The 57425-nt window shown below is 72.2% G+C and carries 50 protein-coding genes, 1 tRNA gene and 2 pseudogenes (2 of these 53 cut by a window edge); 20 read left to right on the top strand and 33 right to left on the bottom strand.

From position 1 onward, the window contains the following. On the bottom strand, positions 1 to 142 hold the start of the coding sequence (locus FHX78_RS15360) for an NADH-quinone oxidoreductase subunit D (RefSeq protein WP_145868031.1). 1010 nt of this gene lie to the left of the window's left edge; 142 of the gene's 1152 nt are visible here — the first part of the coding sequence; its start codon is at positions 140 to 142; its stop codon lies off the left edge, out of view. A 31-nt stretch (positions 143 to 173) separates the two neighbouring features. On the opposite strand from FHX78_RS15360, the gene FHX78_RS15365 reads away from it, so the two are divergent. Both FHX78_RS15365 and FHX78_RS15370 read left to right on the top strand, forming a co-directional pair. Then, positions 174 to 719: a PH domain-containing protein gene (locus FHX78_RS15365; RefSeq protein WP_229923900.1), complete on the top strand. Its 546-nt coding sequence runs from the start codon at positions 174 to 176 to the stop codon at positions 717 to 719. Next, positions 716 to 2086 (top strand): PH domain-containing protein, encoded by a 1371-nt coding sequence (locus tag FHX78_RS15370; RefSeq protein WP_145868032.1) that lies wholly within the window; start codon positions 716 to 718, stop codon positions 2084 to 2086. Before FHX78_RS15365 ends, FHX78_RS15370 begins: the two co-directional genes overlap by 4 nt. Before the next feature lie 87 nt (positions 2087 to 2173). On the opposite strand, the gene FHX78_RS15375 is transcribed toward FHX78_RS15370, so the two are convergent. Further along, positions 2174 to 3604, bottom strand: a complete 1431-nt coding sequence (locus FHX78_RS15375; RefSeq protein ID WP_167531766.1) for a hypothetical protein — start codon at positions 3602 to 3604, stop codon at positions 2174 to 2176. Between the two features lie 423 nt (positions 3605 to 4027). On the opposite strand from FHX78_RS15375, the pseudogene FHX78_RS15380 reads away from it, so the two are divergent. From FHX78_RS15380 to FHX78_RS15405, 6 genes and pseudogenes are all read left to right on the top strand, one after another. After that, positions 4028 to 5041 (top strand): annotated as a pseudogene (locus tag FHX78_RS15380) (phosphatidylglycerol lysyltransferase domain-containing protein); the annotation flags it as partial. 445 nt (positions 5042 to 5486) lie between these two features. Next, positions 5487 to 6401 carry a dihydropteroate synthase gene (gene folP, locus FHX78_RS15385; RefSeq protein WP_145868034.1) on the top strand — a complete coding sequence of 305 codons (915 nt, stop codon included), beginning with the start codon at positions 5487 to 5489 and terminating at the stop codon, positions 6399 to 6401. Then, on the top strand, positions 6398 to 6907 hold the full coding sequence (locus FHX78_RS15390) for a nuclear transport factor 2 family protein (protein ID WP_145868035.1): 510 nt from the start codon (positions 6398 to 6400) through the stop codon (positions 6905 to 6907). Before folP ends, FHX78_RS15390 begins: the two co-directional genes overlap by 4 nt. 246 nt (positions 6908 to 7153) lie before the next feature. Further along, the gene (gene folB, locus FHX78_RS15395) at positions 7154 to 7513 is read left to right on the top strand and encodes a dihydroneopterin aldolase (protein WP_145868036.1); all 360 of its coding nucleotides are present in this window, start codon (positions 7154 to 7156) and stop codon (positions 7511 to 7513) included. Next, positions 7510 to 8121: a 2-amino-4-hydroxy-6-hydroxymethyldihydropteridine diphosphokinase gene (folK, locus tag FHX78_RS15400; protein ID WP_145868037.1), complete on the top strand. Its 612-nt coding sequence runs from the start codon at positions 7510 to 7512 to the stop codon at positions 8119 to 8121. The genes folB and folK overlap by 4 nt, the downstream gene beginning before the upstream one ends. 61 nt (positions 8122 to 8182) lie before the next feature. Next, positions 8183 to 8674 carry a DUF3180 domain-containing protein gene (locus FHX78_RS15405; RefSeq protein ID WP_145868038.1) on the top strand — a complete coding sequence of 164 codons (492 nt, stop codon included), beginning with the start codon at positions 8183 to 8185 and terminating at the stop codon, positions 8672 to 8674. A gap of 59 nt (positions 8675 to 8733) precedes the next feature. On the opposite strand, the gene folE is transcribed toward FHX78_RS15405, so the two are convergent. From folE to dacB, 6 genes are all read right to left on the bottom strand, one after another. Continuing rightward, positions 8734 to 9339, bottom strand: a complete 606-nt coding sequence (folE, locus tag FHX78_RS15410) for a GTP cyclohydrolase I FolE (RefSeq protein WP_145868039.1) — start codon at positions 9337 to 9339, stop codon at positions 8734 to 8736. A gap of 139 nt (positions 9340 to 9478) precedes the next feature. Beyond that, complete coding sequence (gene ftsH, locus FHX78_RS15415) at positions 9479 to 11518, bottom strand: ATP-dependent zinc metalloprotease FtsH (protein WP_145868040.1); 2040 nt, start codon at positions 11516 to 11518, stop codon at positions 9479 to 9481. Between the two features lie 186 nt (positions 11519 to 11704). After that, positions 11705 to 12265, bottom strand: coding sequence for a hypoxanthine phosphoribosyltransferase (gene hpt, locus FHX78_RS15420; protein WP_145871989.1), 561 nt, complete (start codon positions 12263 to 12265; stop codon positions 11705 to 11707). Between the two features lie 68 nt (positions 12266 to 12333). Continuing rightward, on the bottom strand, positions 12334 to 13359 hold the full coding sequence (gene tilS / locus FHX78_RS15425; protein ID WP_145868041.1) for a tRNA lysidine(34) synthetase TilS: 1026 nt from the start codon (positions 13357 to 13359) through the stop codon (positions 12334 to 12336). Between the two features lie 191 nt (positions 13360 to 13550). Further along, positions 13551 to 14684 carry a zinc-dependent metalloprotease gene (locus FHX78_RS15430; protein WP_145868042.1) on the bottom strand — a complete coding sequence of 378 codons (1134 nt, stop codon included), beginning with the start codon at positions 14682 to 14684 and terminating at the stop codon, positions 13551 to 13553. A 276-nt stretch (positions 14685 to 14960) separates the two neighbouring features. Continuing rightward, entirely contained in the window at positions 14961 to 16589 is a 1629-nt protein-coding gene (gene dacB, locus FHX78_RS15435) for a D-alanyl-D-alanine carboxypeptidase/D-alanyl-D-alanine endopeptidase (protein WP_145868043.1), read from the bottom strand. 79 nt (positions 16590 to 16668) lie between these two features. Between dacB and FHX78_RS15440 the strand changes: the two genes are divergently transcribed. Further along, positions 16669 to 17160 (top strand): inorganic diphosphatase, encoded by a 492-nt coding sequence (locus tag FHX78_RS15440; protein WP_145871991.1) that lies wholly within the window; start codon positions 16669 to 16671, stop codon positions 17158 to 17160. Positions 17161 to 17286: 126 nt separating this feature from the next. Further along, complete coding sequence (locus FHX78_RS15445; RefSeq protein WP_145868044.1) at positions 17287 to 18987, top strand: threonine/serine exporter family protein; 1701 nt, start codon at positions 17287 to 17289, stop codon at positions 18985 to 18987. Positions 18988 to 19014: 27 nt separating this feature from the next. On the opposite strand, the gene FHX78_RS15450 is transcribed toward FHX78_RS15445, so the two are convergent. The 4 genes from FHX78_RS15450 to FHX78_RS15465 form a co-directional block, all read right to left on the bottom strand. Next, entirely contained in the window at positions 19015 to 19938 is a 924-nt protein-coding gene (locus FHX78_RS15450; protein WP_145868045.1) for a DedA family protein, read from the bottom strand. 195 nt (positions 19939 to 20133) lie between these two features. After that, complete coding sequence (locus FHX78_RS15455) at positions 20134 to 20895, bottom strand: MerR family transcriptional regulator (RefSeq protein ID WP_145868046.1); 762 nt, start codon at positions 20893 to 20895, stop codon at positions 20134 to 20136. Between the two features lie 101 nt (positions 20896 to 20996). Next, entirely contained in the window at positions 20997 to 21218 is a 222-nt protein-coding gene (locus tag FHX78_RS15460) for a DUF397 domain-containing protein (protein WP_145871993.1), read from the bottom strand. Further along, positions 21211 to 22005 (bottom strand): helix-turn-helix domain-containing protein, encoded by a 795-nt coding sequence (locus FHX78_RS15465; protein WP_145868047.1) that lies wholly within the window; start codon positions 22003 to 22005, stop codon positions 21211 to 21213. The genes FHX78_RS15460 and FHX78_RS15465 overlap by 8 nt, the downstream gene beginning before the upstream one ends. Before the next feature lie 121 nt (positions 22006 to 22126). On the opposite strand from FHX78_RS15465, the gene FHX78_RS15470 reads away from it, so the two are divergent. Both FHX78_RS15470 and FHX78_RS15475 read left to right on the top strand, forming a co-directional pair. Then, positions 22127 to 22432 (top strand): hypothetical protein, encoded by a 306-nt coding sequence (locus FHX78_RS15470; RefSeq protein WP_145868048.1) that lies wholly within the window; start codon positions 22127 to 22129, stop codon positions 22430 to 22432. Continuing rightward, entirely contained in the window at positions 22429 to 22755 is a 327-nt protein-coding gene (locus FHX78_RS15475) for a hypothetical protein (RefSeq protein ID WP_145868049.1), read from the top strand. The genes FHX78_RS15470 and FHX78_RS15475 overlap by 4 nt, the downstream gene beginning before the upstream one ends. 7 nt (positions 22756 to 22762) lie before the next feature. On the opposite strand, the gene FHX78_RS15480 is transcribed toward FHX78_RS15475, so the two are convergent. From FHX78_RS15480 to FHX78_RS15500, 5 genes are all read right to left on the bottom strand, one after another. Further along, positions 22763 to 23530 (bottom strand): ABC transporter permease, encoded by a 768-nt coding sequence (locus FHX78_RS15480; RefSeq protein ID WP_145868050.1) that lies wholly within the window; start codon positions 23528 to 23530, stop codon positions 22763 to 22765. Beyond that, complete coding sequence (locus FHX78_RS15485; protein ID WP_167531767.1) at positions 23527 to 24501, bottom strand: ATP-binding cassette domain-containing protein; 975 nt, start codon at positions 24499 to 24501, stop codon at positions 23527 to 23529. The genes FHX78_RS15480 and FHX78_RS15485 overlap by 4 nt, the downstream gene beginning before the upstream one ends. A 73-nt stretch (positions 24502 to 24574) precedes the next feature. Then, positions 24575 to 25216 carry a PadR family transcriptional regulator gene (locus FHX78_RS15490; RefSeq protein WP_145868052.1) on the bottom strand — a complete coding sequence of 214 codons (642 nt, stop codon included), beginning with the start codon at positions 25214 to 25216 and terminating at the stop codon, positions 24575 to 24577. Between the two features lie 59 nt (positions 25217 to 25275). After that, entirely contained in the window at positions 25276 to 26736 is a 1461-nt protein-coding gene (locus FHX78_RS15495) for an aldehyde dehydrogenase family protein (RefSeq protein WP_145868053.1), read from the bottom strand. Positions 26737 to 26843: 107 nt separating this feature from the next. Next, complete coding sequence (locus FHX78_RS15500; RefSeq protein WP_145871995.1) at positions 26844 to 27668, bottom strand: helix-turn-helix domain-containing protein; 825 nt, start codon at positions 27666 to 27668, stop codon at positions 26844 to 26846. Positions 27669 to 28043: 375 nt separating this feature from the next. Between FHX78_RS15500 and FHX78_RS15505 the strand changes: the two genes are divergently transcribed. After that, entirely contained in the window at positions 28044 to 28544 is a 501-nt protein-coding gene (locus FHX78_RS15505; protein WP_145868054.1) for an ATP-binding protein, read from the top strand. 139 nt (positions 28545 to 28683) lie between these two features. Here FHX78_RS15505 and FHX78_RS15510 read toward each other — a convergent pair whose 3' ends face one another. From FHX78_RS15510 to rpmG, 5 genes are all read right to left on the bottom strand, one after another. Next, positions 28684 to 28974: a DUF397 domain-containing protein gene (locus tag FHX78_RS15510; protein ID WP_189908559.1), complete on the bottom strand. Its 291-nt coding sequence runs from the start codon at positions 28972 to 28974 to the stop codon at positions 28684 to 28686. Positions 28975 to 29263: 289 nt separating this feature from the next. Continuing rightward, positions 29264 to 29497, bottom strand: coding sequence for a 30S ribosomal protein S18 (gene rpsR, locus FHX78_RS15515; protein WP_145868055.1), 234 nt, complete (start codon positions 29495 to 29497; stop codon positions 29264 to 29266). Positions 29498 to 29502: 5 nt separating this feature from the next. Next, complete coding sequence (locus FHX78_RS15520) at positions 29503 to 30651, bottom strand: CobW family GTP-binding protein (RefSeq protein WP_145868056.1); 1149 nt, start codon at positions 30649 to 30651, stop codon at positions 29503 to 29505. Continuing rightward, positions 30648 to 30902, bottom strand: coding sequence for a type B 50S ribosomal protein L31 (locus FHX78_RS15525; RefSeq protein ID WP_145868057.1), 255 nt, complete (start codon positions 30900 to 30902; stop codon positions 30648 to 30650). The genes FHX78_RS15520 and FHX78_RS15525 overlap by 4 nt, the downstream gene beginning before the upstream one ends. Before the next feature lie 8 nt (positions 30903 to 30910). After that, positions 30911 to 31075: a 50S ribosomal protein L33 gene (gene rpmG / locus FHX78_RS15530; RefSeq protein WP_145868058.1), complete on the bottom strand. Its 165-nt coding sequence runs from the start codon at positions 31073 to 31075 to the stop codon at positions 30911 to 30913. A gap of 74 nt (positions 31076 to 31149) precedes the next feature. Here rpmG and rpmB point away from each other — a divergent pair, with 74 nt between their 5' ends. The 4 genes from rpmB (at position 31150) to FHX78_RS15550 (ending at position 33283) form a co-directional block, all read left to right on the top strand. Then, positions 31150 to 31386, top strand: coding sequence for a 50S ribosomal protein L28 (gene rpmB / locus FHX78_RS15535; RefSeq protein WP_145868059.1), 237 nt, complete (start codon positions 31150 to 31152; stop codon positions 31384 to 31386). Between the two features lie 66 nt (positions 31387 to 31452). After that, complete coding sequence (gene rpsN / locus FHX78_RS15540; protein WP_145868060.1) at positions 31453 to 31758, top strand: 30S ribosomal protein S14; 306 nt, start codon at positions 31453 to 31455, stop codon at positions 31756 to 31758. Between the two features lie 338 nt (positions 31759 to 32096). Continuing rightward, positions 32097 to 32663, top strand: coding sequence for a hypothetical protein (locus FHX78_RS15545; RefSeq protein ID WP_145868061.1), 567 nt, complete (start codon positions 32097 to 32099; stop codon positions 32661 to 32663). An 89-nt stretch (positions 32664 to 32752) separates the two neighbouring features. Then, positions 32753 to 33283 (top strand): DUF4232 domain-containing protein, encoded by a 531-nt coding sequence (locus tag FHX78_RS15550; protein WP_145868062.1) that lies wholly within the window; start codon positions 32753 to 32755, stop codon positions 33281 to 33283. A gap of 88 nt (positions 33284 to 33371) precedes the next feature. On the opposite strand, the gene FHX78_RS15555 is transcribed toward FHX78_RS15550, so the two are convergent. Next, complete coding sequence (locus FHX78_RS15555) at positions 33372 to 34487, bottom strand: DUF2786 domain-containing protein (protein WP_145868063.1); 1116 nt, start codon at positions 34485 to 34487, stop codon at positions 33372 to 33374. Between the two features lie 87 nt (positions 34488 to 34574). Here FHX78_RS15555 and FHX78_RS15560 point away from each other — a divergent pair, with 87 nt between their 5' ends. Continuing rightward, a complete protein-coding gene (locus tag FHX78_RS15560) occupies positions 34575 to 35336 on the top strand; it encodes a Clp protease N-terminal domain-containing protein (protein ID WP_145868064.1) in 762 nt (253 codons plus the stop codon). A gap of 51 nt (positions 35337 to 35387) precedes the next feature. Further along, a complete protein-coding gene (locus tag FHX78_RS15565; protein WP_145868065.1) occupies positions 35388 to 37067 on the top strand; it encodes a bifunctional 3'-5' exonuclease/DNA polymerase in 1680 nt (559 codons plus the stop codon). Here FHX78_RS15565 and FHX78_RS15570 read toward each other — a convergent pair. Both FHX78_RS15570 and FHX78_RS15575 read right to left on the bottom strand, forming a co-directional pair. Next, positions 37068 to 39095 (bottom strand): annotated as a pseudogene (locus FHX78_RS15570) (AfsR/SARP family transcriptional regulator). It lies immediately after the preceding gene. A gap of 436 nt (positions 39096 to 39531) precedes the next feature. Next, on the bottom strand, positions 39532 to 40425 hold the full coding sequence (locus FHX78_RS15575) for a glycosyltransferase family 2 protein (protein ID WP_145868067.1): 894 nt from the start codon (positions 40423 to 40425) through the stop codon (positions 39532 to 39534). A 346-nt stretch (positions 40426 to 40771) separates the two neighbouring features. On the opposite strand from FHX78_RS15575, the gene FHX78_RS15580 reads away from it, so the two are divergent. After that, positions 40772 to 43909 carry an eIF2A-related protein gene (locus tag FHX78_RS15580; RefSeq protein WP_167531768.1) on the top strand — a complete coding sequence of 1046 codons (3138 nt, stop codon included), beginning with the start codon at positions 40772 to 40774 and terminating at the stop codon, positions 43907 to 43909. Positions 43910 to 45627: 1718 nt separating this feature from the next. Here the strand turns inward: FHX78_RS15580 and FHX78_RS15595 are convergent. The 8 genes from FHX78_RS15595 to FHX78_RS15635 form a co-directional block, all read right to left on the bottom strand. Next, entirely contained in the window at positions 45628 to 46353 is a 726-nt protein-coding gene (locus tag FHX78_RS15595; RefSeq protein WP_145868068.1) for a DUF4839 domain-containing protein, read from the bottom strand. A 250-nt stretch (positions 46354 to 46603) separates the two neighbouring features. Then, positions 46604 to 46677 (bottom strand) — tRNA-Thr (locus FHX78_RS15600). Positions 46678 to 46795: 118 nt separating this feature from the next. Continuing rightward, complete coding sequence (locus tag FHX78_RS15605; protein ID WP_145868069.1) at positions 46796 to 48379, bottom strand: alpha/beta hydrolase; 1584 nt, start codon at positions 48377 to 48379, stop codon at positions 46796 to 46798. A gap of 173 nt (positions 48380 to 48552) precedes the next feature. Further along, entirely contained in the window at positions 48553 to 49758 is a 1206-nt protein-coding gene (locus tag FHX78_RS15615; protein WP_145868070.1) for a DNA polymerase III subunit delta', read from the bottom strand. A 243-nt stretch (positions 49759 to 50001) separates the two neighbouring features. Then, positions 50002 to 53241, bottom strand: coding sequence for a dTMP kinase (tmk, locus tag FHX78_RS15620; RefSeq protein WP_145868071.1), 3240 nt, complete (start codon positions 53239 to 53241; stop codon positions 50002 to 50004). A gap of 125 nt (positions 53242 to 53366) precedes the next feature. After that, positions 53367 to 56198 (bottom strand): type I DNA topoisomerase, encoded by a 2832-nt coding sequence (topA, locus tag FHX78_RS15625; protein WP_145868072.1) that lies wholly within the window; start codon positions 56196 to 56198, stop codon positions 53367 to 53369. A gap of 244 nt (positions 56199 to 56442) precedes the next feature. Then, a complete protein-coding gene (locus FHX78_RS15630; protein WP_145868073.1) occupies positions 56443 to 56640 on the bottom strand; it encodes a hypothetical protein in 198 nt (65 codons plus the stop codon). A 291-nt stretch (positions 56641 to 56931) separates the two neighbouring features. Then, on the bottom strand, positions 56932 to 57425 hold the end of the coding sequence (locus tag FHX78_RS15635) for a DUF7059 domain-containing protein (protein ID WP_189908560.1). It continues 1036 nt past the right edge of the window; the window shows 494 of its 1530 coding nt (coding positions 1037-1530); its start codon lies off the right edge, out of view; the stop codon is at positions 56932 to 56934.

Raw genomic sequence — 57425 nt, forward strand, 5'->3', positions numbered from 1 at the left:
GGGTGATGCGCTCGCCGTCCAGGACGAGCTTCAGCCGCAGCACGCCGTGCGTGGACGGGTGCTGGGGGCCGATGTTGAGCACCATGTCGGTGCTCTCCGCCGCGCCGCCGATACCGACCATGGTCTCCGTCGTAGGAGTCATGAACACAGTCTCTCCTACGTACGCTGGCCTCATGGAGACGGGGAGCCCGCACGACACGGGGACAGTGGGGACGACCGGGCCCGCGGACACCGCGCGGCCGGCGGCCGCGGGGGACGAGCCGGGGTGGATCGCGCTGCCGCCGGGGCTGCTGAAGGTGCGGCGGCTGATGCTGGTGGTGTGGCTGGGGCTGCTGACGCTGGCCGCCGGGCTGGTGCCGGGGTTGCTGGCGGGGCCCGTGTGGGCCGCCTTCGCGGCGCTGCCGCTGGCCCTGCTGGCCTGCGGCTGGGTGCTGCTGGAGCGCAACTGGCGGTCCTGGCGGTACGCGGAGCGCTCCGACGACCTGCTGATCAGCCGGGGTGTGCTGTGGCGCCAGGAGACGGTCGTGCCGTACGGGCGGATGCAGCTGGTCGAGGTCACCTCCGGGCCCGTGGAACGGCACTTCGGGCTGGCCAGCGTGCAGCTGCACACGGCGGCCGCCGCGACCGACGCCACCATCCCCGGTCTCGACCCGGCCGAGGCGGAACGGCTGCGCGACCGGCTCACCGAGCTCGGCGAGGCCCGATCGGCGGGGCTGTGACGTCCCCGGACGTCCACGAGGGCGTGCGCGAGCGGCCGCCCGTCACCGAGCGGCGGCTGCACCCCGTCACACCGCTCAGGCGGGCGTGGGCGCCCGTCGCGGTGCTGATCGGATGGGCGCTGCACGACCCCGACCAGGCGCAGCGCCAGCTCGCCCGGCTGACGACGACCACCCTGCTGCTCGCGCTCGCCGTGCTCATCCCGGCCGCCGCCCTGTACGGCTTCCTGACCTGGTGGTTCACCCATTTCGCGGTGACCGGGAGTGAGCTGCGCATCCGTACCGGACTGCTGTTCCGGCGCACCGCGCACATCCGGCTGGAGCGGATCCAGGCCATCGACGTCACCCAGCCGCTGCTCGCGCGGGTCGCGGGCGTGGCGAAACTCCGGCTCGACGTCATAGGGACCGACAAGAAGGACGAACTCGCCTTCCTGGGCGCCGCCGAGGCGCGCGCGCTGCGCGCGGAGCTCCTCGCGCGGGCGGCGGGTTTCGCCCCGGAGACCGCGCACGAGGTGGGCGAGGCGCCGTCCCGGGAGATGCTGCGGGTGCCGCCGGGCGTCCTCGCCGTCTCCCTGCTGCTCACCGGCGCGACCTGGGGCTGGCTGCTCGTCGCCGTCGTCGTGGTGCCGCTGCTGTGGATGGCCACCCACAGCCTGTGGACGGTGCTCGCCGCGGCCGTACCACTGCTCGGCGCGGCCGGCGCGAGCAGTGTGGGCCGGTTCGTCGCCGAGTACGACTGGACCCTCAGCGAGTCGCCGGACGGGCTGCGCATCGACCACGGGCTGCTGGACCGGGCGCACGAGACGGTGCCGCCGGGGCGCGTGCAGACGGTACGGCTCGTCGAGCCGCTGCTGTGGCGGCGATGGAGGTCCCCCCGCTCGAGCGGAGCCGGGAGCGGGGGAGGCTGGGTGCGCGTGGAACTCGACGTGGCGGGATCGTCCAACTCGATGCTGCTGCCGGTCGCTCCGCGCGAGATCGCCGAATCGGTCGTCGCGCGGGTGCTGCCCGGCGTGAGCGTGCCGCCGCGCGAGGCGCTCGTCCCTCCGCCGCGCCCCGCGCGGTGGTGCGTCCCGGTGTGGTGGCGCGGCTACGGACTGGCCGTCACGGACGCGGTGTTCGCCACCCGCCGCGGACTGCTGCGGCGCAGTCTGTCCCTGGTCCCGCACGCCAAGGTGCAGAGCGTACGGCTGGTCCAGGGGCCCTGGCAGCGGGCCCTGGGCGTCGCCGACGTGCATGTGGACACCGGCGCGAACAAATCGGTCACGGCCCGCCTCCGGTGCGCGGACGAGGCGGCGGACCTGCTGCGGGCCCAGGCGGAGCGGTCCCGCACCGGCCGCCGGGACGCCCGCCCGGACCGCTGGATGGCGTGACGGACGCCGACGGGGCCCCGCGCGGTGTGCGCGGGGCCCCGTGGGTGCGGCCGGTGCTCCGTGGGTGCGGCCGGTGCTCCGGGACGTTCAGGACACGGCGCTGCGCAGGCCCTGGACGTCGATGTGCTCCGTCTCGTCGTGTGCCGTCAGGTCGATGACCTGGCCGATGCCGCGCGCGTCCTCGTCGGCGGGCTTGAACCGCGCCTCGGCCTCGGCCTTGTGCAGCGCGAGCGCCTCCTGGCCGACGACGTCGGCGAGGTCCTCGTTCTGGACGGTGTCCAGCTCGGACCGCCCGGTGTCCTTCTTGGTCCCGAAGAAGTCGAACCCGCCCTCGGACACCTGCCGCCGCACGGGCGCGGTCGGCGGTACGACGGCCACCGCGGTGGGCACGGTGAAGTGGCCGGAGGGCTGCCGGGCGGGCTGGGCGGCGGGAGCGTCCGCCGCGGAGGAGGCGGCCGTGCGCTCGTGGTCGCCGGCCGCCCCGGACTGCCCCTCGGCGTCGCCCTCCTGTGCCGGCTCGGGCCTGGCCCTCTTCGTGGGCTCGGGCCCGTCGTCCTCGGGAGTGCCGTCGCCCTCGCGGGGGGTGTCGCCCTTCGGGAGACCGTCGCTCTTCGGGAGACCGTCCCGCGCGGGGGAGCCTTCGGCCGCCACGGGTGCGGCGGTGGCCGCCCGGCCGTCGGCGCCGGTCCGCGCGGCCGGGCCGGCAGCGGCCTTCTCCACAGGACCGTCGGCGTCCACGGCCTCCACGGCGTCCACGGCGTCCACGGCGTCCGGCGCGCTCCCGTCGGAGGCGTCCGCGGCGCTCTCGTCCGCGGTTGTCCCCGCACGCCCGGCGAGCCGCGCCAGTGCCGCGTCGGCCCGCGTGTAGAGCTCGGAGCCCTCCGGCGAGAAGACCCCGGGAGCCGTCGGCTCCGCCCCGCCGGCGGCCGCGTTCCCCTTCGCCTCCGCCGCGCCGGTCCGCTCCCGCGCCGTCTTCCGCTCCGCCGCGTCCCCGCGCACCGTCTGCGCGGGCACCGCCCCGGGTGCCGCCGACGTCCCGGCCGGCAGCGCGCGGGCCGGGACCGCGGCCTCGATCTCGAGCACCCGGCGTTCCTCCAGGGCGCTCGCCCGGTCGACCTCCGCCGCGGCGTACCGCCGCAGCAGCGCCGCGTGTTCGTTGCGCAGTCCGGCGAGTTCGGCGCGCTTGGCGCGCAGCCGCTGCTCCAGCTTCGTCCGCAGCTCGCGCGACTCGTCGAGGTCCGACTCGAGTTCGGCGACCCGCTCCTCGAAGCGCCACTCGTCGCTCGCACGCGCGCGCGTGAGGTCGGCGACGCGCTTGCCCGCCTGGGTGTCCCAGTGCCGCATGACGACGGCGCCGGCCACCGCCGTGGCCGCGGCGGCCGCGGCCAGGACGCGAAGCACCATCGGTTGCGTGAACACCCAGGGCCCCAGGGCGCAGACGAGGGAGACGCCTGCGATCGCCGACGGGGGCAGCATCCTGTGCAGGGGCGGGGAATGACGGTGACGTCCACGTGGCATGGCCAGAAACTTACCGCGCGTAGGCGAATGATGGTGCCCCACCCCGTAAAAACAAAGCCACTCCCAGGGTTTCACAGGGCATCAGGGAACGCGATCCCAGCGTGAATAGACACATTGCCCAATTTCATCAAGATCATTTAAGTCGCCAGGCGGTTCCGGTGGTGCCGCGAAGACGGTTCCGGTGACCGTTCGGGAGACCGTGAAGTCGTTTCCGCCGCATTCCGCTTCCGTATGTCCGCGGCGTTGGACCGCCCGTCCGGACAACCCCCCGCGCGGAGTGAACCTCCGCTCCGGGGACGCCGTCCTAGAGGGCGCAACGCGAAGTCTGTCAGGACGGATGAGGACATGTCGGGCGGATCACGGAAGCCCACGGACCGGTCGCGTGACACCGCGTCCGCACGCCACGTCCCGTCGTCACGCCGCCTGTTCCGCGCCCCGCGCCCCGAGGCGGCCCCCGTCCTCGCCGGCCGGGCGTGCGCCCTGGCGGGCCTGCTCGACCTCGCCGCGGGCGCCCTCCCCCACTCCCGGCACGGCCGTACGGGCGCCCTCGCCGAGGTGTTCCCCGGCACGCTCGGCCCCCTCGCGGCCGCCCTCGCGCTGAGCGCCGGGGTGCTGTTGCTGCTGCTCGCACACGGGGTCGAGCGGGGCAGGCACCGGTCCTGGCGGGCCGCCGTCGCCCTGCTGCCGGCCGGCGCGGTCGCCCAGTTCGCCTGCCGCGACTCCCTCCCGGGCACCCTGATCGCGCTCGCGCCGCTCGTCCCCCTCCTGCGCCACCGCGACCGGTTCACGGCGCGGCCCGGCCCGGGCAGCAGAGGGCGGGCGCCGGCCCACCTCGTGCTGATGGGCGCCGGTTCGCTGCTCCTCGGGCTGGTCGTGGTCAGCGCCCATCCCGGCCGGCTGGTCGGCGATCCGAGCCTGGCGGACCGTCTCACCCACGTGCTGTACGGCCTGTTCGGCGTCGAGGGCCCGGTCGGTTACCAGGGCGACACCGCCAGGACGGTCGCCCTCTCCCTCGGCGCACTCGGCCTGCTCACCGCCGTCACCACCCTCCGCCTGGCCCTCCGGCCCCGCCGCCCGGCCGCCTGCCTCACCGAGGACGAGGAGCGGCGGCTGCGTGCCCTGCTCGCCCGGCACGCGGACCGCGCACCCCTCGGCCGCTTCGAGCCGCGCCGCGGCCACGGCGTCGTCTTCTCCCCCAGCGGCAAGGCGGCGGTCACCTACCGCGTGGTCTCCGGCGTGATGCTCGCCCGTGGCGACCCCATCGGCGACATCGGGGCCTGGCCCGGCGCCATCGAACGCTTCATGGACGAGGCCGGCGCACACTCCTGGACCCCCGCCGTCACGGGCTGCTCGGAGACCGGCCGCGCGGTGTGGTCCCGGGAGACCGGGCTCGACGCCCTGCCACCGGGAGACAAGGCCACGGCACGCGCCGCGGATCGCCGCCCGCCGACCACCCGACGCCCCCCGGCCACCGGGCGGTGAAGCCCGCCGGGCTCACGACCACCCCCTTGGGGACTCGTACGCGGTCCCACCCGTGACGCGCCTACGGCGAGAAGCACCGCACCGGGCCGGCAACGGCCCCGGCGCGGAGCACCGGCCTTTCTTTTCCACAGGTTCCGGATCGAATCCCCGGGCGCGTTCGGCACCGAGTTTCCGACGCGTCGGGGAACCGCCTTTCGTGATCCCCACATCCGCGCCGACCTGCCGCGCACCGGCTCCGCAATGCGGGCGGAAGGTTTCCTCAATCCCGCCCGCTCCCCTTCCGCTTCCCGCACCGCCGCCCGCGCGGCCCGACGCGTCCGCGCGGGCACCCTCATCAGGCCACGTGCGCCCCGCCGGGCCGGGGCGCACCCCGGCCGCTCCCTGGGCCTACGCTGAACATATGAGCAACCACAGCGGACGCCGCCAGGTCGCGGGCCTTCCTCACTGGGACCGCTGCGCGGTCATGGGAGTCGTGAACGTCACCCCCGACTCCTTCTCCGACGGCGGCCGCTGGTTCGACACGACGACCGCCGTCAAGCACGGCCTCGACCTGGTCGCCCAGGGCGCGGACCTGATCGACGTCGGCGGCGAGTCCACCCGGCCGGGCGCCACCCGCGTCGACGAGTCCGAAGAGCTCAAGCGCGTCATCCCCGTGGTCCGCGGCCTCGCCGCCGAGGGCGTCACCGTCTCCGTCGACACCATGCGCGCGTCCGTCGCCGCACAGTCCCTCGCGGCCGGCGCCGCCCTCGTCAACGACGTCAGCGGCGGCCTCGCCGATCCCGCGATGATCCGTGTCGTCGCGGACGCCGGCGCCCCCTTCGTCGTCATGCACTGGCGCGGCTTCCTGGAGGGCGGCAACGTCCAGGGGGTGTACGCCGACGTGGTCACCGAGGTCGTCGACGAGTTGCACGCGCGCGTGCGGGCCGTCCTGGAGGGCGGCGTCGCCCCCGACCGGGTGATCGTCGACCCCGGCCTCGGCTTCTCCAAGGGCGCCGAACACGACCTGGCCCTGCTCGCCCGGCTCGACCGCCTGCTGGCCCTCGGCCACCCGCTGCTCGTCGCCGCCTCCCGCAAGCGCTTCCTCGGCCGCGTCCTGGCCGCCCCGGACGGCGCGCCCCCGCCCGCGCGGGAACGCGACGCGGCCACCGCCGCCGTCTCCGCCCTCGCCGCACAGGCCGGCGCGTGGGCGGTCCGCGTGCACGAGGTGCGCGCGACCGCGGACGCCGTACGGGTCACCCGCGCGATAGAACAGGCGCGCGCGGCCTCCACCACACCCCCCGCACCCGGCGCGCACGGCGCAGAAGGAGCCCGGTGAGCGCACCCCACACCGACGTCGAGCAGGTCGAGGCCGCCAACACCGCCTTCTACGAGGCACTCGAACGGGGCGACTTCGAAGAGGTCGCCTCGCTCTGGCTCACCCCGGCCGACCTCGGCGTCGACGAGACGTACCACGACCCGGCGGACTCCGGCGTGGTCTCCTGCGTGCACCCCGGCTGGCCGGCGCTCACCGGACGCGGCGAGGTCCTGCGGTCGTACGCCCTGATCATGGCGAACACCGACTACATCCAGTTCTTCCTCACCGACGTGCACGTCTCCGTCACCGGCGACACCGCCCTGGTGACCTGCACGGAGAACATCCTCAGCGGCGGCCCCGCCCCCGAGGCCGGCGAGGAGCTGGGCCCGCTGGTCGGACAGCTGGTGGTCGCCACCAACGTGTTCCGCCGCACCCCGGACGGCTGGAAGCTCTGGTCCCACCACGCCTCACCGGTCCTCGCCGAGACCGAGGACGAGGAGGAGGACGAGGAGGAAACCCCCGGATGAGCCGCGGCCCGGCCCTCGCCGGCCGGCGTGGCGGGAATCACGACGGTGTGGGCAGGAGTCGCCACCAACCGGTGAGCGCCCGGTCTCCCCGGGGCAAACGCTTGGTGAAACCTCCCGGTGCCGGCCCGCGCCCCCACCCCCGGCGGCCCGGCCCTGTCGGTGCCCGCGGGTAGATTCGACATCGGGCCGGTGTGCCCCCGCACAGGGCACCGACCGGCCGGACCGACGACTGCAGGAGTGATTCGCGTGGATCGTGTCGCGCTGCGCGGCCTGAAGGCCCGTGGGCACCACGGTGTGTTCCCCAAGGAGCGCGAGGAGGGCCAGACCTTCATCGTGGACCTCGTGCTCGGCCTGGACACCCGCCCGGCCGCCGCCGACGACGACCTGACGAGGACCGTGCACTACGGCATCGTGGCGGAGGAGGTGGTGGCGGTCGTCGAGGGCGAGCCCGTCAACCTCATCGAGACGCTCGCCGAGCACATCGCCCAGGTCTGCCTGAAGCACGACGTGGTGCGGGAGGTCGAGGTGTGCGTCCACAAGCCGGACGCGCCGATCACCGTGCCCTTCGACGACGTGACCGTCACCATCAACCGGAGCCGCGTATGACCAGGCCGTTCACCCAGGGCCACACCGACCCGACGGTGCAGCCCGTCCCCGCCTCCGTGGTCGAGCAGGTCGACGCCGCCGACACCACCCTGCACAACCCGAAGCGGGCCGTGGTCTCCCTCGGCGCCAACCTGGGCAACCGCCTGGAGACCCTCCAGGGCGCCGTCGACGCCCTGGAGGACACCCCGGGCATCCGCGTCAAGGCCGTCTCCCCGGTGTACGAGACGGAGCCGTGGGGCGTCGAGCCGGGCAGCCAGCCCTCGTACTTCAACGCGGTCGCGGTGCTGAAGACCACCCTGCCCCCGTCCTCCCTGCTGGAGCGGGCGCACGCGGTCGAGGAGGCCTTCCACCGGGTCCGGGACGAGCGCTGGGGTCCGCGCACCCTGGACGTGGACATCGTCTCCTACGCGGACCTCCACTCCGACGACCCGCAGCTCACGCTCCCGCACCCGCGCGCCCACGAACGCGCCTTCGTGCTCGCCCCGTGGCACGACGTCGACCCCGAGGCGGAGCTCCCGGGTCACGGACCGGTCGCCGACCTCCTCGCCGCCGTCACCCGCGAGGGCGTGACTCCCCGCGCCGACCTGGAACTCAGGCTGCCCGAGTAGCCGTTAAGGTCGACAGGACCACTTTCCGGGGCACCGGTCCGGGGGAACGCGAAGGGACACCGTGAGAGAGCTGCGCATCAGGGTGCTGGCCGGCGTCTTCGTCGTCGCCGGAGTCCTGTCCTGGGCCGGCGCCCGCCTGTGGAACTCGTTGGGGACCCTCCCGAGCGTGCCCGTGGCCGCGCCCATCGTGCTCGCCCTGATCGCGGTGGTCCTCGCGGCCACCGCGCTCTCCCTGCGCGCCCGCCTCAGGGCCCAGCGCGAACGGCAGCACGACGCCAAGGGCGTCGACCCGCTGATGGCGGCCCGCGCGGTCGTCTTCGGCCAGGCCAGCGCCCTGGTCGCGGCCCTCGTCGCCGGGATGTACGGCGGCGTGGGCGTGTTCCTGCTGGAGTCCTTGGACATCCCCGCCCGCCGTGACCAGGCCGTCTACGCCGGCTTCTCGGTCCTGGCGGGCGTCGGCGTCATAGCCGCGGCCATCTTCCTGGAGCGCGTCTGCAAGCTCCCGGAGGACGAGGACGACCACAACGGCCCGGGGACGGCACCGGCGGCCTAGGGTCTGATCCCCCGCGACGCCGGCGTGATCCCACGACGGGCCCTGAGCCGTCGGCGGCGTCAGCGGGCCATGATCAGGCTCATCGCCTCGTTGCGCGTCGCCGCGTCCCGCAGCTGACCGCGCACGGCCGACGTGAGCGTCTTCGCGCCGGGCTTGCGGATGCCGCGCATCGACATGCACATGTGCTCGGCCTCCACGACCACGATCACCCCGCGCGGCTCCAGTATCTCCATCAGGGAGTCCGCGATCTGCGTGGTGAGTCGTTCCTGCACCTGCGGGCGGCGGGCGTAGACGTCCACCAGCCGGGCCAGCTTCGACAGACCGGTGATCTTCCCGCTGGTGGCCGGGATGTACCCGACGTGCGCCACCCCGCGGAACGGCACCAGGTGGTGCTCGCAGGTCGAGTACACCTCGATGTCCTTGACCAGCACCATCTCGTCGTGACCGATGTCGAACGTGGTCGTCAGCACGTCCTCGGGCTTCTGCCACAGCCCCGCGAAGATCTCCCGGTACGCCCGCGCCACCCGCGCCGGGGTCTGCTGCAGACCCTCCCGGTCCGGGTCCTCGCCGACCGCGATCAGCAGTTCGCGTACGGCGTTCTCGGCCCGCTTCTCGTCGAACTCGCCGACGGGGGCCATGCCGTCCAGCGTCACGGGGTCGGTCATGAGGTGCCTCGTTCCTGTGCTTCACGCGTGAGGGCACGCGTCTCAACTGCGGATACACGAAATGCCGCGCCCCCCAGGCTAGAACCAGGGGGGCGCGGCATCCATTCCGGGCCCGGTGGGGCCACCGGGAGCCTCGGGATCAGCTCTCGGGACGGTCCTCCGCGGCCGGCTCGGGCGCCGGGGCGGGCTCCGCCGCGGTGCTCTTGGCGGTGGTGATGGCCGGCGTCGCGCCGTTCGACCCGTTCGTCAGGGCCAGCTCCTTGGGGGAGAGGACCGGCGGGCGGGTGGACGGCGTACGGCGCGAGGAGCCGGTCCAGGCGGGCCGGGGCGGGCGCTTGACGATCGGCGCGAAGACCTCGGCGATCTCCTCCTTGCCCAGCGTCTCCCGCTCCAGGAGGGCCAGGACCAGGTTGTCGAGGACGTCACGGTTCTCGACCAGGATCTCCCACGCCTCGTTGTGCGCGGTCTCGATGAGCTTCTTGACCTCTTCGTCGACCAGCGCGGCGACCTCTTCCGAGTAGTCCCGCTGGTGAGCCATCTCACGGCCGAGGAACGGCTCGGTGTTGTCACCGCCGAACTTGATCGCACCCAGCCGCTCGGTCATGCCGTACTGCGTGACCATCGCGCGGGCCAGTCCGGTGGCCTTCTCGATGTCGTTGGCGGCACCGGTGGTCGGGTCGTGGAAGACGAGCTCCTCGGCCGCGCGGCCGCCCAGCATGTAGGCCAGCTGGTCCAGCATCTCGTTGCGCGTGGTCGAGTACTTGTCCTCGTCCGGCAGGACCATGGTGTAGCCGAGGGCGCGGCCTCTCGACAGGATGGTGATCTTGTGGACCGGGTCGGAGTTCGGGGAGGCCGCCGCGACCAGGGCGTGTCCGCCCTCGTGGTACGCGGTGATCTTCTTCTCCTTGTCCGACATGATCCGGGTCCGCTTCTGCGGGCCCGCGACCACACGGTCGATCGCCTCGTCCAGCATCTTGTTGTCGATCAGCTTCTGATCGCTGCGCGCGGTCAGCAGCGCGGCCTCGTTCAGCACGTTGGCCAGGTCGGCACCGGTCATGCCGGGGGTGCGGCGGGCGACGGCCGACAGGTCGACGTCCGGGGCGACCGGCTTGCCCTTCTGGTGCACCTTGAGGATCTCCAGCCGGCCCTGCATGTCCGGGCGGTCGACCGCGATCTGGCGGTCGAAGCGGCCGGGCCGCAGAAGGGCCGGGTCGAGGATGTCGGGCCGGTTCGTCGCGGCGATGAGGATCACGCCGCCCTTGACGTCGAAGCCGTCCATCTCGACGAGGAGCTGGTTCAGGGTCTGCTCGCGCTCGTCGTGACCGCCGCCGAGGCCGGCGCCGCGGTGGCGGCCGACCGCGTCGATCTCGTCGACGAACACGATCGCGGGGGCGTTGGCCTTGGCCTGCTCGAACAGGTCACGGACCCGGGAGGCACCGACACCGACGAACATCTCGACGAAGTCGGAACCGGAGATCGAGTAGAACGGCACCCCGGCCTCGCCCGCGACAGCACGCGCCAGCAGGGTCTTGCCGGTGCCGGGCGGGCCGTACAGCAGCACGCCCTTGGGGATCTTCGCCCCGACGGCCTGGAACTTCGCCGGCTCCTGCAGGAACTCCTTGATCTCGTGGAGTTCCTCGACGGCCTCGTCCGAGCCCGCGACGTCGGCGAACGTCGTCTTCGGCGTGTCCTTGGTGATGAGCTTCGCCTTGGACTTGCCGAAGTTCATGACGCGGGAGCCGCCGCCCTGCATCTGGTTCATCAGGAACAGGAAGACGACCACGATGAGGACGAACGGCAGCAGCGACAGCAGAATGCTCACGAACGGGTTCTGCTTGGACGGCGAAACGGTGTAGCCGTCCGGGATCTGCTCGTTCTGGAATTTGTCCTGCAGCGTGTTGGCGATGGTGACGCCCTGGTCACCGATGTAACTCGCCTGGATCTTCGAGCTGTCCTCGACCTTTTCGCCGTCCTTGAGCGAGACCTTGATGATCTGCTCGTCACCGGTGGTCAGCTTGGCCGACTCGACCTTGTTCTCATTGATCGCCTGGACGACCTGGCCCGTGTCCACCGTCTTGTAGCCGCCGGACGAGCCGACGACCTGCATCAACACGACCACGGCAAGGACGGCCAGCACGATCCACATGACCGGCCCACGGAAGTATCGCTTCACGTCCATCCATACGGAGCGGTGCCGCCCCGTCCCTCCTGCCATAGTGAGTTTGATAAAGGCTGTTCTTCGGACGGTACCCCAGCATGGTCCCCCGAAGCTGCGGGGGACAGCCGGCATTCGCGTCCACGCATGCTCCAACGCCGCGGAGCCCGCCGGGGTTCCCGATCACCGTACGGCGGCCCCGCCCGGGGCTCAGCCGCCGTAGACGTGGGGCGCGAGCGTACCGACGAACGGGAGGTTGCGGTACTTCTCGGCGTAGTCGAGGCCGTAGCCGACGACGAACTCGTTGGGGATGTCGAAACCGACCCATTCCACGTCGATGGCGACCTTGGCGGCCTCGGGCTTGCGCAGCAGCGTGCACACCTTGAGGGAGGCGGGCTCGCGCGAGCCGAGGTTGGAGATCAGCCAGGACAGGGTCAGGCCGGAGTCGATGATGTCCTCGACGATCAGGACGTGCTTGCCCTTGATGTCGGTGTCGAGGTCCTTGAGGATCCGCACCACACCGGAGGACTGGGTGCCCGCCCCGTACGAGGACACGGCCATCCAGTCCATCGTGACGGGGGTGGACAGCGCCCGGGCGAGGTCGGCCATCACCATCACCGCGCCCTTGAGGACGCCGACGATCAGCAGGTCCTTGCCCGCGTACTCCGCGTCGATCTTCGCGGCCAGCTCCACCAGCTTGGCGTCGATCTCTTCCTTGGTGATGAGCACCTTCTCGAGGTCGGCACCCATGTCTTTCGCGTCCACCCGCATCACTTTCGGTCGTCCCACCGGCCGGTCCGGTCCGCCCCGCGACTCGTACGGGTCGGTGGGGTCCGGAATCAGCCCTGCCGAATCACCAGTCTGCCACCCTGCCGGCGGGCGACGACCCGGCCGGGGAGATTGATGGCCCCCTGACCGCGCCAACCGGTGATCAGCCGGTCGACTTCCTCGATGTGGCGGGCGAACAGCGAACCGGCCGGGGCACCGGCCTCGATGGCGGCCCGGCGCAGTACACGGCGGCGCACGGCGGGCGGCAGGGCGTACAGCCCGGCGCACTCCAGGCGGCCGTCGGCGTCCCGGACGCCGGCCTCGGCGCGGCCGGCCCAGGCGTCGAGGGCGTCGGCATCGTCCCGGGAGAGCTGGGCCGTACGGGCGAGGGCCTCGACGACGCCCTTGCCGAGGGCCTTCTCCAGGGCGGGCAGCCCCTCGTGGCGGAGCCGGGAGCGGGTGTAGGCGGGATCCGCGTTGTGCGGGTCGTCCCAGACGGGCAGGGACTGGACCATGCAGGCCTTGCGGGCGGTCTGCCGGTCGAGCTGGAGGAAGGGGCGGCGGTAACGGCCGCCGGCCCCCGAGACCGCGGCCATTCCGGACAGGGAGCGGATGCCGGAGCCGCGGGCGAGGCCGAGCAGGACGGTCTCGGCCTGGTCGTCGCGGGTGTGGCCGAGCAGGACGGCGGTGGCGCCGTGCCGTTCGGCGGCGGCGTCCAGCGCGGCGTAGCGGGCGTCGCGGGCGGCGGCCTCGGGGCCGCCGCCGCGTCCGACGGTGACGGCGACGGACTCGGCGGGGTCGAAGCCGAGTTCGCGCAGGCGCAGGACGACCTCGGCGGCGCGCAGGTCGGAGCCGGCCTGGAGGCCGTGGTCGACGGTGACGCCGCCGGCGCGGATGCCGAGCCGGGGGGCCTCGAAGGCGAGGGCGGAGGCGAGCGCCATGGAGTCGGCGCCGCCGGAGCAGGCCACGAGCACGAGCGGGGAGGGCGGCTGCTCGTGTGCGGGACGGCCGGGGGGCAGGCCGTGGTCGTCGAGGATGTCGGTCAGGACGCGGCGGACCGCCAGGCGTATCGCCGCGACCGCAGGATGGGGACCCATGTCCGGTTCCCTTCATGAAATTTTCGGGGGGTGAACCCGATGCCGGTCACTCAGAGTGTGTAGATGGTGACAGAACCGGGCCGTTCCCCGAGCATCGCACGCCTACCCAGGGCTCACGGTCCCTCGGACGGGTGATTGAAGGGGCGTCTGTCTGCCGTCGGCCGGACGCGTCGCATGACGGTGCGCGGGGGTCACGATTCCGTTTTGCGGTGCACCCGTGTGATCCAGTCCGCCGGTTTGGAGATCTCCGCCTTGGTGGGGAGCGTGTTGGGCGAGGTCCACACGCGGTTGAAGCCGTCCATCCCGACCTCCTCGACGACGGCGCGCACGAAGCGTTCGCCGTCGCGGTACTGGCGGAGTTTGGCGTCCAGGCCGAGCAGCTTGCGCAGGGCGAGGTCCAGGCGGGAGGCGCCCTTCGCGCGGCGCTGCTGGAACTTCTCGCGGATCTCGGCGACGCTCGGCACGACCTGGGGTCCGACGCCGTCCATCACGAAGTCGGCGTGGCCCTCCAGCAGGGACATCACCGCGGTGAGGCGGCCCAGGATCTCGCGCTGGGCGGGGGTCTGCACGATCTCGACGAGGGAGCGCCCCTCGTCGCCCTCCTCGCCCTCGGGCCGTCCGCCGGCGAGGGACTGGGCGGCCTCGCGGACGCGCTCCAGGACGGTCATGGGGTCGACGTCGGTCTCCCCCAGGAACGACTGGATCTCGCCCTCCAGGTGGTCGCGCAGCCAGGGCACGGCGGTGAACTGGGTGCGGTGGGTCTCCTCGTGGAGGGTGACCCACAGCCGGAAGTCGTGCGGCTCGACGTCGAGTTCGCGTTCGACGTGGACGATGTTGGGGGCGACGAGCAGCAGCCGGCCGCCGCCGTTCGCACCGGACGGCAGGTCGCGGGTGGCGGGGGCGAAGGTCTCGTACTGGCCGAGGACGCGGGAGGCCAGGAAGGACAACAGCATGCCCAGTTCGACGCCGGTGACCTTGCCGCCGACGGCGCCGAGGACCGCGTTGCCCGGGCTGGTGCCGCGCCGTTCCTGCATCTTGTCGAGGAGCGGTTTGAGGAGTTCGCGGAAGCCCGCGACGTTGGCCCGGACCCAGCCGGGGCGGTCGACCACGAGGAGGGGGGTGTCGTGGGTCTCCTCGGTGCCCAGACGAGTGAAGCCCCGGACGTGTTCCTCCGAGGCCTTCGCGTGCCGGCGCAGTTCCGCGACAACGGCCCTGGCCTCGTCGCGGCTCACGTCGGGGCCCGGCCGCATGAGCCGGGTCGCGGTCGCGACCGCGAGATTCCAGTCGACCATCCCGGAAGAGGCAGCACCACCGATGCTCGTCATGCGTCAACGGTACGTGAGGGCGCCGGTTGGGGGCAGGGCGGCGAGGTGACGGGGGCGGGACGCGGGGCCGCACGGCGGCGGGGGTGTGGTCGTCGGCGTCCCGGTGCTCCGGCGGCAGGCGGCGGGGTCTGCGGGCTCGTGCCTGAGGGTTCTCGCCCCCGCCGCCCCTTCCCGTCCCGTCCCTGGGGGCTGCGCCCCCGGACCCCCTTCGCGCAGTTCCCCGCGCCCCCTAGTGCGCAGTTCCCCGCGCCCCTGGGTGCGCGGTTCGCCGCGCCCCTATGGGCGGCAGCCGCACGCTGACAGGGCTGTGGCCGCCTTGTCCAGGGCGGACTGGGCCGCTGCCGGGGCGCCGGTGCCGTTGGCCAGGAAGGCGAAGGCCAGCAGGCGGCCGTCCTTGTCGACCACGGTGCCCGCCAGGGTGTTCACGCCGGTCAGCGTCCCCGTCTTGGCCCGTACGACACCGGCCGCCCCGTCGGCGTAGCGGCCGGACAGGGTGCCGGTGAAGCCGGCGACGGGCAGCCCGGTGAGCGCGGGGCGCAGTTCGGGGTGGGCCGGGTCGCCGGCCTTGACGAGCAGGGCGGTGAGGAGGTCCGCGGTGAGCTTGTCGCGCCGGTCGAGGCCGCTGCCGTCCTTGACGTCGGCACCCTTGACGGGCAGGCCGAGCTGCTTCAGCCGCGCGGTGATCGCCTCGCCGGCGCCGTCGAAGTCGGCGGGCCTGCCGGTGGCGAGGGCGGTGTGCCGGGCGAGGGCCTCGGCGAGGTCGTTGTCGCTGTTGGTCAGCATCCGCTCGACGAGCGCGGCGAGCGGGGGCGAGGAGACGGTGGCGAGGGTGGACGCGCGGGTGGTGGACTTCGACGGTCCGGGGGGCGTGGCCTTGATGCCGTGCTCCTTGAGGAGCTCGCCGAACCGCCGCGCGGCGTCGGCCGCCGGGTCCGGGACCCGCGGGGCCGGGCCGCTGGTGGAGTCGTCGGTGCGGGCCTCGTCGACCATCAGGGGGGTGACGGCCGCGAGGTTGGGGTTGACCCCGATCGGGTGCATCGTGCCGCCCTTGTAGAGGGTCGTGTCGTAGGAGAGGGTCACCTCCCGCAGGCCGCGCTTGGCCAGGGCGGCGGCGGTCCGTTCGGCGAGGTCGCGCAGGCCGGCGAGCCCGTGGGTCTCCGCGCGGGCGGTGAGGGTGGGGTCGCCGCCGCCGACCAGGACGACCTCCTCGGTGTCGGGCTCGTAGACCGTGCGGGTGGTGAGGCGGTGGTCGCTGCCCAGGGCGGAGAGCGCGGCGACCGCGGTGGCGATCTTGGTGGTCGAGGCCGGGACGAGCGCGTCCGCGGCGCCGCTGCCGTACAGCCGCCGACCGGTGGCCACGTCGACCACGGCGGCCGAGCGCCGGCCCAGCGCCGGGGTGTTCAGCAGCGGGTCGAGGACGCCGGTGAGGGCCTTCGCGGAGGGGGCCGACCGCACGGTGGTGGCGGTGCCGCCGAGGCCGGTGAGCACGGACGCGGCGGGCGGGACGGCCCGCGGTCCGCGCGGCGGCGTACCGGCGTGGGCGGGGGCGCCGCCGTGATCTGTGCCACGCGCGGCTTCCAGGGCCACGGCCCGGTCCCGCTCGGCCGTACGCTGACCCGAGGAGTCCCAGGGACCGGCGGCGGTCACCACTCCCGCGGCCAGCGCCAGACCGGCGGTGGCGGCGGTCGCGGTGAACTGCCAGGTCTTCGGCCGCGCGACCCGCGGGACCTGCGGTGATCCCGGCCGGTCCGGCCGCGCGAACCGTGGCCCGGCGGCCGCGGCGAGGCGCGCCAGACGTGGCCGCAGGGTCTCCGCGGCCCGGGCGAGACGCGGCCGTACGGTGCCCGCGATCCGCGCCACGTGCGGTCTCGCGGCCCGCCAAGGCCCCAGTTCCGGCACGACCACCAGCCCCTTTCGCGATCACACACCTGCGTGAGGGACACTTAACCACCAGAACTATGTGCTGATCATGGAGGAGCCACCGGTGGAGTTCGACGTCACGATCGAGATCCCGAAGGGTTCGCGGAACAAGTACGAGGTGGACCACGAGACGGGTCGGATCCGCCTGGACCGTCGACTCTTCACCTCGACCGCCTACCCGACCGACTACGGCTTCGTCGAGAACACCCTCGGCGAGGACGGCGACCCGCTGGACGCGCTGGTCATCCTGGACGAGCCGACCTTCCCCGGCTGTCTGATCCGCTGCCGCGCGATCGGCATGTTCCGCATGACGGACGAGGCGGGCGGCGACGACAAGCTGCTGTGCGTCCCCTCGACGGACCCGCGCGTGGAGCACCTGCGGGACATCCACCACGTGTCCGAGTTCGACCGCCTGGAGATCCAGCACTTCTTCGAGGTCTACAAGGACCTGGAGCCGGGCAAGTCGGTCGAGGGCGCCAACTGGGTCGGCCGGGTGGACGCCGAGGCCGAGATCGAGCGGTCCTACAAGCGCTTCGAGGAGCAGGGCGGCCACTGAGCCCACACCGCGAACACCACAGGACGGGCCGTACGCGACGCGTGCGGCCCGTTCTGCTGTGCGTGCGCATACTGAGGCTGTACGGGGCAGGCTTACGGACGGTGTCGTACGAGGAGAGCGGAGCAGGTGACGGACGCGGAGGACCGCAAGCCGCAGTCGGACGAGGCGAGGAGCACGTTCATGCCCCCCGCCGGTGTCGTGGCACCGGCCGACGACGAGTCGTCGACGACGTCCGAGTTCGCCCTTCCCACAGGGCTGGCCGCCCCGAAGACCACCGGCACCGAGTCCGAGACCACCTCGGAGTTCGCCGTTCCGGACGGTCTGGACGTGGCTCCGCCGCAGCCGCACGAGACGGAGGGCTCGGCGTTCACCCCGCCGAGCACCTACAGCGCGAAGCAGCCTCCGGCGGCGTTCACCCCGGCGAGCGGGATCCCGCTGGTCAGCCTGGCCAGGGACGTGCCCTGGCAGGACCGGATGCGCACCATGCTGCGGATGCCGGTGACCGAGCGGCCGGCGCCGGAGCCGGTGCAGCGGCACGACGAGGCGGGCCCCGCCGTGCCGCGCGTGCTCGACCTGACCCTGCGCATCGGCGAGCTGCTGCTGGCGGGCGGCGAGGGCGCCGAGGACGTGGAGGCGGCGATGTTCGCCGTGTGCCGCTCCTACGGCCTGGACCGCTGCGAGCCCAACGTCACCTTCACCCTGCTGTCGATCTCCCACCAGCCCTCGCTGGTCGACGACCCGGTGACCGCGTCGCGCACGGTGCGCCGCCGGAGCCCCGACTACACGCGGCTGGCGGCCGTCTACCGGCTGGTGGACGACCTCAGTGACGACGAGACCCACGTCTCCCTGGAGGAGGCGTACCGGCGGCTGGCGGAGATCCGCCGCAACCGGCACCCGTACCCCGGCTGGGTGCTGACCGGGGCGAGCGGGCTGCTCGCGGGCGCCGCCTCGGTGCTGGTGGGCGGTGGCTTCCTGGTGTTCGTGGCCGCCGCGGTCGGCGCGATGCTGGGCGACCGGCTGGCCTGGCTGTGCGCGGGGCGCGGGCTGCCGGAGTTCTACCAGTTCACGGTGGCGGCGATGCCGCCGGCCGCGATCGGGGTGACGCTGACCCTGGCGCACGCGGACGTGAAGGCGTCCGCGGTGATCACCGGTGGACTGTTCGCGCTGCTGCCCGGGCGGGCGCTGGTGGCGGGCGTGCAGGACGGGCTGACCGGCTTCTACATCACGGCGTCCGCGCGTCTGCTGGAGGTCCTGTACTTCTTCGTGGGCATCGTGGCCGGCGTGCTGACGGTGCTGTACTTCGGCGTGCAGCTGGGCGCCAAGCTGAACCCGGACGCGGCGCTCGGTGTCTCGGAGCGGCCGGTGTGGCAGATCGCCGCGTCGATGCTGCTGTCGCTGACCTTCGCGATCCTGCTCCAGCAGGAACGATCAACCGTGGCGATGGTGACCCTCAACGGCGGCGTCGCCTGGGTGGTGTACGGCGCGATGTACTACGCGGGCGACATCTCGCCGGTGGCGTCCACGGCCGTGGCGGCGGGGGTGGTGGGCCTGTTCGGGCAGCTGCTGTCCCGGTACCGGTTCGCGTCCGCGCTGCCGTACACCACGGCGGCGATCGGGCCGCTGCTGCCCGGTTCGGCCACCTACTTCGGTCTGCTGGGCATCGCCCAGAACGAGGTCGACTCGGGTCTCGTCTACCTCACGCAGGCGGTGGCGCTCGCCATGGCCATCGCGATCGGGGTGAACCTCGGGTCGGAGATCTCGCGGATGTTCCTGCGGATCGGCTCCGCCGAGAAGCGCCGGGCGGCGAAGCGGACGCGGGGCTTCTAGCCGCCCCGCGCCCCGCTCGCGGGCGGTTCAGTAACCGCGGTTGTACGGCTGCTGCTGGTTCTGGTCGTAGTACTGGTCGTTGCCGTACGGCTGCTGGGGCTGCTGCTGCGGGTACCCCTGGTCGCCGTAGGGCTGCTGCTGCTGCGGGTAGCCCTGGTCGCCGTACGGCTGCCGGGGCTCCGGCTGGGGGTAGCCCTGGCCGCCGTAGTGCTGCTGCTGGGGCGGCTGCGGGGCGGCCGGGGTGATGCGGCGCAGCTGGGTCGTGGCGTCGTCCATGACGGGCGCCTGCGGGTGCTGGTGCGGGGCGGCCGCCGGGGCCACGGCGCCGGCGCGCTTCTTCTTCCCGCGCTCGCGCAGGTACTCGACGATGATCGGCACCACGGAGACGAAGACGATCAGGACCAGGATCGGCTCGACGTTCTTCTTGATGAACTCGATCTGGCCGAGCCAGTAGCCGGCGAGGGTGACGCCGCATCCCCAGGCGACACCCCCGATCAGGTTGTACGTGAAGAAGGTCCGGTACTTCATGCGGCCGGCGCCGGCCACGATGGGGGCGAAGGTGCGCACGATCGGGACGAAGCGGGCCAGGACGATCGCCTTGGGGCCGTACTTCTCCATGAACTCGTGGGCCTTCTCCAGGTTCTCCTGCTTGAAGAGCTTGGAGTTGGGGCGGTTGAACAGCTTCGGCCCGAAGAACTTGCCGATCATGTAACCGACTTGGTCGCCGATGACGGCGGCCAGCACGATCAGCGTGCACACCAGCCACAGCGGCTGGCTGATGTAATTGCCCTCGGCCACGAAGAGACCCGCCGTGAACAGCAGGGAGTCACCGGGCAGGAACGCGAAGAGTCCGGACTCCGCGAAGACGATCAGCAGGATGCCGGGGAGGCTGAAGGTCTCGATCAGGTAGTCCGGGCTCAGCCACTCAGGGCCGAGCGCAAGCGTGGTCACGGGGATGTGGCTCCTGCAGCTGGGGGGTAACGGGCTGGGCTGGCTGCCCAAATTATGAACGCAGCCGTCGAGACCCAGGTTCCGCGGGGGTACCCAGGATGCCCTGTGTGCGGCCCAGGAGAAAGCCGTGAAGGTCCGCCGCGGGTGATCCGCGCAGGTCGTGGCCCGGAGGCGGATCCGGGCCACGACGACGGCTCAGGAGCTGTGCCGGGCGGCGTTCGCGAGGATCGCGTCGCGCAGGTAGGCGGCGAAGCCCGGACGGGCCTGGTCGAGGTTGCGCGTGAAACGCTCGTCCGAGACGTACATCTCCCCCAGGCAGGTGTGCATCTCGTACCCGCAGTCGTAGTGGTTGCGGGAGATCCCCTGCCGGTGCTCCTCGGCGGCGTCCATGGCCGCCTCGGAGCCGGCGGGCTCACCGGCCTCCATCAGGGCGACGAAGCGCCGGGTCAGCTCGTCGGCCTCGCGCTGGACGCGCTGCCAGTCCTCCTTCGTGTACGAGGCGGTCCGCTCCCGGGACTGGCGGTAGGCGTCGGTGTCGCCCCAGCGTTCGCGCACCTCCTCCTGGTACTGGTCCGGGTCGAAGTCCCCGAAGACCTCGAACTTCTCCTCGGGCGTGAGGTTGATGCCCATGCTGCGTGCCTCCATGGCGTGCTCCACGGCCGCCGCCATCTTCTGCAGCCTCTCGATCCGGGCGGACAGCAGTTCGTGCTGGCGGCGCAGGTGCGCGCGCGGGTCCGCGGCCGGGTCGTCGAGCAGGACGGCGACCTCGTCGAGCGGGAAGCCGAGCTCCCGATAGAACAGGATCTGCTGGAGCCGGTCGAGGTCGGCGTCGCTGTAGCGCCGGTGCCCCGCGTGGCTGCGCTCGCTGGGCACGAGCAGGCCGATGCCGTCGTAGTGGTGCAGCGTGCGCACCGTGACGCCGGCGAAGCCGGCCACCTGTCCCACGGAATAACTCACTTCCGCTCCCTTCTGGGTACGCCCTCCACCCTGGGCCCTCACGCGACGTGAGGTGCAAGCCGGTGAGGGAAGCGGACGCGGGGACGTGCGCCGGCGGGTGGTCAGGAGGGGAAGCCGCCGCTCCTGACCGCCGCGACGAACGCCGACCAGGCGGGCGCCGGAACGATCACGGCGGGCCCGTGGGGGTTCTTGGAGTCACGTACGGGGACGCCGGAGAGGAAGTGGTCCAGCACTTCGAGGCAGCTGCCGGCCTCGGGGCCGCTGTACGACGACTTCCGCCAGCCGTCGAGCAGGGCGCCATCCGCTATGAGGGACTCAGTCACCACGTCTGTACTCCTTCGCGATCGCCTGCATCATGGCGGTGGACTCCTTGAGCGGCAGCGCGTCGCTCAGTGCCAGATCGTAGGCCCCCTCAAGGCGCGTGACCACAGACGGAGAGTCGTGCACCTTGCCCACCTGGACACCCTCCGAGTACGCCAACGGCGGTTGGTCCTCGAAGGACATCAGCGTGACCAAGCCCTGCAGCAGTTGATACGCGCCAACCCCGTAGGGGACCACGTGCACGCGTACACGACGCCGTTCCACCAAGCGAACCAGGTGCGCGATCTGCTCCGCCATGACCTCTCGCCCGCCCACGACCCGCCGCAGCACCGCCTCGTCCAGCAGCGCCCAGACCACGGGTGTCACCGGATCGTCCAGGATCCTCGCCCGCTCAAGGCGTGTGACAACGAGCCTGTCACATTCCTCTTCACTCACAGGAGGGAACGACGTGCTCAGAACCGCACGCGCGTACCGTTCCGTCTGCAGGATGCCCGGGACGAACGACAGGGCGAACTCCCTGATCATCACCGCTTGTCGTTCGAGCAGCCGGGCCGCCTCGAAGTAGTCCGCGACCGCAGCTTCCTGCTGTGGCAGAAAGCTGCTCAGCACACTCCCCGTGCCCAGCGCGGTGTCCAGCCGCCGGGCGTCCTCCCGGGACGGCACCCTGCGGCCCGCCTCGATGTGCGCGATGTGCGTGCGCGTCATGACCGCCGACTCGGCCAGTTGCTGCTGCGTCAGCCCCGCCGCCTCACGCTGTTCCCTGAGCCAGTCGCCGTAGTTGGTGCCCACGAGATCAACCCCTCTGTGACAAATGCTCTGTCACCTTGAACCCCCTGGCGAGCCTAGTGCGGGCCGTCTCACTCTGTAGGTCGATCGCTACGGAACGCGACATCGATCACGGAGTCACCTCATGCTCGACCTCATCGCCCGCCTCCTCGAACCGCTGCTCAGCCTCGTCGCCCCCGGTACCGGACGACGTCGGCTCGACGCAGGGGCCGGATACGATCCCCCGCCCGTCGAGGGCCCGGCCCCGCGCCAGTTCGGCGCACGCCCTCTGCGCGGCGAGGACCACAGCCTCGTACGCCCCTACGTCGTCGCGCACGAACGCCGGGAACGGGAGCGGCGCCGACAGGCCCGGCGCCGCTCCCTGCTGATCGCCCCGCAGGGCGTCCACCTGCTCCCCCACCCGACTCACCGCCTGGGACTGACCGCATGACCCACCACGCCCTCACCCCCGCCCGCCTGCTGCCCTGGGCGGGTCCCGAAGGCAAGCCCTGCTACCTCCTGAGCGACGGCGGCGGACGCCTCTCCCGGGCCGCCGACATCGCCGAGGGCGTCCAGCTCGACATGGCCGCCGGCCTGCTCGCCCACCTCGCCGACATGCTCCGCGACGACGAGCCCGTGAGCGCCGTCCAGCTCCGTTACCTCCTGGCCCGCATGGGCGAGGCCCTGACCGACGTGTGCCGCATCGCGGAGAGCAGGGGCGCCCGCCTGGGCGTGTACACGGACTTCGACGCCGATGCGGATCCGGGCAGTTGAGGTCGGCTCAGCGGCTGAGCCGCGCGAACCGGCGTACCGCCAGGGGGAAGAACACCGCGAGCAGGGCCAGCGGCCAGGCGACGGCGGCCCACACGTGGCCCGGTTCGCCGCCGGGGCTGCCGAACAGGTCGCGCACGGCCGTGGCGGTCTGGGACATGGGGTTCCACTGGACGACCGTGCCCAGCCAGTCGGGCATGGACTCGGGGGCGGCGAAGGCGTTGGACAGGAAGCCGACCGGCCAGACCAGGATCTGCACCGCCTGCACCAGCTCCGGCTTCCCGGCCACCAGCGCCAGATGGATGCCGATCCAGAGCATCGCGAACCGGAACAGCAGGAGCAGCCCCACGGCGGCCAGGAAGCCGGCCGCGCCGCCCTGCGCGCGCCAGCCCAGCGCGGCGGCGACGGCGAGGAGCACCGCCAGGCCGAGCGCCGACTGGAGCATGTCGGCGGCGGAGCGGCCCACCAGGACCGCGCCGTTGGCCATGGGCATGGAGCGGAAGCGGTCGATGACGCCCTTGTCGAGGTCCTGGGTGACGGCGACCATGGTGCCCTCCAGGCCGAAGGCCATGGTGAGGGCGAGCATGCCCGGCACCAGGAAGTCGAGGTAGGCGCCGCTCACGCCCCGGCCGCCGCCGACCAGGTAGCCGAACATCAGCAGCAGCATCACCGGGAAGACCAGGTTCACCACCACGCCGACGGGATGCCGCTGCCAGCGGGCGAGTTCGCGGCGGGTCATGGTCCAGGAGTCGGTCAGGGCGTACGCCGGGGTGGTCATGCGGTCTCCTTCACTCGGTCGCCGGATCCGGTCAGCCGCAGGAACACCTCGTCGAGGGTGGGCCTGCGCAGGGCGATGTCCTCGGCCTCGATGCCGGACTCCTCCAGCGCGCGGACGACCCCGGCCAGGGCCGCCATGCGGTCGGTGACCGGGGCGCTCAGCAGCCGCCGGTCGGTGTCGACGGTGACCGTGTCCTTCGGCGCGGGCAGCAGGGCGACGGCCGCGCCCAGGTGCCCGGCGTCGCGCAGGACGACGTCGATGCGGTCGCCGCCGCTGGCCGCCTTCAGCTCGTCCGCCGTGCCGTCGGCGATGACGCGGCCGGCGTCCACCACCGAGATGCGGTCGGCGAGCTGGTCGGCCTCCTCCAGGTACTGCGTGGTGAGCAGCACCGTCGTACCGCCGCCGACCAGGGAGCGGACCGATTCCCACACCTCCGCGCGGCCGCGCGGGTCGAGGCCCGTGGTGGGTTCGTCCAGGAAGAGCACCTCCGGTTCGGTGATCAGGGAGGCGGCGAGGTCCAGGCGGCGCCGCATGCCGCCGCTGTACTGCTTCACCGCCTTGTGTCCGGTGCCGGACAGTTCGAAGCGCTCCAGCAGTTCGCCGGCCCGCGCGCGGGCGCGGCGCGCGCCCAGGTGGTGCAGGCGGCCGAACAGCTCCAGGTTCTGCCGGCCGCCGAGTTCCTCGTCGAGCGCCGCGTGCTGGCCGAGCAGGCCGATGCGCAGCCGTACGGCGTACGCCTCGCGCACGACGTCGTGTCCTGCCACCTCGACCCGGCCCGCGTCGGGCCGCAGCAGGGTGGCCAGGATCCGCACCAGGGTGGTCTTGCCCGCGCCGTTCGGCCCGAGCACCCCGTGCACCGTGCCGCGCGCGACCGTGAGGTCGAGCCCGTCCAGTGCGGGCCTGCCCTCCTTCCCGCCGCTTCCGCGGTACGTCTTGCGTGCGTCCTCGACGGTGATCGCCGTGTCGGCCACTGGGACTCCCTCGCTAGTCAAACTTGACTACAGCGGTGACCGTATACCCGCCGATCCCATTGGTCAAACTTGATTACTGGGCGTCCCCCGGATGCCGCTCCCCCGTGGCGTACGGGTTCTCCTCGCCGTCGGCCAGGACGCCGACGAACGGCTCGCCCTCACCGGCGAAGGTGTAGGCGCCGCCCCTGATCCGCTCGATGAGCGCGCGGGTCCACTCGGCGCCCGTGTCGGCGGAGTGGACCCAGAAGTCCATGATCTCCCCGATGTGGCCGAGCCGGCCGGGACCGTCCTCGGGCGTGTAGTACTCGGTGACGGACGTGCGCCACTCCCCGATGGCCCGCATCCGCCGCTCCAGCAGCTCCAGGGCCTCCGCCCGGCTCAGGTCGACCATGAAGCCGAGCCCGGCCGAGAGCACGTCCGGCTTCTGGTCGTAGGAGGTCAGCGACTCCCGCAGCAGCCGGAAGAACTCCTCGGTGCCCTGCTCGGTGATCTCGTACTCGGTGCGCGGCGGGCCGCCGGCCGTGGACGGGGCGATCTCGTGCGCCAGCAGCAGCCCCTGTTTGGCCATCTGCTTCAGGGCGTGGTAGATCGAGCCGGGCTTGGCGTTGGACCACTCGTGCGCGCCCCAGTACTCCAGGTCGTTGCGCACCTGGTAGCCGTGGGCCCGCCCGTGCTGGCGCACCGCGCCCAGCACGAGGAGACGGATCACTGACATGGGCCCAGCCTAGCCAGCCGGGATTCCCCCCGGGCCGGGCCCGGGGGGCGTCACGCCGGTCAGAACGGGAAGGCGCTCCGGCCGTGCTGCACCGAGATCCACTTCACCGTGGTGAAGGCGTCCAGCATGGTGTCGCCGTTCAGCCGGCCCACGCCCGAGTGCTTCTCGCCGCCGAAGGGGACGATCGGCTCGTCGTGCACGGTGCCGTCGTTCACGTGGAACATGCCGGTGTCGATCTGCCGGGCGAAGTGCACGCCGCGCTCGATGTCCCCGGTGTGCACGGCACCGCTCAGGCCGTACGGGGTGTCGTTGACGAGACGCACGGCCTCCTCCTCGCCGTCGAACGGCACCAGGAAGACGACGGGCCCGAAGACCTCCTGGCGGAGCAGCGCGGAGTCGGCGGGCAGGCCGGTCAGGACGGACGGCTCGACCAGGTTGTCGGTGCGGCTGCCGCGCACCAGGGCCGTGGCGCCCTCGGCGAGCGCCTGCTCGACGACGCCGGACAGCGCCTCCGCCTGCCGGGAGTTGATGACCGGGCCGACGACCGTCTCCGGGTCGCGCGGGTCGCCTGCCTTCAGGGACCTGACCTTGGCGACGAACTTCTCGGTGAACTCCTCGGCCACCGCGCGGTCGACCAGCACGCGGTTGGCGGCCATGCAGACCTGGCCCTGGTGGACGTACCGGCTGAAGACGGCCGCGTCCACGGCGTAGTCCAGGTCGGCGTCGTCGAGGACCACCAGGGCGCTGTTGCCGCCGAGTTCGAGGACCGAGCGCTTGAAGTGGGCGGCGCAGACGGTGGCCACGTGGCGGCCGACCTCGTCCGAGCCGGTGAAGGAGATGACCTTCGGGACCGGATGCTCCAGGAAGGCGTCGCCGATCTCCGCGATGTCGGTGATGAGGACGTTCAGCAGACCGCCGGGCAGGCCCGCGTCCTCGAAGATCTTCGCCACCAGGGAGCCGCCGACGACCGGGGTGTCCTGGTGCGGCTTGAGCACCACGGCGTTGCCGAGCGCGAGCGCGGGGGCGACCGACTTGAGCGACAGCAGGAACGGGAAGTTGAAGGGGCTGATCACGCCGACGACCCCGACGGGCACCCGGTAGACGCGGTTCTCCTTGCCGTCCACCGGCGAGGGAAGGATCCGGCCCTCGGGGCGCAGCGCCAGATGGACCGCCTCGCGCAGGAACTCCTTGGCGAGGTGCAGCTCGAAGGCCGCCTTCAGGCGCGTGCCGCCCAGTTCGGCGACGATCGCCTCGGAGATCTCCTCCTCGCGCTCCTCGACGAGCCTCAGCGCCTTCTCCAGCACCGCGCGGCGGGCGTACGGGTTGGTCGCCGCCCACTCCTTCTGCGCGCGGGCGGCCGCCCGGTACGCCTGATCGACCTCGTCGACGGTGGCTATGGTGATCGACGCGAGCTTCTCGTCGTCGTACGGGTTGAAGTCGATGATGTCCCAGGATCCGCTGCCCGGGCGCCACTCACCGTCGATGTACTGCTGAGCCAGATCGGTGAAGTACGACGACATGTGATCCCTCGATCCCTCGCTGCGTCAGCAGAGCCCTGACCCACTGCACGGTCTGATGGCACGTCATCGTACTTGCGCTCGGCGCGAGTTGAGCGTTTCCGTCCTCATCAGGACAGTTGCAGGAGTCCCCTCAGCAGGTCCCGGCTCTCCGCCGGCCCCGGGCTGTCGTGCTGGAGCTCCTTGAGCGCCTTCTCGTACTGGGCGACGTCCTCGGCCTTGTCCAGGTACAGCGCGCTGGTGAGCTGCTCCAGGTACACGACGTCCGACAGGTCGGACTCGGGGAAGCTGAGGATGGTGAACGCGCCCGACTCCCCGGAGTGCCCGCCGAGGCTGAACGGCATGACCTGCAACCGCACGTTGGGCCGCTCGGAGATCTCGATCAGGTGCTGGAGCTGGCCGCGCATCACCACGCGGTCGCCGTACGGCCGGCGCAGGGCGGCCTCGTCGAGGACCACGTGGAACTCGGGGGCGTTCTCGGAGACCAGGTACTTCTGCCGCTCCAGGCGCAGCGCCACCCGCCGTTCGACGTCCTCGTCGCTCGCGCCCTTCATGCCGCGCCGCACCACCGCGCGGGCGTACTCCTCCGTCTGCAGCAGGCCGTGCACGAACTGCACCTCGTAGGCGCGCAGCAGCGAGGCCGCGCCCTCCAGGCCCACGTAGGTCGGGAACCAGCTGGGCAGCACGTCCGAGTAACTGTGCCACCAGCCCGCGACGTTGGCCTCGCGGGCGAGGGAGAGCAGCGAGGTGCGCTCCTGCTCGTCCGTGATGCCGTACAGGGTCAGCAGGTCCTCGACGTCCCTGGTCTTGAAGCTCACCCGGCCCAACTCCATCCGGCTGATCTTCGACTCGGAGGCGCGGATCGAGTAACCCGCCGCCTCGCGCGTGATCCCCCGCGCCTCACGCAGTCGCCTGAGTTGTGATCCGAGCAGCATGCGCCGCACCACCGATCCCGGCTCTCCCGCGCTCACGTTCGCCAGCCTCCCCAACGTCTTCAGGGCCCGCAGTCTGCCACTAAAACACTTCGAGCAGTACTCGTCCGGTTACGGAAACGGAATCAAGCCGGTGAATCCCCGCAGGAAGGAGCACCGGAGGAGCAAGAGGAGGCGGGAGGACAGCCAGGAGGAGACGCGAAGATGACGGAAAAATTGGCCAACAAACCGGTACGGGCAGGTCGATTCCGGTCAGCTGCACGTGCATCTGCCCTTGCATCTGCTGTGCGCATCGGAAACCATGGTCCCGCACCACCGCCGCCTCGCTACGACCGCGAATTCCCGGGAGTGCCTCGCATGGGGACGAATGGATCGACCATGCTCGAGCCGTTACGGCAGGGCCTTCCGCCGTTGAACCTCGCGGCCGCCTCCGACGCCGCCTCCTGTGCCCTCCACGCCCGCTACGAAGCGGTCCGCGAAGCCCGGCAGTTCACCCGCAGGACACTCGGCCAGTGGGACCTGGACGACCGTTTCGACGACGTGTGCCTGGTGGTGTCCGAACTGGTCACCAACGCCCTGCGCCACGCGCTGCCCGCCAACTCCCCGCGACTGACGGCACAGGACCCGCCGGTGCGGCTGCATCTGATGCGGTGGACCGAGCGGCTGGTGTGCGCGGTGCGCGACCCCAGCGACGACAGCCCCGTCGCCCGTGACTCCGGGGACTTCTCCGCCGAGTCGGGCCGCGGACTGTTCCTGGTCGACTCCTTCAGCGACGGCTGGGGCTGGCACCCCATGGCGGGCGCCCTCAGCGGCAAGGTGGTCTGGGCCCTGTTCCGACTCCAGCGCCCCGCCGCCGACCGTCCCACCCCCGGCAGATGACGCACCGCGGCGCTTCCGGGCGCCGCGGTTCTCCGCGCGTCGCCGCCCCACGGGCGTCCCACGCCACCTGCGCACCGCCTCGACGGTCCGGCGGCCCCCTCCGGCGCGTCCATGACCCGGGGTCCGGCGCCCGGGCGCCTCAGCCGGCGACCAGGTGGTCGAACTCGCCGTCCTTCACGCCCAGCAGCATGGCCTCGATCTCCGCGCGGGTGTAGACGAGCGCGGGGCCGTCGGGGAAGCGGGAGTTGCGCACGGCCACCTCCCCGCCGGGCAGCCGGGCGAACTCCACGCAGGACCCCTGCGAGTTGCTGTGCCGGCTCTTCTGCCAGGCCACGCCGTCCAGCGTGGTGGCCGCCATGCCGTTGTACACGCCGGACGGGCCGGCACCGTCGCACACGTCCACGTCACCGTCGTACACGTCGTGGTCCACAGGTCGCTCCCCGCTGGTGCACTGGCTGGTGTGGCCATTGATGCAGTGGTCAACTGACCCGGATCATAGCTTTGTTCATGTGCAGATGCATGGGCAGATGCACGTGCACGCGGGGTGTTGCTGCGGTTACAGCCCTGGCGGTCGGGCGGTCTCCGCCGTGCCGGATCTTTGCTGAACCCCGCTCACCTTAGAGACGCGGGCGGGGCACTTCCTGTTCCCTCGTCTTTCCCCTCGTCTTCTCCTCATGCCGACGGTGGCGGTGTTTTCCCGTTCAACCCGTTCGACCCGTTCAACGGGTCGAGTAGGGCAGCAGCCCCATCTCCCGGGCGTTCTTGACCGCCCGGGCCAGCTGCCGCTGCTGCTGGGCAGTCACCCGGGTGACGCGACGGCTGCGGATCTTGCCCCGGTCGGAGATGAACCTGCGCAGCAGGTCGGTGTCCTTGTAGTCGATGTAGGTGATCCCGGCCTGGTCGAGGGGGTTGGGGCGGGCCTTGGCGGGCCGGCGCTCGGGCTTGCGGGGCATGGTGGTCAGACCTCCAGGAGGGTGTCGAAGGAGTGCGGCAGCCGCTGCCAGGCGTCGGGCCCGGCGGCGTACTCGGCGTCGGTCAGCAGGCAGGACTCCAGGAGCCGTTCGAGCCCGTCGCGGTCGAGGCCGGGGGAGGTGAAGACGAGGTGCTGGCAGCGGTCGCCGTGCTCGGGGTGCCAGTCCAGCGCGGCGGCGGCCCGGCGCACCGGCGGGACCATCTCCCAGGCCGCGTCCGGCAGCGAGCCCAGCCAGGGGCCCGCGCTCTCCACGCACAGGGCGCCGCCCGCCGCGTCCCAGTGGTACAGCGTGTCCGGCTTGTCGGCGAGCCAGAACCGGCCCCGGCTGCGCGCCGCCGCGCAGGTCAGGTCCTCCAGCGCGGCGTACAGGCGCTCGGGGTGGAAGGGGCGGTGCCGGCGCCAGACGAGGGTGGACACACCGTGCGCGTCGGCCTCGGCGGGCAGCAGCGCGCACGCCGGGTGCTGGGCGGCGGCGGCCGCCTCCACGTCGAAGCCGGCCAGCGCGGCCGCCGCGAGGAGGGAGCGGCGGCCCGCCGGGCCGTCCTCGCCGATCGGGACCCGGTGCGCCGTCGGATGCAGCTGGGCGAGCAGCTCCCGGTCCGCCTCGTCGGCCTCCGGGGAGTCGGCGAGGGCCAGGACGGGCGCGTACTCCAGTTGGCGCGCGAAGGTGTCGGCGACGGTGCGCTGGTCGGAGGGCGCGGCGGCGAGCCCGCCCTCGGCGAGGTCGTCGCCGTTGCCCAGGTACGGCAGCAGCAGTGCCGGGTCGACGGCGGTGATCACGCCGGTGACGGTGAAGCCGCCGGCGGTGACCACCTCCGCCATGGCCTTCGGCTCGACGGAGTCCCACAGTTCGACGATGGCGAGCGGGGTGTCCCCCGCGTCCGCGAGCCGTTCGAGCTCGGGGACGAGGTCCTCGCGCAGCGCGCAGCAGGCGCAGTCGTTGACGAGGGGCGCCTCGCCCGCGGAGAGCAGGCCGGTGGCGTCCCGCACGGTGCGTACGACCGTGCCGGCGGTGGCCGTCTCCAGGTCGTGGTGGAGGACGACACTGCCGGGCACGTCGGCGAGCAGCCGGGCGACGGCTGCCCTGCGGGCGTCGGCGTGCAGCCCGCCGACGAGGGCCACGGACAGCGTCACGCCGCTCCCCCCTTGCCGTAGCGGCGCTCGAACCGCTCCACGCGACCGGCGGTGTCCAGGACGCGCGCGGTGCCCGTGTAGAAGGGGTGGCTGACGTTCGAGATCTCGACGTCGACGACCGGGTAGGTGTTGCCGTCCTCCCACTCGACGGTCTTCTCGCTCGTCATGGTGGAGCGGGTGAGGAAGGCGTAGCCGGCGGCGCGGTCGCGGAAGACGACGGGGCCGTAGGCCGGGTGGATTCCCTTGCGCATGGCGGTGTTCAGCGCTCCTCTCGGAAGTCGACGTGCCGTCCGGCGATGGGGTCGTACTTGCGCAGCGTCAGACGGTCCGGGTCGTTGCGGCGGTTCTTGCGGGTCACGTAGGTGAAGCCGGTGCCGGCGGTGGACCGGAGCTTGATGACCGGGCGGAGTTCGTTGCGTGCCATGCTGGTACCTTACTGAAAATGATTCCCATTTACATAATGGTGTGGGAACGACTTCCGAGAGAGGTGCATCACTCGTGTCCGCGCACTGCATGCTCACCGGGGCCCAGCCGGGCTTCGGCAACCGGATCTCCCACTCCCACCGGCGCACGTCCCGCCGCTTCGACCCGAACATCCAGTCCAAGCGCTACTGGCTGCCGAGCGAGGGCCGCCACGTACGGCTGCGGCTGAGCGCGAGGGCCATCAAGACGGTCGACACCATCGGGGTCGAGGCGGCGGTGGCGCGCATCCGCGCGCGCGGCGTGAAGGTCTGACGGAGAAGGCGGAGAAGACGGAGAAGACGGCCAGGACAGGCGAGCGGGAGAAGACGGAGCAGCGGCATGGCGAAGAAGAGCAAGATCGCTAAGAACGACCAGCGGCAGGAGGTCGTCGCGCGGTACGCCGCGCGGCGGGCGGAGCTGAAGGAGATCATCCGGCGGCCGTCCTCCACGGCGGAGGAACGGGCGGAGGCGCAGCGCGAGTTGCGCCGTCAGCCGCGTGACGCGAGCGCCACCCGGGTGCGCAACCGCGACCAGGTGGACGGACGTCCGCGCGGATACCTCCGCGCGTTCGGCCTCTCCCGCGTGGGCGTGCGGCAGCAGGCACACGCGGGATATCTGCCGGGGGTGCGGAAGGCCTCCTGGTAGCGGGGGTTCCGGTGGGCGTCTGCCCCGTGCGCGCCCGAGTCTTTCTGCGCGGGCGGCTATGGCGCGCGGGGCCGTTTCCTGTGGGCGCGGGCCGCTTCCCCGGGCGCGGGCCGCTTCCCCGGGCGCGGGCCGCTTCCCCGGGCGCGGGCGGGCGGGTTCCGGGAGCGCGCCGACGGGTTCCGCAGGGCGTCTGCCCCCGTGCGCGCCCGGGGGTCCTTCGGGCGCGCTCGGGTGCGGGGGGGGAGCCGGGTCGTGGGGCTGGTGGGCCGGCGGGTGGTTCCTGTTAGCTGACTGCGGTCGTCCGGCCGACGGGGCCGGCCACAGCTGGGGGAGACGCAGTGACTTCGCAGGCTTCGGTGTCGTACCCGCCCGCACCGTCGGCGTCGCGCCCGTCGCGCCCCCGGCGCCCCCGGCACGCACGGGTCGCCGCCGCGGCCCTGGCCCTGGCGGGCGCGCTCGGGCTCACCGCCTGCGGCGGGGACGGCCCCGACGACTCGGACGGGTCCACGGCCACCCCCACCCCGTCGGCCACGGCGACCGCGGACACCGGCGGCGGCACAGGAGATTCCGGTGCGAGCGACGCCCCGGCGGACGCCCTGGAGGGCAGCTGGTTCACCACCGCCGACGGCAAGGCCCTGGCCCTGATGTTCAACGGCGAGGAAGCCGCCCTCTTCGTCACGGGCGGCACCGTGTGCAGCGGCACCGCGCGGGAGAGCGCCGGGACCCGGTCGATCCGCCTGAAGTGCGCCGACGGGGCCGAGGGCCGGACGAACGGCACGATCGGCTCCGTGGGCAGGACCTCCCTGAAGGTCACCTGGGAGGGCGCGCTCGGCACCGAGACCTACACCAAGGCCGAGGGCGGCACCCTTCCGACGGATCTGCCGACGGCGGGGCCGGGGTCGTAGCCCCGTCGCCCGGTCCGTCGGCGGGGAGAATCGGGGGCGCGTGCGTGATGATGATCGCCGGGCACCTCCACGAACCCAGGGGATCACTCATGCGCGCCACGCCGACCGCCGTTCCGGCCCTCGCCGCCCTGCTCCTGCTCACCGCCTGCGGCACCACGGGCGACGCCGGAGACAGCGACGCGAAGCAGGAGAGCACCGCCTGTTCGGCCGGCTCGGTGAGCCTGGAGGCCGGACCCGCGAGCGCCGCGCCGGCCGCCGGGGACACCGGTGAGGTTCCCGTCACCCTCACCAACCGCGGCGAGCCCTGCACCCTGGAGGGCTTCCCCGAGGTGCGGCTCACCGGCACCGGCGAGTCCGCCGTCGAGGTGCCGCCGGCCGAGGGGGCGACGGCCCAGAAGCTGACGCTGGCGAAGGGCGCCTCCGCGTCCTTCACGCTCACCTACGAACGCGGCACGCGCGGCGACGGATCCTTCGACGCCGTGAAGCTGCACATCGGCCTGCCCGGCGACTCCGGCGACTCCGGGCCCCGGGCCTTCCCCTGGTCGTACGGCCCGGTCGCGGCCGACGGGCAGGGCGGCCACCTGATCTCCGTGAGCGCGTACCAGCAGACGGGCGACTGAGACGCCGCCCGACTCAAGGCAGGCGCGGCACGTCCCGATCCGCACGACGACCCGGCAGGCGGGCCGGGGCGACCGAAGGGCGGCGCCCTCAGGGCAGGCGCGGGCGGTTCCCGACCTGCGCGTCGTCCGCCGCCCTCGCGCCCTCCTCCCAGCCCGCCGCGTCGCTCACCCCGCGCAGCCGCGTGGTCGTCGTCTCCGGGAACAGCCGGTCCGTACGGTCCGCGACCGCCACCGCGCGGGAGGCGAGGACCGGCAGCAGGTCGTCGCTCACCTGCGACTCCGCGGCGGCCGCGAGACGCGTCCCCACGCGGTGCGCGTAGGCCGCGAGGAAGGACTGCCGGAAGGTCTTGGTCCGCTTGCGTCCGCCCGCCCGCTGCGCGGCCTCCGCCCTGGTCATCGCGGTCGTGGCCTGCACCAGCAGTGAGGTGTAGAGAAGTTCGACCGCCTCCAGGTCGGTGGTGAAGCCGACCACCGTGGAGAAGCCGAACGCTTCGTTCCACACGGCCCGGCAGTGGTTCGCGCCGGCCACCGCGTCCAGCAGCACCGCCTTGGCCTGCTCGTACGGCGGCTCCACTCCGATCCGGCACGCGTCCGGCGTCTCGGCCGCGGGCGCCCGCGCGGCGAGCAGCGCCTCGTCGACGCTGTGCCGCGCCATCAGCTCCTGGGCCTTGGCGCTGAGCGCCTCCGCCTCCTCGGGGAACCCGGTCGCCTCCGCCTTGGCGAGCAGCGCGCGGATGCGTCCCAGCATGCGCGACTCCGGCCGCCGGTCCCGCGGCCCCGGGGCCACCGCCTCGTCGAGGGGTTCGAGGGCGGGCAGCCGCAGCAGCAGGCGGTACAGCTCCAGTACGGCCGTGGCGTACGAGAAGCGGTCGGCGCGCGGGGCGGGTTCCGTGCCCAGTGCGTCGAGCTGGGCCTGCCAGCGGGGCCCCCGCGGCCGGTCGTCGCGCGGCGCGCGGGCACGGATCAGCGCCGAGACGATCCGTACGTGGACGTCGTCGAGTTCGCGCCGGACGATCCGCACCACGTCGGCCGGCTGCCAGCCGCGCCGCCAGGCGGCCGCCACGAACTCCTCGCCCCGCCGGGCGAGTTCGGCGTCGGCCGCCGGATCGGCGGCGAGCAGGGACGCGCCGGTGTCGAGGGCGGCGTCGGTGGCGTCGTACAGGGCGGCGTTCAGGGCGCGGTCGACGGTGCTGGACGTACTCACGGGCCGATCGTGCCACGACTCGCACCATGCACCCGAAAGTGTCAACTCGCGGTTGACAGCGTGGGGGTGTCAACTTACGGTTGACACATGACGACGAACCCAGCCATCAAGTCATCCGTGCGTCTCGACGACCTCATCGCGGCCATCAAGAAGGTCCACGAAGAACCCCTCGAACAGTTGCAGGACGCGGTGCTCGCGGGTGAGCACCTCGGCGACGTGGCCGACCACCTGATCGGCCACTTCGTGGACCAGGCCCGGCGCTCCGGCGCCTCCTGGACGGACATCGGCAAGAGCATGGGCGTCACCCGGCAGGCCGCCCAGAAGCGCTTCGTACCGAAGGAGGGCACCGACCTCGACCCGAACCAGGGCTTCAACCGCTACACGCCCCGCGCCCGCAACACCGTCATGGCCGCGCACAACGAGGCCCGGGAGGCGCGCAACGCCGAGGGCCTGCCCGAGCACCTGGTCCTCGGTCTGCTGGCCGAGCCGCAGGGCCTCGCGGTGAAGGCGATCACCGAGCAGGGCATCACCGTGGAGGCCGTCCGCGCGGCCGCCCGCGCGGCGCTCCCGCCGGCCGTCGAGGAGGCCCCGGAGCTGGTCCCGTACGGCCCGGCGGCCAAGAAGGTCCTGGAGCTCACCTTCCGCGAGGCCCTCCGCCTCGGCCACAACTACATCGGCACCGAGCACCTCCTCCTCGCCCTGCTGGAACACGAGAACGGCACCGGCCTGCTCAGCGGTCTGGGCATCGACAAGGCCGCCACCGAGCGGTACGTCGGCGAGATGCTCGCGCAGTACGTCGACACACGGACGGAGGACGCGGAGCAGCCCGAACCCCCGCGGGAGGGCTGAGCCGGATCCGTGTCCGGGCCGGCTGTCAGACCCCCCTGCGACACTCGCGGTATGGCCGACCGGTGGGCGCTCGCTCCGGCCGAGGACGGTGGCGTCGACGTCGCCCCCCTCGGTCCGGACGGGCTGCCCGCCGGTCCGGTGCGGCGCGAGGCGGACCTCGCCGGGGCCGTGCGCGGCCGTCCCGGTGTCGCGCGGTGGGTGTGGCGGTCCACCGCCGAGGTCTACCCGACCCTGCTCGCCGCGGGGGTGCGGGTGGAGCGGGCCTACGACATCGAGGCCGCCGAGACGCTCCTGCTCGGCCACGAGGGGCGGTACGGGGAACCCCGGTCGGCCGCGGCCGCCCTGGCCCGGCTGCGCGGCGGCCCCGTGCCGTCCGATCCGCCGCCGCGCCCGGCCGAACCGGGCGCGCAGTCGTCCCTCTTCGAGCCCCGGGGCGTCCCGCTCCCGCTGACGGACCTCCTCGCGGTCTACGCCGAGCAGCAGCGGCGGACCGCCGCGACCGCGCACCCCGACCGGATGCGGCTGCTGACGGCCGCCGAGTCGGCGGGGATGCTGGTGGCCGCGGAGATGAACCGCGCGGGGCTGCCCTGGCGCGCGGACGTGCACCGCGCGCTGCTGCACGACCTGCTCGGCGAGCGGTACGCGGGCGGCGGCGAGCCGCGCCGCCTGGCCGAGCTGGCCGACGAGGTGTCCGCCGCCTTCGGCCGCCGGGTGCGGCCCGATCTGCCGGCCGAGGTCGTCAAGGCGTTCTCCCTGGCGGGCATCAAAATCTCCTCGACCCGCCGCTGGGAGATCGAGTCCGTCGACCACCCGGCCGTGAAACCGCTGATCGAGTACAAGAAGCTGTACCGCATCTGGGTCGCCCACGGCTGGTCCTGGCTCCAGGACTGGGTGCGCGACGGCCGCTTCCGGCCGGAGTTCCTGGCGGGCGGCACCGTGACCGGCCGCTGGGTGACCAACGGCGGGGGCGCGCTGCAGATCCCCAAGGTGATCCGCCGCGCGGTCGTCGCCGACCCGGGCTGGCGGCTGGTCGTCGCCGACGCCGACCAGATGGAGCCCCGGGTGCTGGCGGCCATCTCCCGCGACCCCGGGCTGATGGAGGTGGCCGGGCGGGAGACCGACCTGTACCAGTCGGTGTCCGACCGCGCCTTCTCCGGCGACCGCGCCCAGGCCAAACTCGCCGTCCTCGGCGCGGTCTACGGCCAGACCTCCGGCGACGGCCTGAAGAACCTCGCCGCCCTCAGACGCCGCTTCCCCAAGGCCGTGGCCTACGTCGACGAGGCCGCCCGCGCGGGCGAGGAGGGCCGTCTCGTACGGACCTGGCTGGGCCGCACCTGCCCGCCGGCCGCCCGTACGACGGACGACGCGGTGGAGGAGGCGGGCATCCCGACGGCCGACGAGGAGTCCCGCCCCTGGGTGCCCGGCTACGCCTCCACCGACTCCCGCGCCCGCGGCCGCTTCGCCCGCAACTTCGTGGTCCAGGGCAGCGCCGCCGACTGGGCGCTGCTGCTGCTCGCCGCGCTGCGGCAGACCCTGTCCGGCATGGCGGGCGAGCTGGTCTTCTTCCAGCACGACGAGGTGATCGTGCACTGTCCCGAGGAGGAGGCCGAGGCGGTGGTCACGGCGATCCGGGAGGCAGCCGAGCTCGCGGGCCGGCTGACGTTCGGACGGACACCGGTGCGGTTCCCGTTCACGACGGCGGTGGTGGAGTGCTACGCGGACGCCAAGTGATCAGACCGTAGGGCCGGAGCCGCCCGGCAGCGCCCTCCCGGCGGCTTCCTCGCCGGCACCGGCGGCCGCGCGTTCGCGGGCGAAGTCGCGGACCAGGTCGTGCGGGACGTAACGGCCGTACGCGGTCTCCGCCATGAAAGCCACGTCGACGAGCCGGTTGAGCGCGGCCTCCGCACGACCCTCGTCGGTCCCGGTGAGACGCGCCAGCAGGGGCGCGTCGCAGGCGGGCAGGTCCAGTGCGCCGATGCGCAGCAGGGCGAGGGCCGCGTCGCGGTCGACCTCGCGTGCGGAGGCGGTGAGGGCGTCGTGCGCGACGGCCAGCGAGCGGCGGACGCTCAGGTCGTCGTGTTCCAGGTGGGGCAACCGATTGCCGGTGGACGACAGTTGCCCGGCGAGGGCGTCCGGCGTGAGCGCACCGCGCGCGGCGAGGCGGGCCGCGACGATGCGCAGGGCCAGCGGGAGGCGCCCGGTGAGCGCCACCAGGGGATGCCCCGCACCGAGTCCCTCCCGCCCGGAGGCCGCCCGCAGCAGGGCGGCGCTCTCCTCGTCGGAGAGCGGGGCGAGGGGGAAGCGGACGGCCCCGTCCAGGGCGGTGAGGGGCGAGCGGCTGGTGACGATCACCGCACAGCCGGGTCCCGCCGGCAGCAGTGGCCGCACCTGCGCGGCGTCCGTGGCGGCGTCCAGGAGCAGGAGCGTGCGGGTCGGCGCGAGCAGGGAGCGCAGCAACGCGGTGGCGGCGTCGGGGTCTTCGGGGATGTCCCGGGGTGCGGTACCGAGGTCGCGCAGGAGCGCGGTGAGGGCCTGGGCGGGGGTGAGGGGAGGCGTGCCGGGGGTCGCGCCGTGCAGGTCGACCTGGAGCTGACCATCGCTGAAACGTTCCGCCAGCGTGTGCGCGACATGCAGCGCCAACGCGCTCTTGCCCACGCCGGCCGTACCGCTGATGACGGCGACGGCGGCGGGCTCGGCCGCCCGCGGCCGCCGGGTGAGCACCCGGAGCAGTTCCTCCCGCACCTCCGAGCGGCCGGTGAAGTGCGCCGGGGGCGGCGCGAGTTGCGCGGGCCGCACCACGACGACACCCCCGCCCTCGTCCCGCCCCGCAACCGCCTCCGCCTCTGCCTCCGTCACTGCCTGAGCCTGTGCCTGTGCCTGCCCCCGCGCCTGTGCCTCTGCCTCTGCCTCTGCCTCTGCCTCTGCCTCTGCTCCTGCCTCTGCCGGCGCCTCGTGCGGCGCGTGCTCGCCGCTCCCCCGCAGCACCTCCACATGGGCCTCGCGCACACCCCGCCCCGGCTCGATGCCGAGTTCGTCCGTGAGGCGGGCCCGCAGATCGCGGTGGACCACCAGCGCCTCCGCCTGGCGGCCGGTGCGGTGCAGGGCGAGCATCAGCTGCCGGTGGTACGCCTCGCGCAGCGGATGCTCGGCGGCCAGCGCCGCCAGTTCGGGTACGAGTCCGGCCAGGCGCCCTCCGCCGAGGGCGAGTTCGGCGTCGTACCGCCACTCCAGGAGCAGCAGCCGCGCCTCCCGCAGCCGTCGCACCAGGGCGTATCCGCCCACCTCGGGCGGCAGTCCGGCCAGCGGGGCTCCCCGCCACAGCGCGAGCGCGGAGGTGCACTCCCGTACCACCCGCGCCCAGTCGCGCCCGGCGTGCGCGGCGCGCGCCGCGGTGGTGTGCGCGTCGAAGACCTGGATGTCCACCTCGCCCTCACCGACCCGCAGCACGTACCCGGTGGGCACGGTGACCAGCCGCTCGGGGTCGTCGAGCATCCGCCGCAGCCGGGCCACGTGATTGTGCAGCGAGGGTCGCGCGGAGGCCGGCGGCACCCCGCCCCACATCACGTCCTTCAACGTCTCCACGGAGACGACGCGCCCGGCGTCGAGCACCAACGCGGCGAGCAGGGTGCGCAGTTTGGGGCTCCCGATGATCCGGGCGGAATCCGGGCACCCGTCCGGGGCCTCGCGGTCATCCCCGCGACCACCGCCGTAGAGGACCGGTGTCCCCAGCAGTCCGAACCGCAGACCGCGCCGTGTCACGCCGCACCACTGCCTTCCGGGTGCCCGTACGGAGAACCATTGGCCATATGTTAGCGATCCGTTGGCAAGATCTGATGTGATCACTACAACGGATCCGGCCCGGGGGCGCGCGCGTCGAACGCGCAGCTCGGGGGAGTGTCGCCGCCGCGGCCCGATCCGCCAACGAGGGACCCCCGGTCTGCAGAGGTGAGCGACCGGGTCCCTCGTCCTCCCCACCACTGGATCGCTTTGCCGGGCGGGCAAAACCGCCGGGCCCGACGGATGGCCGGACGGGCCGGGCAACCGGGGTCCGGGCAACCGGGTTCCGGGCAGCCGACAGACGCCCAGGACAAGGGGACCAACCGACGACCTCGATCCGGTCACCCAACGGGCGTCCGGGCTCGGGAAACCAACGCGCGTCCGGAGGCCGGACAGCCAACGGGCGCCCGGCGTTCGGTCAGATGACCGGCGGCCGTCCCAGCCGGGTGAGCCGCCACACCGTACGCCAGCGCATGGCCCGCCGTTCCCCGGCCGGCTCCCGCAGCCCTTCCACGAAGCCTCCGAACCACGCCCGCAGTCCGCTGCCCGACCGGTTCCGCGCCAGGGTGAGCAGCACCCACACCCCGAGATGGACCGGCACCAGCACCAGCGGCAGCCGCCGGCGGGCGAGCCACACCCGGTTCCGTGCGTTCACCCGGTAGTAGATGGCGTGCCGGGCGGGCGAGGTGCGCGGGTGCTGGAGCAGCAGTTCGGGCGCGTAGAGGATGCGCCACCCGGCGTCGGCGGCGCGCCACGCGAGGTCGGTCTCCTCGTGCGCGAAGAAGAACGCGGCGGGCCAGTCGCCGATCTCGTCGAGCATCGCCATCCGCAGCGCGTGCCCACCGCCGAGGAACCCGGTGACGTACCCGCCCCGCATCGGATCCGACCGCCCGACCCGGGGCACGTGGCGCTGCTGGGTCTCCCCCAGTTCGTCGGCGATCCGGAAGCCGATGATCCCGAGCCGCTCGTCGGCGGCGTACAGCTCGCCGACGCGGCGCAGCACGTCGGCGTCGACGAGCAGACCGTCGTCGTCCAGTTCGACGACGACATCGACGTCCCCGAACTCCCGCAACCGCGCGATCGCCGCGTTCCGCCCGCCGGGGCAGCCGAGGTTCTCCTCCAGTTCGACGGAGGTGACCTCGCCCGGCAGGGACAGCCGCCGGGCGAACTCGGGCAGCGGGCAGCCGTTGCCCACGATCACGATCCGGGCGGGAGGGACGTCCTGCTTGGCCACCGACTCCAGCAGCGCGTCCACCTCGGCGGGCCGGTTCCCCATGGTCACCACGGCGACGGCGATCCTCGGCGGCTCCATCCCTCACCTCACCCAACCCGGCCGACGACTGTGCCCGCGATGCTAGCCGTTCACGCCGCGGCCTCCCCGAGTAGGCCGCACGGCCGCCCACGCGCCGCGTCACCGGACACGCCCTTCTCTACGGCAAGGGAAGGACCGGTGTTCACCAACGGGCGCACTCCGCTTCCGCGCGGCTCGACCGACGACACCCTCGCGCCACTCTCCCCCTCACGGGGACGTGCCCTCGTAACGGGGCCGGCCGGCCGGTCGTGCTGCCGGCGCGGCCGCGGATGGTCGGATCTCGTAAAGACGCCCCCATACGACATGGCTTCGGATCTCACCGGACATCGCGCAGTGTCCGGGTACGGTGCTCGATCACCGAGACATCAGGCATCCGGACCTCGGGGCGGTCCGCGTGTTCCTGGTGCGGCGGCCCGACTCCCACGTCCCCAAGGGGTGCATCGCCTCTGTCACCCGCGACGGTGACGCACTGACATCGATCGACGTGGACATCTATGAGAACGAACTGCGCTTCGCCACCCCCGCGTCCGACGCCATCCACAATACCTTCGTGATCGATCGTCAAATCCTCCAACTCGTGCAAACCCAGCTGCGCCGAAGGTGCCATCTCGAAAGTCACGTTGCGTTGGAACGGCCACGAATACCTGCCGACCCCATGAGGAAGAGGCACTTTCCCCTCCCGCTTCGTGAACGAGCCCCCGCCTTCGCTCGGCTGCGGTCCCGCATAGCCCGCCACAGACGGATAAGGACCGACCTCGGATACGGCGCCTTCCTCTCCTACAGCGGGGAGCGCGACCGCCGATGGTTACCGCACCTGCAACGGGCCATCGAAAAGCAGTCCCGGCCCTGGTACAGGCCGCCTCGGATCAGGGTCTTCCTCGACGCGAGCGGCGTATCGATCGGGCCGCGACTCCAGGGAAAGATCGAAGCCGGCCTCGCCCGCTCCGATTGGCTCGTCGTCATGGCGTCGCCGGAGTCGAAGGCGTCCGTCTGGGTCGACCGGGAGATCGAGTGGTGGCTGAAGCACAGAACGGTCGACACGATCCTGCTCGTCGTGACGGCAGGACAGCTGGTCTGGGACGAGCAGCGGGGCGACTGGGACCGGGAACTCTCGACGGCGCTGCCCACTCGTCTCTCCGGACGGTTCGAGCACCAACCGGTCTGGAAATCCGCAGCCCTCCACCGCCCCGAAGACGGCGCCGATCTCGTGCCGGACGTCGACAACATCGCCCTCGGTATCGCGTCCGTCGTACGCGGCGTCCCAGAGGACGACCTGAAGTCGGAAGGCGTCCGCGACACCAGGCGCAACCTGCGGACGGCGAGGATCACCGCCGCCGTACTGAGTCTGCTCCTCCTGCTCCTCCTGATCACGACCACGGTGTCCGTCATCGCGCTGCTCGCACGCGCCGAGGCCGCCCGCCAGCGCGACCACGCCGTCGCGCAGCAGCTGATCAGTCAGAGTTCCTTCCTCGCGACCCGTGATCCGTTCGGAGCCCGGCTGAAAGCGTTGGCGGCCTGGCGGATCGACCCCACTCCGGAGTCCTACCTCGCGGTCCTCAACGCCGCCGCTGCCTCGGAGTCCGGCTTGCTCGCGCACACCTGGCCCGTGAGATCGGTGGCTTTCAGCCCGGACGGCGAGACCATCGCTTCCGGCGGCGACGACGGCATGGTGCGGCTCTGGGACGCGGCGACACAGCGGCAGATCGGCGCCCCGTTCATCGGGCACAACCGGGGCGTCACCTCGGTGGCCTTCGGGCCGGGCGGCAGGACTCTGGTCAGTTCGAGTTTCGACGGCACTGTCCGGCTCTGGAACGTCGCCGGCCACACACAAATCGGTGACGCATTCCAAGCCAATGCCGGGTTCATCGATTCGGTCGCCTACAGCCCTGACGGCAAGACGCTCGTCACCGGTGGCAGCGGCGATTCCGGAGCCGTGCGGCTGTGGGACACGGCGACGCACCGCCAGATCGGCGCACCACTCGGCGACAAGACCTACAACACCGAAGTGGCCTTCAGCCCCGACGGCAAAACCTTCGCCACCGGAACCGACGACACGCTCCAGCTCTGGAACACCCATTCCCGCACTCCGACCGGCAAGGCACTGACGGCAAACGGCTACGGCATCTCGTCGGTCTCGTTCAGCCGGGACGGGAGGATCATCGCCGCCGCCGATGGCGATGGCAGCGTCCGGCTCTGGAACACCACCACCCGAGCACCAGTGGGTGAACCGTTCACCACAAGCGCAGGGCGGGTCGAGTCGGTGGCCTTCAGCCCCGACGCGACGATGTTCGCCGCCGCGTACTACGACGGCAGCGTACGACTCTGGGACATCGCGCGACACGTCCCGAGAGGTGCGCCCTTCACCGGCCACACGAGTTCCGTCCGGGCGGTGGCCTTCAGCCCGGACGGATCGACCCTGGCCACCGCGAGTGATGACACCACGGTCCGGCTGTGGGACGTCCGCACACTGCGGCAGACCGGAACATGGGACACCGGCGAGCAAGGAGCGGTAGCGCTCAGCCCTCACGGTCAGACCCTGGCCGTCGCGGGAGACGGCGCTGTGCGCTTCTGGAATGTCGCCGCGCGTCGCCGGATCGGTGATCCGCTGGACCCCAGCGCCGTGAACACCGACGCCGCGCTTTCCTTCAGCCCCGACGGCACCGTGCTGGCGACCAGCTTCCACTCGGTGGATCACCATGTCCAACTCTGGGACGTCACCACCCACCACCGAATCGGCACGTCACTGGCCGGCCCCACCAGGTTCCTCGGCGCACTGGCGTTCAGTCCCGACGGCAGGACCCTCGCCATCTCCGAGGAGAACTCCGTACGCCTGTGGAATCTGGCGACACATCGCCAGAAAGGAAAGGCACTCGATGTCAGAACAGCGGTAGATGTCGCATTCAGCCCTGACGGCCGCGTGATCGCCACCACCACCGAGGACGACACCGTGGCGTTCTGGGATGCCGCCACACAGCGCCGTATCGGCGAGACGCCTCCCTCCCACACCGCGCAGATCAGCGCCATGGCCTTCAGCCCCGACGGCACGACGGTCGCGACCGCGAGCCGCGACAACACCGTCCGGCTCTGGAACACGGCCACGCGTCGACAGATCGGCGAGCCGCTGACCGGCCACCGCGGCGGCGTGACCTCCGTCGCCTTCAGCCCCCACGGGAAGACGCTGGTCACCGGCAGCATGGACCGCACGCTCCGGCTCTGGGACGTCACCTCCCGGCAGCAGATCGGCGACCCCCTCGAAGGGCACGGCGCCACCGTCACCGGCGTGGGCTTCGGTCCCGGCGGCAAGACGCTCACCAGTTGGAGCGAAGACGACACGGTGCGGGTGTGGGACGTCGAACCGACCGTGGACCCGGTGCGCTCGCTGTGCGAGTGGGCAAGGGGTGCGTTCACTGCCGAACAGTGGCGCGCTCACGTACCGGCGGGCCCCGCCTTCCGTCAGCCGTGCCCAAAGCCCGGACCACAGTGACCGGATAAACGAACGCCCGCCATGCCGCCCCCGCACCACACACCGCCAAAGGCAAGGTCAGCAGACATCTGACCTGGCCTTCCATGGAGCCGCCTTCGGGATTCGAACCCGAGACCTACGCATTACGAGGGCCTGCAAGATCGTGACGGGTGCTGCTGGGCGGTACCGCTCAATCCCATTTCCGCAGATCAGAGGAGCGCGACCTTGATCGGCGTGACGGCTGGTCCAACCTGGTGCCGACCAGTCCGCTCACGCAGCGCTCACGCAGATCGTGTCGGACACCCTCGGACACAGCGACACCCGGATCACGCGGGACATCTACCAGAGCGTCCTCCCTCACGTCGGCAAGAGCGCCGCCGAGGCCACCGCCAAGCTGGTCCCGCTCCAGCGGAAAGCCGAAGCGGAGAAGGCCCGTAAGGCGGCGAAGAAGGCGAAGCCCGGGAAAGGGCACAGGCCGAAGGAAAGAAGAAGAGCCCAAGGGCGAAGCGGAAGAAGCCCGGCTCGTCGGCATCTCGGCACCACCACGCACGTATCACTCTCGCCAGCCACCCGGCGAGCGCCCCTACCACATGTCACAAGCAGGCTATGGCCTGTTGACCTAGCCCTCCCTGGGGGCTGACGCGCAAAGACGTCATCCTGAGGGTGGCGTTACCCAGCCCCCGTTGGGTAGTCAGTCTGCCGCCGCCACCTCCGGTTGACCAAGAAGCACTTGCCGAAATTCTTTGATTATGCCCTGCACACCGCACACCGTTGGTATATCTGGGTAAGAGCAGGGGGTGGCTGGCCACTTCCGCCGCACCGGAGGTCGGACGTCTTGGATCGTGCGCCCGTATGTCGCTTCTGTCATCAGATCGTGGATCTTCGAAGTGGCATCATCGTCCCGCACTGGAGGGAGACGTACTCGTCCTCCCTCTGCCCAGCCACCTACCGCTCATCCGCACACGTTCGCTGGCTGAGGGGCGTGGCATTAGATCGCTATCAGACCGAACTGGCGGCGAAGGCCAGACGCCGCCAGAAACTTCGAGCCGCCCACGACACCGCCTCCCGCACCGCGGATTCCCATGATGACGACCCAGTGCCAGCGCCAGAGCTGCTCCCTATGCATGAAGGTCGCCACTACGTGGCCGTCATGCTACCCGGCTCGGGCCCGGCAGACGTGTGGCTTCCTGGTAAGAACCGAGGGGAGCAACGGCGATTCATCGGCCGCTTCTTGCCGAGCACACACGGCCTCAAATGGAACGAGAGAAGGGGCTGTTGGAGTGTGCCCACCCGTCACTTCCTCGAGCTGGCACGGCACCTCCTTCGCTACAACAAGGTAATCATGCTCGGGCGAGAGTTCAACCCGCTCGAGAGGTGCAACGGAGCCTGCCGTCACGCAGCGGGCCCCAACTGTCAGTGTTCATGCCGGGCGAAGTATCACGGTAGGGGGAAATGGAAAGCTGGCTGGATCGAATTGAACGAGTTCGATACCCGTCACCGTGGGGCCGCCTGGCACTGGACCCTGTTTAGCCGCAATACCCGGTAGGCGTTAGAGCCTCAACCACGCGCTGCCCCCGAACTCAACCAACGCTGGCGCGCCCCGCAGCACGTCACCCTCAGCCCCAGCCGGATCGGCGACATCGCCCGTGCCGCCCTCGCCCTCAACGGAATCTGGAAATGATCACCGCTGAAAAATGGTCGGGCTCGCTGGTCCGTGATGAGGCGGTTGCCCATCTTGACTACCGGATGCCCGTCGAGATCGGGTCGAGGAAGAAGACGCACTGGTCCGCGTTGAACTCTCCTACCTCGGCGACGAAACGGAACTTGTCGCCTGCGCCGACGAGGGCGGGAATCTTCTTGCCGGTCAGTCTCAGGTCAAAGATGTTGACGTCCTCGTATTTGAAGGCCGGGCCGACCGTCGTGTTCGGTCCCTTGTCGCCTGGGCCCAGGAGGAAGTCGTAGCGGGTGTCGTAGTCACCGTGGGGTGCCATGTGAACGATCGACCCGTTGAACGCGACCGTCTGGCCCTCGTGTCTGGTAGCGAAGTCCAGGTTCGCGTCGTCGCACGAGTCTGCCTTCAGCAGCGCTGCGAACTCCGGGTTGTTCTGAGGCGTGATCACCTCAGTGGCAGCCGACTCGGCTGCGGTCGGAGTCGGCGTAGCGGAGGGCTTTTCACTCGCAGCGGCCGCTGACTTGTCTGACTCGCCCTTCTTCTCGCCTCCGTCGCTGAGTGCAGAGGCAGCGCCGATGACGATGGTCAGGATCACGAGGACGGCGGCCGCCGCGCCAATCAGGAGCCACGGCTGCGGCTTCTTCGGCCGACGGAATTCGAGGGTGGAGCGAAGCGTGCCCTGGGCCTGTTCCACGAGCTCCCAGCCGTCCTTCTCCATCTTCGAGATCACCAAGCCGCTGGTGCCGCGAACTGTCTGCACGGCCTTGTACTCGTACTTGATCTCGTCGGCCATGCGGCTCCGCCCCCTAGATGGACTGCTCATACCAACTGCCTCGCGAGCATAAGGACACTCCGCTAGGAACTTGGCGTCCCCGACACCACCCAATGAGGTTCGGTACTCCGCTCGGACCAGACACCCGGCACGCCCCTCCGCTCACGTATCGCTCACGCAAGCGAAGTCACGGCACCTCGGTCAGGTGACACGTCAAGCCCTGAACATGCAAAACCCCAGGTCACGAGCTATGCGACCTGGGGTTTCTCGGAGCCGCCTTCGGGATTCGAACCCGAGACCTACGCATTACGAGTGCGTTGCTCTGGCCATCTGAGCTAAGGCGGCGCGCTGCGTGCACCATGGTGCGATCAGCAACGCCGGTAAGTCTACACAGTTTCCGAGGGTGCTTCGTACCGGCCCCGGAGGCGGGCCGCGGTGGCTGCCTCCGGGGCGGGCCGTACCGCTATGAGCAGCGCTTTCCCTTCCTGGGCGGGGTGCCGTCGAGCAGGTAGGCGTTGATCGCGGAGTCGACGCAGGCGCTGCCGCGGCCGTAGGCGGTGTGGCCGTCGCCCTCGTAGGTGAGGAGGCGGGCCGAGGAGAGCTGGCCGGCCAGGGCTTCGGCCCAGCGGTACGGGGTCGCCGGGTCGCGGGTGGTGCCGACGACCACGATCGGGGCCGCGCCCTTCGCCTCGATGCGCCGCGCCTCACCCGTGGCCCCCACCGGCCAGTACGCGCAGTTCAGCGACGCCCACGCGAGGCCCTCGCCGAAGACCGGGGACGCCTTCTCGAAGGCGGGGAGGGCCCGCCGCACCTGGTCCGGGGAGTCGAACGCGGGCGGGAGGTCGAGGCAGTTCACGGCCGCGTTGGCGAACATCAGGTTGGTGTAGCCACCGCCGGCGTCGCGTTCGTAGTAGCTGTCGGAGAGGGCGAGGAGTCCGGCGCCGTCGTTCTCCCGCATCGCGGTGGTCAGCGAGTCGCGCAGTTGCGGCCAGGCCCCCTCGTCGTACATGGCCGCGATCACGCCGATCGTCGCCAGCGACTCGGTGAGCCGGCGGCCGTCGGTGTCGCCGGTCGGCATCGGCCGGGCGTCGAGCCTGTCGAAGAACGCCTTGAGGTTCTCGCCGGCCCGCGCGGGAGCCGTGTCCCGGCCGCCGAGGGGGCAGTCGCCGTGCCGTACGCAGTCCTTGGCGAAGGCGGTGAACGCCGTGCCGAAGCCCCCCGTCTGCTCCATGTTGAGCCGCCGCGCGGGCAGCGAGGGGTCCATGGCGCCGTCCAGCACGAGACGCCCCGCGCGGTCCGGGAACAGTCCGGCGTACGTCGCCCCGAGGAAGGTGCCGTACGAGGCCCCGACGAAGTTCAGCTTCCTGTCGCCCAGCGCGGCCCGCACGATGTCCATGTCGCGGGCCGCCTCGACGGTGGACACATGGCGCAGCAGCTTCGGCGCGTCCGCCCCGCACCCCTCGGCGAACTTCTTGTACGCCGCGACCAGCGCGTCCGTCTCCTTCGCGTCGTCCGGCGTGATGTCCGTGCGGGTGTACGCGTCCATCTCGGGCCCGTCCAGGCACTCGACGGGTTCGCTGCGGGCGACGCCCCGGGGGTCCACGGCCACCATGTCGTAGCGGGCGCGCACGTCGGCCGGGTAGCCGATTCCGGCGTACGCCTGGACGTAGCCGATCGCCGAGCCGCCCGGTCCGCCGGGGTTGACCAGCAGCGAGCCCAGCCGCTTCCCGGGGCCCGTGGCCTTCTTGCGGGTGACGGCGAGGCGGACGTCGCCCGCGGACGGTTCGGTGTAGTCGAGCGGCGCCTTCAGCGTGGCGCACTGGAAGCCGGAGACACCGCAGTCGCGCCAGGCCGGCTTCTGCTCGTAGTACCGCGTGAGGGACGCGGGGGTGGAGCGGGGCAGGGGGGCGAGGGCGGCCGCCGGCTCCTCCGCAGCCGCCGATCCGGCGCTCGTCGCGTCTTCGGAGGAGCAGCCGGAGACCAGCAGCGCGGCGGCGAGCAGCCAGGCTCCGGTACGGGTTCTGCGGAGAATGCGCCTTGAGTACATACCGCGAGCGTAACTCTGTGCGACGACATGAGTGCTCTACGTACGCGTCGTGCCTCGTACGAGTGACGACGGGAGGCGGCTCGCGCGGCCACCACGGCCGCCCCTGCCACCCCGGCTGCCCCGGCCGCCTTGGCTGCCGCGGCTGCCGCGGCTGCCGCCCCGGGGCTTCGCTTTCAGCCCGCTCTGAGGGCCATCGCCATCGCCTCCACCGCGAGGAGCGGGGCCACATTGCGGTCGAGGGCCTCGCCGCACGCGGCGATCGCCTCGATCCGGCGCAGGGTGGACTCCGGGGAGCCGGCGCGGGCCAGTCGCTCCAGCGCGTCCTCGGCCTCCGCGTTGGCGAGGGCGACGCGGGTGCCGAGCTGGAGGGCGAGGACGTCGCGGTAGAAGCTGGTCAGGTCGGCGAGGGCGACGTCCAGGCTGTCGCGCTGGGTGCGCGTTCTGCGGCGCTTCTGCATCTCCTCCAGTTCCTTGACCACACCTGCCGTGCCGCGCGGCAGGCGGCCTCCCTGGGCCGCACCGAGCGCCGCCTTCAGTTCCTCGGTCTCCTTGCCGTCCATCTCCTCGGCGAGTTGCTTGGCGTCCTCGGCGGCGGCGTCGACGAGCTCCTGCGCGGCCTTGAGCGCGCCGCCGATGTCCTCAACGCGCAGCGGCAGCTTCAGCACGGAGGCCCGGCGCTCCCGGGCGGCCGGGTCGGTGGCCAGGCGGCGGGCGCGGTCGACATGCCCCTGGGTGGCACGGGCGACGGCGGCGGCGACGTCCGGCTCGATGCCCTCGCGCCGGACGAGCATGTCGGCCACCGCGTCCACCGAGGGCGTGCTCAGGTTGAGGTGGCGGCAGCGGGACCGGATCGTCGGCAGGACGTCCTCGATGGAGGGGGCGCACAGCAGCCAGACGGTGCGGGGGGCGGGCTCCTCCACCGCCTTGAGGACGGCGTTGGCGGACTTCTCGTTCAGCCGCTCGGCGTCCTCGACGAGGATGACCTGCCAGCGGCCGTTCGCCGGGGCGGTGAACGACTTGCGCACGGTGTCGCGCATGTCCCTCACGAGGATCTCCGACCCGACGGCGGCGATCGAGGAGACGTCGGCGTGGGTGCCGACCAGGGCGGTGTGGCAGCCGTCGCAGAAGCCGCAGCCGGGGCTGCCGCCGAGGGCGCGGTCGGGGCTGACGCACTGGAGCGCGGCGGCGAAGGCACGCGCCGCCTGGTTGCGCCCCGCGCCGGGCGGGCCCGTGAACAGCCAGGCGTGCGTCATCTTCGACGCCTCGGGCGGGGGCGCGCCGGTCGCCACGGCGGTGACGAGCGCGTCGGCGTCCCGGGCGGCGGCGGTGAGCTGCTCGCTCACCCGCTCCTGCCCGACCAGGTCGTCCCACACGGTCATGGGTCAGCCCGTCCTTCCGTCACATCCGCCACGTCCGTCCTACGGCATCCATTGTGCGGGTGGCCACTGACAACGACCGGACCCCGGAGACCGACGATCCGGAAACCGATGGTCCGCAGTCCGACAGGCCGGGAGACCGACAGGCCGGAGACCGACGATCCGGAAGCGACGGACCGGAGTCCGACGATCCGAGACCGACGGCCCGGACACCGGTCGTCAGCGCCGACCGGTGTCCGGGTTCACTCAGCGCCGGCCGCCCCGGCCCCGTCCGCCGTCGTCGCCGTAGTCGTCGTCACGCGGGCCCAGCAGTTCGTCCGCCAGCGTCGGCAGGTCGTCCAGCGGGGTCTCCTCGGCCCAGTCGGAGCGCTGCCTGCGCCGGGGCTCCGGGCCCTCGGGATCGACCTGGGGCAGCTCGCGGGTACGGTCCTCGACGCCTTCGGGTCCGTCGGAGCCGCCGTAGCCACCGTAACTGTCGTAACCGCTCGACGGACGCTCGTCCCGGAAGTAGCCGGGCGGCACCCGGTCCGCGGGCCCCTGCTCGTCACCCCGTACGGGCGGCAGCACGGCCGTCTCGTCGGCCGCGCCCGGCGGGACCGGCGGAACCGGAAGCTCGGTCGTCACCTCGGCGTCGGAAACCCCTCGGGCTCCGGGCCGCCGCCCGGCGTCCTCCTCCGGCACCCGGGGCAGCACCGCCGTCTCGTCCACCGGTCCGCCCGACGCGTTCGTCGGCGTCACCACCGGCGTCGGCACGGTCGCCGCCTCCTCGGCCCCCGGCCGGCCGGCACCGCCCGCCGACGACCGCCGCTCCGCAGGAGCACCGGTCCCGGTGGACCGCGGGTCCGCGGGACCGCCCGTCGTCTTCGGCCCCGCCTCCGCCGCGGCCGCCGCCTGTTCGGCCAGCCGTCGGGCCTCCTCCGCGCGGAGCAGCGCCTCCTCGGCCTTGCGCTGCTTCTCCAGGCGCAGCGCCTCGGCCTCGGCGCGCAGCCGCGCCTCCTCCTCGGCCTGCTTGCGGCGGCGCTCCTCCTCGGCCCTGCGGCGGGCCTCCTCCTCGGCGCGCGCCTTCTCCTCGGCGAGCAGCCGCTGACGCTCCTCCTCCGCGCGGCGGCGCGCTTCCTCGGCCCGCTGCCGGGCCTCCTCCGCCTGCCGCTCGGCCTCGCGCCGCTGCGCCTCCTCCAGCTCGCGCCGCTTGCGCTCCTCCTCCTCGGCGCGCAGCCGCGCCAGCTGCTCCTGGCGCTCGCGCTCCAGGCGCTCCTCCTCGGCCTTGCGGGCCGCCTCCTCCTCCGCCTTGCGGCGGGCCTCCTCCTCGGCCTTGCGACGGGCTTCCTCGCGGGCCTCGATCTCGGCCTCGGACAGCGGCAGCACATGGTCGAGCCGGTGCCGGACCACCGCGGTGACCGCCTCCGGTTCCTGACCGGCGTCGACCACCAGGTAGCGGCCCGGGTCGGCGGCGGCCAGCGTGAGGAAGCCGGCCCGCACGCGCGCGTGGAACTCGGCCGGCTCCGACTCCAGCCGGTCGGGCGCCTCGGTGAAGCGTTCCCGCGCGGTCTCCGGCGCCACGTCGAGGAGCACCGTCAGGTGCGGAACCAGCCCGTTGGTCGCCCAGCGGTTGATGCGGGCGATCTCGGTCGGCGACAGATCGCGCCCGGCGCCCTGGTAGGCCACCGAGGAGTCGATGTACCGGTCACTGATGACGACCGCGCCGCGCTCCAGGGCGGGCCGTACGACGGTGTCGATGTGCTCCGCGCGGTCCGCGGCGTACAGCAGCGCCTCCGCGCGGTGCGACAGACCGGCGCTGGAGACGTCCAGCAGGATGGAGCGCAGTCGCTTGCCCACCGGCGTCGCCCCCGGTTCACGGGTGAGGACGACCTCGTGGCCCTTGGCCCGGATCCACTCGGCGAGGGCTTCGGCCTGGGTGGACTTCCCGGCGCCGTCGCCGCCCTCCAGGGCGATGAAGAAGCCGGCGGTGGCGGGCGCCTGATCGGGGTCGTCCCCGCCGAGCAGCGCGTCCCGCAGGTCCTGCCGCAGCGGCACCCCGGAACGGTCGTCGACCTTGGCCAGCACCAGCGCGGCCACCGGCAGCAGCAGCGCGCCCACCAGCATCAGCGTGAAGGCGGCGCCGCCGTGCGCGAAGACGAACCGGCCGTTCTCCAGCCGGTGCGGCCCGATGCCGGCGGCGACGACCGGGGCGATCACCGCGCCGAGCGCCACGAGGACCCGGACCACCGCGTGCAGGTGCTCGGTGGTGCGGGCGCGGCGCTGGTCCTCGGTCTCCTGGTCGAGCAGGGTGTGTCCGGTGTTGGCGGCCATGCCCGCGCCGACGCCGGCCAGCGCCATGATCAGCAGCACGCTGGTGACGTCCGGGACGAGTCCGGCGGCCAGCAGCGCGACACCGGTGAAGGCGAGCGCGATCGCGAGCAGCCGGCGGCGCGACAGGGCCGGCAGCAGGGCGGGCGCCGTACGGATGCCGACGACGACACCGCCGGTCAGCGCGCCGACCAGCAGGCCGAAGAGCACGGGGCCGCCGCCCAGGTCCTTGGCGTGCAGCACGGACACGGCGACCGCGGCCGCCACCGCGCCGGCGACGGACGCCGACGCGAGCACCAGCAGCGGCATCGCCCCGGTGCGGCCCTTCTCGGCGCTCCCGACGCTCTTCGGGCGGCGCAGCCCTTCCAGCGGCGACCGCGGGCGGGGGGTCCGCGTGCCGGGCAGCTCCAGGAAGGTCAGGACGGACAGCGACGCGGCGAACAGTCCGGCCGCGACGTACGAGGCGAGGGCCGCCTGGTGTTCCCCGAACCAGTCGACGCCCGTGCCCAGCAGGTTGTTGAACAGGGCCGCGACGACGAGCGCGACGGCCGCGAGCGGTATCGCCACGAAACTCGTGCGCAGCGACAGGCGGCGCAGCGCGTCCAGGTGGTCGGGCAGCGGCCGCACGGTCGCGCCCTCCGGCGGCGGCGCGGGCAGCAGCGCGGGCGCGGCGCTCTCGCGGCACACCGTCCAGAACCGCTCGGCGACGCCGGTGACGAAAGCGGTGACGAGGAGGACGGCCAGCGCGTCCTCGGGCGTCCAGTCGATCCACAGCGGCGCCACGATCAGCAGCGCGGCCCGCACCCCGTCCGCGCCGACCATGGTCCAGCGGCGGTCCAGCGGGCCGTCGTGCGAGGTGAGCGAGGTGAGGGGGCCGAGGAGTACGGCGCCGAAGAGCAGCGTCGCCAGGATGCGCACGCCGAAAACGGTCGCCACTGCGAACGCCGCTCCCCGGTACCCCCCGCCGAAGGAGCCCTCGGCGACCGCCGCCTGGAGGGCGAGGAGGACCAGCACCAGGAGGGCGAGGACGTCGCCGACCCCGCCCACGAGCTGTGCGCTCCACAGCCGTTTCAGCTGCGGCCGGCGCAGCAGGGCGCGGACGGCACGCTCTCGGGAGTCCGCGACCAGCGCGTCGTCGGGGGCGGGTTGAGGGGCCGTTGGGGGCTCGGCTCGCGTCATGCGTTCAGCCTATCGGCCCGCGCCGACAGCCCGGCACGACGCGCCTGACATGCACACGCCCCGACACCGAAGTGTTGCCGGGGCGTTCGCATTCCGAACCCTTGGCGACGGAGGTCGCCGGAGGCTCAGTCCTCCGCCGCGTTCGAGGCGGTCGCCTTCTTGGCGGTGGTCTTCGCCGCCGTCGTCTTCTTCGTGGCCGTGGTCTTCTTCGCCGCGGTCTTCTTGGCCGCCGTCGCCTTCTTCGCCGGCGCCTTCTTGGCCGCCGTCTTCTTGGCCGGGGCCTTCTTCGCGGTCTTCTTGGCCGGACCCTTCGCCCGCTTCTCGGCGAGCAGCTCGTACCCGCGCTCCGGCGTGATCGTCTCGACGCTGTCGCCGGAGCGCAGGGTCGCGTTGGTCTCGCCGTCGGTGACGTACGGGCCGAAGCGCCCGTCCTTCACCACGACGGGCTTCTCGCTCACCGGGTCCGTGCCCAGCTCCTTCAGCGGCGGCTTGGCCGCCGCACGACCGCGCTGCTTGGGCTGGGCGTAGATCGCCAGCGCCTCCTCCAGCGTGATCGTGAAGAGCTGCTCCTCGGACTGCAGCGACCGCGAGTCGGTGCCCTTCTTCAGATACGGCCCGTAGCGGCCGTTCTGCGCGGTGATCTCCTGGCCCTCGGCGTCGGTGCCGACGACGCGCGGGAGCGACATCAGCTTCAGCGCGTCGTCGAGGGTGACGGTGTCCAGGGCCATCGACTTGAAGAGGGAGGCCGTGCGCGGCTTGACCGCGTTCTTGCCGGTCTTCGGGGTGCCCTCGGGCAGGATCTCCGTGACGTACGGGCCGTAGCGGCCGTCCTTGGCGACGATCGCGTGGCCGGTCACCGGGTCGGTCCCCAGCTCGAAGTCGCCGCTCGGCTTGGCGAGCAGTTCCTCGGCCAGCTCGACGGTCAGCTCGTCGGGTGCCAGGTCGTCCGGGATGTCGGCGCGCTGGTGCTGCTCGGTGTCCTTCTCGCCGCGCTCGATGTACGGGCCGTAGCGCCCGACCCGCAGCACGATGTCGTTGCCCACCGGGAACGACGACACTTCGCGCGCGTCGATCGCGCCCAGGTCGGTCACGAGCTCCTTGAGGCCGCCGAGGTGGTCCCCGTCACCGTTGCCCGCGTCGGCCGCGTCACCGTTGCTGGTGCCCTCGCCGAAGTAGAACCGCTTCAGCCACGGCACGGCACGCGCCTCGCCGCGCGCGATACGGTCGAGGTCGTCCTCCATCCGGGCCGTGAAGTCGTAGTCGACGAGCCGGCCGAAGTGCTTCTCCAGCAGGTTGACCACGGCGAAGGAGAGGAAGGACGGCACCAGGGCCGTGCCCTTCTTGAACACGTAGCCGCGGTCGAGGATCGTGCCGATGATCGACGCGTACGTCGACGGGCGGCCGATCTCCCGCTCCTCCAGCTCCTTGACCAGCGACGCCTCGGTGTAGCGGGCCGGGGGCTTGGTGGCGTGCCCGTCGACCGTGATCTCCTCGGCGGTCAGCGCGTCGCCCTCGCCGACCTGCGGCAGCCGGCGCTCGCGGTCGTCGAGCTCGGCGTTCGGGTCGTCGGCGCCCTCGACGTAGGCCTTCAAGAAGCCGTGGAAGGTGATCGTCTTGCCGGACGCGCTGAACTCGACGTCCCGTCCGTCGGACGCCGTGCCACCGATCTTCACGGTGACGGAGTTACCGGTGGCGTCCTTCATCTGCGAGGCGACGGTCCGCTTCCAGATCAGCTCGTAGAGCCGGAACTGGTCGCCGGCCAGGCCGGTCTCGGCGGGCGTGCGGAAACGGTCGCCCGAGGGGCGGATCGCCTCGTGCGCCTCCTGCGCGTTCTTGACCTTGCCCGCGTAGGTGCGCGGCTGCGGCGGGAGGTAGTCGGCGCCGTACAGCTGCGTGACCTGGGCGCGGGCGGCGGTGACCGCCGTCTCGCTCAGCGTCGTCGAGTCCGTACGCATGTAGGTGATGTAGCCGTTCTCGTACAGCTTCTGCGCGATCTGCATGGTGGCCTTCGCGCCGAAGCCGAGCTTGCGGCTCGCCTCCTGCTGCAGCGTCGTCGTACGGAACGGGGCGTACGGCGAGCGGCGGTACGGCTTGGACTCGACGGAGCGCACGGCGAACCGCGTGCTCTCCAGGGCGGCGGCGAGCGCGCGGGCGTTCGCCTCGTCGAGGTGGAGGGTGTTCGCGCTCTTCAGCTGTCCCAGGGAGTCGAAGTCGCGGCCCTGCGCGACCCGCCTGCCGTCGACGGTCTGCAGGCGGGCGACCAGCGAGGACGGGTCGGAGGCGTCCCCCGCGCGGCCGGTCGCAAAGGTGCCCGTCAGGTCCCAGTACTCAGCAGAACGGAAAGCCATGCGCTCGCGTTCCCGCTCCACCACCAGCCTGGTGGCGACGGACTGGACGCGACCGGCGGACAGCCGGGGCATGACCTTCTTCCACAGGACCGGCGAGACCTCGTAGCCGTAGAGGCGGTCGAGGATGCGGCGGGTCTCCTGGGCATCGACCAGCTTCTGGTTGAGCTCGCGCGGGTTGGCCACGGCCGCGCGGATCGCGTCCTTGGTGATCTCGTGGAAGACCATCCGCTTGACCGGGATCTTCGGCTTGAGCACTTCCTGCAGGTGCCAGGCGATGGCCTCGCCCTCGCGGTCCTCATCGGTGGCGAGGAAGAGTTCGTCGGACTCCTTCAGCAGGTCCTTGAGCTTCTTGACCTGGGCCCGCTTGTCCGCGTTGACCACGTAGATCGGCTGGAAGTCATGGTCGACGTCCACACCGAGGCGACGGACTTCGCCGGTGTACTTCTCGGGCACTTCCGCGGCGCCGTTGGGAAGGTCGCGAATGTGCCCGACGCTCGCCTCGACGATGTAGCCAGGGCCGAGATAGCCCTTGATCGTCTTCGCCTTGGCAGGCGACTCGACGATGACGAGTCGGCGGCCGCCCTTCGCGGTCTCGCTGGTCGGGGACAACTTCGCTCTTCTCTCCGGTCGACGCTGGGGCCTCCCCAGGCGGTCCCCCGGGGTCGGGTCATGGTGACGCTGCGGAGTGTGACGGTACATCCCGCCCCCGTGTCAAACGGGAAAAGCCCGCAACGGCCACTCGAACGGTAACCCGACTACCACCGTTCCTGCCGCCCGGAGTGTCCAGACTCGGCCCGCCCTTATCCGGAGGGCGATCTACCGGTTACTGGGAGCGGCTGTGCCGCGCCGCTCCTCACAGGCGGGTGAAGCACCACGCGCCGAGGGCCAGGGAGATCACCGCGACGAGTCCCGCGACGGTGGCCGATGCGACGGGGCTCACACCCTGGGCGACCGGCCGGTGCCCGCGGGCGCGGGTCACGGTCCAGGCCAGCAACCCCGCTCCGAACAGGCAGAACACCGTCCCCGCGAAGATCGCCGGTCCACTCTCCATGATCCGCCGGCCCTCTCTTTCCCCTCGCTGGTACCGGTGCGGGGAGACCCTGCCACGCCCGGACGGCGGGCGGGCGAACCGGAGGTGAACTCGGGGGCCGCGGGACCGGGGCGAGCGGTCCGGAAGACCGCCCGCGACCCTTCGGAATTTCCTCGGAGGAGATTCCGAAACGAGGGGAAAACGCCGGGCGGCGGCCCGTGTCCGGTGGGAAAGGTGCGGCCCACGACAGCGATGTGGCCCGTGGGACCGTCACCGCCCGCCACCGCCCCGCGCTCCTCACCTCAGCGCATCTCAGCCGGCCGGCTCGAGGAACCCCTGTTCCACCAGCAGCCGGATCTGGGCCGGCGAACGGTCGCGCAGCAGCACCGGGTCCTCGCCCAGGAGCTGGGCGATGGCGTCCAGGATCCGACCCGCGCTCATCGTGCCGTCGCACACGCCCGCGAAGCCCGCGCCGATCGTGTCCACCTTGGTGGCCCGGCGCATCCCCCGGTTCTGGCGCAGCACGACGTGCTCGGGATCCTCGGCACCGGGCAGCCCGACCTGTTCCTGCACGACCTCGTCGGCCAGCCGGAAGTGCGCCTCCAGCAGCGCCGCGTCGTCGTGCGCCCGCAGGTAGTCGAGCCGCTCGAAGTGCGCCCTGACCGTCTCGCCGAGCGGCTGCTCGACCGGGTGCGGCCATTCCTCCACCGTGACCGAGGGCACGGCGGAGCCGGACCTGCGCAGGGTGATCCAGCCGAAGCCGACCGCCCGCACCTTGCGCGCCTCGAACTCGTCCAGCCACGCGT

It is taken from the genome of Streptomyces capillispiralis (genome assembly GCF_007829875.1).
GTDB lineage: Bacteria > Actinomycetota > Actinomycetes > Streptomycetales > Streptomycetaceae > Streptomyces > Streptomyces capillispiralis.

Coding starts and splice junctions, on each gene's coding strand:
- tmk (WP_145868071.1), bottom strand. CDS start 53,241: ATGACGCGAGCCGAGCCCCCAACGGCCCCTCAACCCGCCCCCGACGAC.
- rpmG (WP_145868058.1), bottom strand. CDS start 31,075: ATGGCACGCAACGAACTCCGCCCGGTCATCAAGCTCCGGTCCACCGCC.
- FHX78_RS15595 (WP_145868068.1), bottom strand. CDS start 46,353: ATGGCCGACGAGATCAAGTACGAGTACAAGGCCGTGCAGACAGTTCGC.
- FHX78_RS15495 (WP_145868053.1), bottom strand. CDS start 26,736: ATGTCGTCGTACTTCACCGATCTGGCTCAGCAGTACATCGACGGTGAG.
- FHX78_RS15565 (WP_145868065.1), top strand. CDS start 35,388: ATGGCCGACCGGTGGGCGCTCGCTCCGGCCGAGGACGGTGGCGTCGAC.
- FHX78_RS15430 (WP_145868042.1), bottom strand. CDS start 14,684: ATGACGAGCATCGGTGGTGCTGCCTCTTCCGGGATGGTCGACTGGAAT.
- FHX78_RS15475 (WP_145868049.1), top strand. CDS start 22,429: ATGACCCACCACGCCCTCACCCCCGCCCGCCTGCTGCCCTGGGCGGGT.
- FHX78_RS15615 (WP_145868070.1), bottom strand. CDS start 49,758: ATGACCGTGTGGGACGACCTGGTCGGGCAGGAGCGGGTGAGCGAGCAG.
- tilS (WP_145868041.1), bottom strand. CDS start 13,359: ATGGGTCCCCATCCTGCGGTCGCGGCGATACGCCTGGCGGTCCGCCGC.
- FHX78_RS15480 (WP_145868050.1), bottom strand. CDS start 23,530: ATGACCACCCCGGCGTACGCCCTGACCGACTCCTGGACCATGACCCGC.
- FHX78_RS15500 (WP_145871995.1), bottom strand. CDS start 27,668: ATGCTGCTCGGATCACAACTCAGGCGACTGCGTGAGGCGCGGGGGATC.
- rpsN (WP_145868060.1), top strand. CDS start 31,453: ATGGCGAAGAAGAGCAAGATCGCTAAGAACGACCAGCGGCAGGAGGTC.
- folE (WP_145868039.1), bottom strand. CDS start 9,339: ATGACCGACCCCGTGACGCTGGACGGCATGGCCCCCGTCGGCGAGTTC.
- FHX78_RS15525 (WP_145868057.1), bottom strand. CDS start 30,902: ATGCGCAAGGGAATCCACCCGGCCTACGGCCCCGTCGTCTTCCGCGAC.
- FHX78_RS15550 (WP_145868062.1), top strand. CDS start 32,753: ATGCGCGCCACGCCGACCGCCGTTCCGGCCCTCGCCGCCCTGCTCCTG.
- FHX78_RS15490 (WP_145868052.1), bottom strand. CDS start 25,216: ATGTCAGTGATCCGTCTCCTCGTGCTGGGCGCGGTGCGCCAGCACGGG.
- rpsR (WP_145868055.1), bottom strand. CDS start 29,497: ATGCCCCGCAAGCCCGAGCGCCGGCCCGCCAAGGCCCGCCCCAACCCC.
- folK (WP_145868037.1), top strand. CDS start 7,510: ATGACCAGGCCGTTCACCCAGGGCCACACCGACCCGACGGTGCAGCCC.
- FHX78_RS15630 (WP_145868073.1), bottom strand. CDS start 56,640: ATGGAGAGTGGACCGGCGATCTTCGCGGGGACGGTGTTCTGCCTGTTC.
- ftsH (WP_145868040.1), bottom strand. CDS start 11,518: ATGGACGTGAAGCGATACTTCCGTGGGCCGGTCATGTGGATCGTGCTG.
- FHX78_RS15505 (WP_145868054.1), top strand. CDS start 28,044: ATGCTCGAGCCGTTACGGCAGGGCCTTCCGCCGTTGAACCTCGCGGCC.
- FHX78_RS15560 (WP_145868064.1), top strand. CDS start 34,575: ATGACGACGAACCCAGCCATCAAGTCATCCGTGCGTCTCGACGACCTC.
- hpt (WP_145871989.1), bottom strand. CDS start 12,265: ATGCGGGTGGACGCGAAAGACATGGGTGCCGACCTCGAGAAGGTGCTC.
- FHX78_RS15375 (WP_167531766.1), bottom strand. CDS start 3,604: ATGCCACGTGGACGTCACCGTCATTCCCCGCCCCTGCACAGGATGCTG.
- FHX78_RS15470 (WP_145868048.1), top strand. CDS start 22,127: ATGCTCGACCTCATCGCCCGCCTCCTCGAACCGCTGCTCAGCCTCGTC.
- FHX78_RS15365 (WP_229923900.1), top strand. CDS start 174: ATGGAGACGGGGAGCCCGCACGACACGGGGACAGTGGGGACGACCGGG.
- FHX78_RS15575 (WP_145868067.1), bottom strand. CDS start 40,425: ATGGAGCCGCCGAGGATCGCCGTCGCCGTGGTGACCATGGGGAACCGG.
- FHX78_RS15605 (WP_145868069.1), bottom strand. CDS start 48,379: ATGTACTCAAGGCGCATTCTCCGCAGAACCCGTACCGGAGCCTGGCTG.
- folP (WP_145868034.1), top strand. CDS start 5,487: ATGAGCAACCACAGCGGACGCCGCCAGGTCGCGGGCCTTCCTCACTGG.